This is a genomic window from Streptomyces sp. NPDC047886 (assembly GCF_043204435.1).
GTDB lineage: Bacteria > Actinomycetota > Actinomycetes > Streptomycetales > Streptomycetaceae > Streptomyces.
Window position 1 is genome coordinate 1 of sequence record NZ_JBIDCF010000016.1, and the last position, 56,985, is coordinate 56,985.

Genomic DNA, 56,985 nt, shown 5'->3' on the forward strand with positions numbered 1-56,985 from the left:
ACCTCGTCCAGAAGTGCATGGACGACTACGACCTCGACGGCTGGCGCACCGGCCGCTGGGCCGAGGACGTCTGACCGCTCCGGTCCAGGACCCGGGGGGGGGGGGGGGGCGCCCCCCCCCCCCCCCCCCCCCCCCCCCCCCCCCCCCCCCCCCCCCCCGGGCCGCCCCCCCCCCCCCCCCCCCGACCCCCCACCGGACGAAGGGAACACCACCCCCACCCACCCACCCACACCCACCCACCGCCCCGCAACAGAAGAACTACACGGCCAGCGGCTCCAGATCACGATGGACGCGACGCTCGTCGCGCGCGAGCCGGGTCAGCCCGTGGTCGTCGCCCAGCTGCCGGGACAGCTCGTCCGCGGTCTCGGCCCGCAGCACCGCGGCCTCGTCCTTGCGGCCGAGCGCGCCGAGCGTGACGGACATGTTGGACGCGACGGCCAGCACCTCGGGGTGGTGCGCGCCCAGCACCTCCCGCAGCGCCGCCACGGTCCGCCGTTCGATCTCCAGCGCCTGGTCGAGCTCGCCGAGGTCGGCAAAGGCGTTGGCGAGGTTGACGGTGCAGAACAGCGCGTGCGGATGGGTGTCGCCGAGCACCTTCCGCATCGCGCCCAGCGCGTTCTGGAGCAACTGTTCCGCGACCTCAGGCGCCCCGCATCCCCACTGGTAGATGCCGAGGTTGTTGAGCGCGGCGAGCGTGTAGGGGTGCCGCTCCCCCGGCACCTTCATGTACTGGTCGACGACCTCCTGCGCCAGGTCCCGGGCGGCGACGGGCTCGCCCGCGGCGTACAGGTCGGCCGCCAGGTTCAGGTCGCAGGCGAGCGAGTCCGGGTTGGCCGATGTGTACTTCGCGCGGTAGCGGTTGCGGGTGGCGGTGGTCAGCCGCCGGGCGTCGTCCAGCTGTCCGGCGCGCCGCAGGGACACGGCGAGGCTCTTCGCCGCGGCGAGGGTGCCGGGGAAGGACCGGCCGAGGGTCGCCTTGTAGCTGGCGTACGTACGGCTGAGCAGCGCCACGGAGTCCTCGTACCGGCCGACCTCCCGCAGGTCGCGGGCGAGCGAGGTGGCCGATGACAGGGTGTACGGGTGGTCGGCGCCGAGCACTTCGGTGCGCCGGTCGAAGACGTCCTGGTCGATCTCGCGGGCGCGGGCGTACTGCCCGACCATCCGCAGGTTCAGCGCCAGGTTGTTGGCGGCGGCGAGGGTCCGCGGGTGCGACTCGTGGAAGATCTGGCTGAAGCCCTCGTGGGCCTCGGTGGCCAGTTCCATGGCCCTGCCGTACTGGCCGAGCGTGCCCAGGTCCATGGCGAGTCCGCTGGTGGTCATGTAGGTGTGCGGATGGGACGGGCCGAGTACGGCGCGCTGCCGCTCCAGGGTGACCTCGTCGAGCTCTCTGGCCTCCACGTAGCGGCCTTGCGAGCGCAGGATGTTGGAGAGGTGGAAGCGCAGGTAGAGGTACTGGATGTCGTCGTCGCCGAGCATGTCGCGCCAGGCTTCGCGCAGGTCGCTGCCGAGGGTCCAGGCGGTCTGCCAGTCGCCGCGCTTCCACAGGTAGCGGACCCGGTCGATGAGCAGCCTGCGGGTCTCCGGTTCCTTGCAGTAGCGGGCCTCGGATGTGGCGAGGTGGGGCCAGATGGTGTTGAAGCGGGGCCAGGTCGACGGGTTGTCGATGGGCTCGTCGTCGTCGGGGCGGGCCCCGGCGAGGACGCGGTGCACGGCGTGCCGGGCCTCCTGCTGTTCCTCGTCGGTGAGCTGGGAGCGGATGACGGCCTGCACGAGCCGGTGGACCTGGATGGAGTTGGAGACCTGGTCGACCTTGGCGAGGGCGAACCGGCCGATCTCCCGGATGATCCGGCCGAGCACCAGTTTCTCCTGGAGCGCGGGGTCGTACGGCTTGAGGGCTTTGATCATCTCCTTGCTGTACAGCAGGTTGGCGTGGATCGGCTCGGGCGCGAAGAACGCGCACAGCTGGAGCAGCCGCACGGCGGCGGGTGAGCGTTCCTTGAGCCGTTCGATGGAGACGTTCCAGGTCGCGGCGACCGGCTCGGGGTAGCCGGCGGGCTGGTTCAGCGCCAGGGTGCTGGCGGCGGCCTGTTCGAGCTGTTCCAGGTAGTCGGAGACGGGGGTCGCGGTCTCCGCGATCCAGGCGGCGGCCTGTTCGACGGCGAGCGGCAGGTCGCCGACGGCGTCGGCGACCTTGTCGGCGTCGTCGGCGCTCAGGCCCCTGGCCCGGCGCTGGAGGTGTTCGATGGACTCCTCGCGCCGGAAGACGTCGACGGGCAGGGCGTCCCCGTACTGCGACCAGGTCTGGTTCCGGGAGGTGACGAGGATGTGGCCGCCGGTCGGGAAGAAGCGTTTGAGCTGGTCGGGGTCGTCGGCGTTGTCGAAGACGAGCAGCCAGCGGTGGGACGGCACGCCGCGCCGCAGCAGGTCGACGGCCTCCTGGGAGGCGGCCGCCATGTCCTCGCCGCCCTGGGCGCCGAGGCGTACGGCGAGTTCGGCGAGGGAGGCGATCACGTCGTCGGTCTGTTCGGCGGACATCCACCAGACGAGGTCGTAGTCGGCCATGAACCGGTGCACGTACTCCAGGGCGACCTGGGTCTTGCCGACGCCGCCGAGTCCGTACAGGGTCTGCGGCTGGGGCAGGACGACGGCCATGCCGCCGCCGAGCTGGTCGCGCATCCGTTCCAGGACGGAGGACCGGCCGGTGAAGCCGGGGTTGCGGGGCGGCGCGTTCCAGATCTTCGGCACGGTGCCCGGGAACCTGGGGCCCGGCGGCACGCCGTCGGTGAGCTGTACGGGCCGGTCGAGGGCGCGGAGCAGGGCGGTGGTGGCGTGGACCTCGTCGAGCCGGAACAGGTCGACGGGGTTGCGGTCGATGTACGGGGTGGTGAGCCGGACGTCGCCGACGCGCAGCGGCAGCAGATGGCGGCGCCCGCCGCCGGGGTCCTCGGCGGCGGCCCGTTCCCAGACCTCGACGGCGCGCGCGGACTTCAGGTAGGCGCTGGAGAGCAGGACGACGGTGCGGGCGGCGTTCTCGGGGGCGTACGCGCCGGCGCCCGGGGTGGTGGCGGGGTCGGCGGACACGTCGCGGGGGACGACCCGGAAGCCGGCGCGGGTGAGGACGGACTCGATCCAGTCGGCCCACATGCGGTTCTCGGCGACGTACGAGAGGAACAGGTCGGCGGGCATGGCGGGCCTGCGCCGGGTGAAGGCGTCCCGGATCCGCAGCCGTACCTCCTCCTCGACGGAGGGCATGGCGGTGACCCGCTGCTCGGTGATGACGGCGGTGAGCCGTTCGAAGGCGGACAGCAGGGAGTTGGCGATGCCGGCGTCGTCGCCGAAGGTGGCGAGGGTCTCCTCGTAGGCGTAGTAGGGCCGGTAGGGGATCTCCACGGCACCCCAGTAGGAGGCGAGTTCCTCGCCCCGCATCCCGGTGGGGAAGCCGTCGAACTTGAGCCGGGCCAGGGCGCGGCCCGCGTCGGCCTTCTCCTTCTCGCCCTCGTCGATGCGCATCGGTACGGGGAAGATGCGGATGCCCCGGCCGCCGTACCGCTCGTCGATCTGGCGGGCGACGGCGGCGGCGCCGTCCATGGACTGGTCGCTGAGCGTGAAGCAGTCGACCAGGACGTCGGGCAGGTGGACGGTGCAGATGTCGGCGATGTCGCTGAGACCGGTGCGGCTGTCGATCAGGACGTAGTCGTAGTTGGCCTTCATGTCGTCGCGGAGGGCGTCGAAGAAGTGCCCGCCGCCGAGCCTGTCGTAGAAGTTGTCCCAGTCGAAGGTGGAGACGGTCGCGGAGTATTCGCGGTTCTGGCGGCCGGCGGAGACGAAGTCGAGGGTGCCGCCGTCGGGGAACTCCCAGCCGAGCGCCTCGGGGGTGAGGGAGACGGCGTGCGGCTGGATACGCGCGTAGTCACGGTGCCAGTCGTCGGGCCGCTGCGCGGGACTGGTGGCGGCCCAGGCGTATTCGGTGATCAGGTCGATGACGCCGGTGGTGGCGCCGAGGGTGGACGGGTCGAGGAAGGGGTGGAAGAAACGGTGCAGGCCGGGGGCTTCCAGGTCCCAGTCGACGGCCAGCACCCGCTTGCCGTTCGCGGCGAGAATCCACGCCGTGTTGGCCAGGGCCATCGTCCGTCCCGTTCCACCCTTGTACGAGTAGAAGGTGACGATGCGTCCATCACGACTGGCTGTCATCCGGGTCCTCCGCATCGGGCGCGATCTCGTGCGTCTCGGGGATGAAGTGCGTGGTGCCGAATTCGCCGGCCATCGGGCCGCGCAGCCTGGGCCGCTCGGTGTGCCGGCCGCCCGCCGGCGGGTACACCGCGGCATGCCTGAGGTACTGCTGCGCGGCGGCCTCCACCACCTGGGGCAGGATCTGGCCGAACGCCTCCATGCTCGGTACGCCCCGGGCGGCGGCACGGCTGGCGGCGCGGCCCTGGCCCATCTTGACCGGCATGGTGTGTTCCAGCGTGTCGGCGAGCTGTGTCTCGGCCGCCCGGCTCTGGTGGTCCATCCGGTTCCAGGGGACGACGACGCTGACCCAGGGGCGGTGTTCGGCGTCGAACGCGGCGAGTCTGCGGCGGCGTTCCTCGTCCTGGAGCGCCCAGCGGTCGACGAGCAGGATCTCGGGGCGACTGGGCGGCTGTTTGCTGTCCAGGGGGACGGTGTCGTGGTCGAAGGAGGAGACGTTCGCCTGGTAGTTGAGGGAGCGGACGAGGTCCTCGGTGACGTAGGCGAGGGGCCGGGACGATTCCGGGTGGTACGGGTTCCAGTCCTGCGGCATCTCGCCGTAGTAGTCGGCCACGCGGCCGTCGGGGAGGTCGTGCCGGGTGGGTGCGGCGACGGTGACCTGGATGGGTCTGGGGCCGCTGCCGGGGGCGCCGAAGGCGCTGGGGACCTGGCGGTAGTCGACGGGGCGGCCGGGGCCGAGGGCGACGCCGTCGGCGACGGAGACGATGCGTTTGGCCAGTTCGTAGACGGCCCGTTCGTACTCCTCGGCGAATATCCGGAGTTTGATCAGTCCGTACAGTCCGTCGGTGACATAGCGGTCGCCGAAATCCCGGTGGTTGAACTGGAGCCGTTCGGCGGGTCCGGGGAGTTGTTCGGGCGGGACGGGTACCCAGAGGGCGGGGACGATGGCGTCCAGGGATCTGTTCTGTTTGGCGCCGTCGTAGATCGCGCGGCGGGCGAAGGCGAACCATTCCTTGCCGCACATCTCGCTGGCGAAGTAGCGCGGCGAGAAGAGGGGGACGAAGACCCGGCAGCTGGCGAGGACTTCGCCGAGCCGTTCCGACCAGCCTTCGCCGGAGCGTATCTCCCGGTCCATGAATCCGGCCGGTGCCCCGGCCGGCAGGTCGGTCATGGCCATCACATGGCCGCATAAGTCGCGGAAGAGCCGCTCGACCCACATGTCGGGGTCCGGACCTCCGGCCTCGTATCTCGGCGTATGCGCGTAACTCAAGAAGAAGTACGGCCGATGGTCCGCCGCTCGCTGCTGCGATGACGCGTGCACGCGACCCCCGTCCTGCTGTGAACGCTCGTATCCGGATGGGAAGGATACGTCTCATCAATCATTCCGGAGCAGGGTTCGCTCCACGTCCGCGACGTTCAGTCATTCAACGCCGCTTTTCAGTCATCGTCGGTCTCCGGCCTCTTTCCGCAGCCCGGCCAGCAGGAGTTTGCCGCTGACGGTGAGCTCGGCCGCGTGCTCCAGCAGGTCCAGCGCGCGGGCCGCGTGATCGGCATGGCCGGGTTCGTACGCCGCGAGGCCGACGCGCTCGTCCGCCCCGGCCAGCAGCACGGAGACGGGGACGGGCTCCTCCTGCCACGGCGCCGGGTGGAGCCAGCCGCCGTCCAGCGCGTACAGGTCCGTGACGTCCAGCAACGCCCGCAGCCTGGCGCGCCGCAGGCCGCGCAGCAGGGCCCGCGCCAGCGTGGCGGGGTCGCCGTGGAGGGGGACGCCGAGCGCGCCGACGGCGTGGCGGCCGACGGAGGCGTCCCCACCGGTCAGCGGGGTGAGCGTGGTGAGCAGCGCCGCGGCATCGGCGGCCTGGGCCGGGACGGTGTCCCGCAGCAGCGCCCAGGCGGCGTCGAGCCGGGCGGCCCAGTCGGCGGCCCGCGCGTCGGTGAGCCGGCCCGCTTCGCGGCTGTCGTGGCACGCGCGGTACGGGTCGAGGTCGTCGACGACGAAGGCTCCGGCGTGCCGCAGCGGCAGCCATCCGGGCCCCGGGCCGTCGTCCGGCGCGATGTGCCGTTCGGCGCCGGACGCCCGTACCAGGAACCCGGTGCCGGTGGCCCGCACCTCGACGGGGCCTTCGCCGCCGGGCAGCAGGACCGTGCCGAGGGTGGGCAGGTGGAGGGCTCCGCCGTCGTGGGGCACCCGGACCGGGAGGTCGAGTCCGCCCCGTACCGCGGCCGCCGCGACGTACCTGCCGAGGTGCCGTGCCGGGGCGGGGCGGCCCTGGCTCAGGGCGTCGAGGCAGTCCAGCAGCCAGGTGCGGGTGTAGGGGTGGGCGAGTACGTCGTCCAGCGCGTCCGTCCGCCGTTCCACGGTGCCCGCGGACTCCCATGCCTCGGCCCAGTCGTCGCCGCCGCGCCCGTCGAGCGCGCTGTGCAGCTCGGCGAGCAGGACGCGGGTCAGGTCGTGCTGCTCGTCGGTGAGCGCGCCGGGGTCGGTGACCGAGGGGGACGCGAGGCGGACGGCGGTGCGGTCCTCGATGCCGCGCACCAGCGCCTCCAGGTCGGCGCAGTAGACCGACGGGTTGTCGAAGCCGGCGGCGGCGCTGTAGCGGTGGGTGTAGAGGCCGCCGCCGCAGGAGCGGACGACGGGGCAGCGGCGGCAGGTGTCGCCGACGCCGGCGAGGCCGAGTTGGCGGGCCCGGACGCCGGGGTGGGCGGCGACCTCGTCGAGGGAGTGGTCGAAGACGTTGTATCCGGTGGCGGCGGCGCCGTCGTAGGCGCTCTTGAGGGAGTCGACCTGTTCGAGGGTGCCGTCGGTCTCGATGACCACGAGGTCGGTCGGTGCCAGGCCGAGGGACTCGGTGAGGCTGGGCCCGCCGCTCAGGGTGGAGAGCACCGATGCGAAGAGCCGGACGGGCACGGGCCGCCCCTGGGCGTCCCAGCGGTCGAAGACGGCGAGGATCCAGTCGGCGTACGCGGTGGCCGAGCCGTCGGGACGGGGAGGCGGGGCCTCCCAGGTGGCGTGCGGCAGCAGGAAGTCGATGCGCGGCGGGTCGAGCGCGGTGAGCGCGTCGTAGACCGCGACCGGGTCGTTGGCGACGTCGATGGTGCACAGGAGACCGAGGTCGAGATGGCGGTAGCGCTCCTCGTGGAGCAGTTCGACGGCCCGGAGGACGAGCGGATGGCTGCTGCGGCCGTCGGCGAAGCGGCGGTGGCGGTCGTTGGCGGTCTTGTCGCCGTCGAGGGAGACGCCCACCTTGACGCCGTACTCGTCGAAGAGATCGAGGTAGCGGGGGCTGAGTTGCAGGCCGTTGGTGTGGATCCGCAGGTCGAGGTCGGTGACGGGATCCAGGGCCCGGCGGAGTTCGGCGCACACGCGGCGCAGTCGCGCGGGACCGGCCAGCAGGGGCTCCCCTCCGTGCAGGATCACTGACACGGAGGGCAGGGCATGGTTCTCGGCATGCTCGGCCAGTCGCAGAGCTGCCTGGGAAATCGCCTCGTCAGAGATCGCCTTCGGGCGGGTACGCCAGCTCTGATCTGCGTGTTCGTAGATATAGCAATGGTCACAGGCGAGATCACATCGGCTGTGGACCTTGAGAACGATCTCTCGGAATGGGGCCAGTGGGCCGGTCATTCCACCAGTCTAGAGCCGGTTCAGAGCGCGGAGTTGAACGTCGAGACCCGCGGTGTGCGGTCGTCACCGGCGGGCAGGACACGGCTGAGCTTCTTGGCGGCGTCCGCCCCCCGTACGTCGATCTCGGCGAGGGGGACACGGTTCTTCTTCGCACCGGCGAAGGTCACAGAAGTCTGAAAGCTCACGGCGGCCGTCCTTGAGGAAGTGGGTCGATCTGCGGAACCGCACCGTTGCAGTGTCGGCGGCACGACTTTACTCTCGTGGCCACCTACAGCAAATCAGCGCAAGGGGATGAATCAAAAGCGTTGCGCCAGTATTCCCCGACCCACCCGGAACAAGCCATTCCATCGAAAGAGTGACGACAAAATCGCAGACGGGGGTGCGGATGGCCGGGTATCAGGGCCCACTCCAGAGCATGGTGTTCCGAAACGCGGATCTTCCGCCACTGTTCCACCGGACCGACGAGATAGCCGTCTCCCGGCAGCGTGAGGCGGTCCAGGCCACCCGCCTCCAGCTGCTGCTTCTCGTCCTGGGAGCCTGCCTGGCCGCCGTGCCGGGCGGCTGGCGGATCGGGAGCACGTTCCAACTCGCGGGCGCGCTGGGCGCGTCGGCGTACGCGGGTGTGCTGCTGGTCACCTATCGCGCCTCACGGCGCCGAGCAAAGTCGCACTGGCAACTGAACCGCTCAGCAGCGGAGTTCATCAAGTCCATGTCGTGGCGGTACGCGGTGCACGGATCGCCTTTCGAGGCCGACTCCCCCGACGCGGACGGGGTTTTCCTCGCGCGACTCGAGGAGGGCCTCGGCGAGCTGCGGAAGGTCGGCTGGCACGATCCACGGGAGGCGGAGAAGGCGACCGGGGTGGAACTCATCACCCCGGCCATGCGGATGCTGCGCGGCAAGCCCTTCCGGGTACGCAAGGAGACGTACGTCAGGGACCGGCTGATCGAGCAGCGCAACTGGTACCACAGGCGGGCCGTGGTGTCGCGCCGGGCGACCGCGCTCTGGTCCGCGTCGACCGTCGCGCTCACCCTGCTGGCCCTGCTCCTCGGGGTGCTCCAGACCTTCTCGGTCGGTGAGGCGCCACGGCTGGCCGGGCTGCTGTCCGCCGCGGCCGCGTCCGGTGTCGCGTGGAGCGAGATCCGCCGCCACCAGCCGCTGATAGCCGCCCACTCGCTGGTGGAGGAGGACCTGGCGGCGCTGCACACGGCGATGGAGACGATGGTGACCGACGAGACCTGGTCGGCGGCGGTGTACGAGACCGAGCGCATCGTCTCGCCCCAGCACACCGACTGGCTGGTCCAGCACCGCAGATAGCCCGGACCGGGGGCGGCACGGTGCCGGGAACGGCACGGCGCGGTGCCGGGGCGGTCAGGCGCGTTCGACACCGTCGCGCCAGATGACCGTCACCGGTTTGCCGAGGGCACGGGCGTAGCGCACGATGTCGCCCGTGCCGCCGAGCCCCCGGGCCGGCCGGCCGTCCCAGACGGCCAGCAGCCGGTCGCAGTGGTCGGCGATGTAGGCGCCGGCCGCGTAGTACGCCTCGTCGGTGGAGTGCGGGAACGCCATGCGCACCTCGCGCGAGGCGCGCGCCTTGAGGCATCGGTAGCGGGCGAGTTCGGCGGGGTCGGTGAAGCCTTCCTCGTAGTCGCCGCTGGGGACGACCACCGTCAGTTCGGCGCCGCTGGCCAGGGCGGCGTCCGCGAAGAGCGTGTCGGCGCCGACTGCCAGGCTGGAGAGGGCTTCGAGGGAGCCCTCATGGCCGTCGAAGACCGCGAGGATGGCGGCGCGCACGTACGACTGCAGTGCGGCGGGGATGTGCCTGTGACCGGTCACTCCGATGCGTTTCATCCGTCCCCGCTCTCCTGTGGCCGACCGCTCTCACATCCTCTCGAACGCGGTCAGCAGTCGAACCCCCGCCGCGGCGGGCGGGGGTTCGACGTGACCCGGTCTGTCCGTGCCGGCGGCCGGGCGGTGCGTCCGCCCGTGTCAGTAGATGTCGACCCCGTACGCGCGCAGGGCCTCGGGGACCGGCTGGTAGAAGGTGGTGCCGCCGGTACGGCAGTTGCCGCTGCCGCCGGAGGTCAGGCCGATGGCCAGGCCGCCGGAGTAGAGCGGTCCGCCGCTGTCGCCGGGTTCGGCGCAGACGTTGGTACGGATCATGCCGCGGACGATGTCGCCGCCGCCGTAGTTGACCGTGGCGTTGAGGCCGGTCACCGTGCCGCTGTGGGTGCCGGTGGTGGAGCCTCGGCGGGTGACGGACATGCCGACGCGCGCGTCACCGGCGGCGGTGATGTCCACGTTCCCGACGGTTCCGGGCCTGGTGATGTCCGCGTTGGAGTAGCGCACGATGCCGTAGTCGTTGCCGGGGAAGCTGGAGCCGGCGGTCGGTCCGAGGACGGTGCTCCGGCCGGAGTTGGCGTACCAGGTGCCGGCGCCGTCCGTGCAGTGACCGGCCGTCAGGAAGTACTCGGCGCCGGACCTGTCGCGGACGTTGAAGCCGAGGGAGCAGCGCCAGCTGGTGGCGTACACGGCGTCGCCGCCCGAGATGTACGGGGAGAAGGTTCCGGGGGTGCGTTCGATACGCAGCGCCGCGGCGTTGGCGCCGGCCTGTCGCTTGATCCGGGCGATGTCGGCCCGGGAGACGGTCGAGTCGGCCGTCACGACCAGGGTTCCGGTCGTGTCGTCCACGTGCCAGGCGGTGCCCGCGACGTCGGCGGCGAGGACGGCGGAGCCCGCGGCGGACAACTGGGCGGCGCTGAACGTCTTCGGCGCGTCGGCGTTCGCGGCGGGTACCGCGAGGGTCGCCGCGGCGGCGGCGAGACCGGCGGCGACGGCTATGAGCCGGCTCCGTCCGGCCGTGCCTCTGCGGGGGGTCGTGCGCTTGATCCTCACGTTCGTTCCTCCCGAGGGGAATCGGGGGCCCGCCGTGGGGTGCCGGGCCCGGTGAGGCGCAGCCGGGGGCACTCGGCACACGGCGGCCCCCGACAAGCGCTGCTCGGGAGTATTGGCACGGTCAACCGGCCGCGCAAGGGGGCCTACCGGCCGGATCCGTTCCCTTCGACACGGCGCTCGCCCGCCGGGACGGCGACCGGGAGGGTGTTGCCCGGAGGCGGGAAGGGACAGATGAAGTGGTCGGCGAAGGCGCACGGCGGCAGCAGTGTGCGGTTGAAGTCGACCGTGACGGTGCCGGTGGGGGCCGGTGGGGTGGGGCGCAGGAACCGGAAGCGGTAGCTGCCGTGGCCGCTGGTGGCGTCGGCGAACACGGCCCACAGCGAGCCGTCCTCCTCCACGGCGACGCGGAGTGTGTGTTCGGTTCCGTCGAGCGTGAAGGCCAGTTCGCCGGCGAGGCCGAGGCCGCGTTCCCGCCCGTCGGCGTTCTCGACGCGCACGCTGAGGGCCCGCTCGTACGGGTGGAAGGTCCCGGGCACCACCCAGCGCGGGTCGTACGGTGTGGCCTCGATGCCCGTGAAGGCGCGCCGCGCCGGCGCGTCGGGGTCGAAGTCGCGTACCGCCCACCGCCCCTCGCGGCGCAGGACCACCAGCCGCCGTCCGGCGGCCGCTACCCGGGACTCGGGGATGGGGGTGTGGTCGGCGGTCAGCCGGACGTCACCGGCCAGCGGGCGGCCGTCCACGGTGACGCCGTCCGACGCCCGGGCGCTGAGGACGACCTCGTCGCCGTCCTCGCGCCAGGTGCCCGGCACGCCGGGGACGACGCCCTCCGGGTGGTCGGCGAGCCAGTGGGTGCCGGTGAGGGAGAGCGGGCCGTATGGCGCCGAAACCTGGGCGGTGCGCCACGCGTGCCAGTTCTTCCAGTCCTGCTCGGGGTCGCTGCTCATGCGGTCCAGCGTCGCACACGGGCCGGGCGCCCCGGGGGTGCGACGTCTCAGCTGTCGCAACAGCAGCACTCGCAGACGTCGCAGGCGTCGTCCGCGTTGCGGCAGGAGCCCTTGCGCCTCTTACGGGACCAGGGGCCCTCGTACTCCTTGGCGCAGCAGATGCGGCAGGTGCAGAACAGCCAGGTGAAGGCGGCGCAGCCGGCCAGGAGGCCGCGCGGCGGCTTGCGCCGGGGCTGTTCGCCGCCGAAGCCCGGCGGCAGCCCGCCGGGACCCCCCGGACCGCCGGGGCCGCCCGGCTGCCCGCCCCCGTACGGGCCGCCGTGCGGGCCCCCGTACGGGCCGGAGGCGCCTCCCTGATGGGGGCCTCCCTGATGGGGGCCTCCCTGGTAGGGGTTGCCCGGCGGGGGTGTGCCCTGCCAGCCGCCGTGCCCCTGGTGCGCGCACGTCGTCGTGGCGAACGCCCGGTCCACCGACCGCCGCAGCTCGTGCGCGAGCAGCGTGTGCAGCAGCCGGTCGTCGGTGAACTCCGCGTCCCCCAGCGCGAGCCTGATGCCGTGCACCGCGTCGTCCGCGAGCCGCCGCGCCTCGGCCAGGGAGGTGCCGGTAGCGGTGAGGGGGTTCCAGGCGCCGGACGCGGCGTCGGCCTCCAGGTCCTCCACGGCGTCCAGCAGGTGCGCGAGCCGCCCGAAGAGCCGTCCCGCCTCGCTGAGCGGTGCCACGTTCCCCGGCCTGCCGGCGAGGACGGCGGTGTGGGCGAAGGCCGCCGCGGTGGCCGTCTCGGTGGGCTCGGTCACCGTCAGCAGAGGGGTGCCCAGCCGGGCCGCCGCCTCGATGCCCGGCTGCCGGTCCACGGCGTCGACGAGGAGGGCGGTGTCGAAGCCGAGCTCCCGCCCGGCCCGGGCCCCCGCCCGGTCCCAGCGGTGCGCGACGCGGCGGGCGGCGGCCGCCATGGGGCGGCGGGCCAGCAGCCCGTCGCCGTCGGCGACATGGTCACGTACCTTCGCCGACGCGAGGACCAGGGAGACGGCCGCGGCGAGCCGTGCGCCCTCGCCCCGGGCGACCGGCGCGGTGCGCAGGGCTCGCAGGGGGCAGGGTCCGGCCGTGCGCCTGGCGGCGCGGTCCGGGGCGCACTGAGCCTCCGTCAGAACCGAGACGATGAGGCCGTCGTAGTTGGTCGCGACCCGGGCGAACTGGCCGTGGTCGGCGCGAAGTGCCAGGCAGAGCCCGCAGAGATGGGCCATCCACTCGGTCTTGAGCCCGTGGGTGAGCCGGTGCGAGCAGGGCCTGACGATTCCGAACACGGCGTTCCCCCGGGAGTCGTTCGATGGTGCGCCGGGCATCGTACCGAGCGTGGTTCGTTCACCCATACGCCTCCTCGCTCACCCATCCGGGCTGAATTTCATATTTGAGTTACGGAAGAGGCCTCCCAGGGCCCCTACGTGGGAAGAACCTTGACGAATCGCCACATCTTCTGCACCAGTACCGTCACGAAACCCTCGCGCGGCGACTATCCACTTGGCGCGCGATCCGGATGATGGACGACCATAGGCAACAGCGGAACCACAAGTGACCGCGACGAAAGGAGGCGTCCATGGGATCGGTGCGCAAGGCGAGTGCCTGGCTGGGACTCGTCGAGGACAACGACGAGCGCTACTACGACGACGAGTACGCCGAGGGTGACCGCAACGGCGACGCCTGGGTGACCGACCCGCGCGTACGGGTCGCCTCCGAGAGCGCCGCCGAGGAGGGCCGCCGGATCGCCACGGTCTCCCCCGACGGCTTCCGGGACGCCCGCACCATCGGCGAGCTGTTCCGGGACGGCGTCCCCGTGATCATGAACCTCACCTCCATGGAGCCCTCCGACGCCAAGCGTGTCGTCGACTTCGCGGCCGGTCTGACCTTCGGCCTGCGGGGTTCCATCGAGCGCGTGGCCACCCGGGTCTTCCTGCTGACGCCCGCGGACACGGAGATCGTCAACGGGGAGCCCGGGGGCCGCGCCGAGGACGGCTTCTTCAACCAGAGCTAGGGGTGCCCCGGCGGACGCCTCACCGGAAGGCGTCGAGCCCGGTGAGCGCCTTGCCCAGCACCAGCTGGTGCATTTCGACGGTGCCCTCGTAGGTGAGCACCGATTCGAGGTTCGTCGCGTGCCGCATGACGGGGTATTCGAGGGAGATCCCGTTGGCACCGAGGATCGTGCGGGCGGTACGGCAGATCTCGATCGCCTCCCGCACGTTGTTCAGCTTGCCGAAACTGACCTGCTCGGGACGCAGGCGCCCCGCGTCCATCCGCCGCCCGAGATGATGGGCGAGCAGGACGCCCTTGTGCAGTTCCACCGCCATGTCGGCCAGCTTGGCCTGGGTGAGCTGGAAGCCGCCGATGGCCCGGCCGAACTGCTCCCGGACGCGCGCGTAGTCGAGCGCGGCCTCGAACGACGCCCGCGCGGCGCCCATCGCGCCCCAGACGATGCCGTAGCGGGCATGGGACAGACAGCTGAGCGGGCCCTTCAGCCCCGTGACACCGGGCAGCACGGCGTCGGCGGGCAGCCGCACGTCGTCCATGACCAGTTCGCTGGTGACGCTCGCGCGCAGCGACCACTTGTGCCTGATCTCGGGGGCCGAGAAGCCGGGAGTGTCCGTCGGCACGGCGAAGCCGCGGATCGCGCCCCCTTCCTCGTCGGACGTACGCGCCCACACCACGGCGACGCCCGCGACCGAACCGTTGGTGATCCACATCTTGCGGCCGTTGAGCACCCAGTCGGTGCCGTCCCGCCTGGCGTACGTCCGCATCCCCGCCGGGTCGGAACCGTGGTCCGGTTCGGTGAGCCCGAAGCAGCCGATGGTCTCGCCCGCCGCCATGGAGGGCAGCCAGCGCCGCTTCTGCTCCTCGCTGCCGAACCGGTGGATGGCGTACATGGCGAGCGAGCCCTGGACGGAGACGAGGGAGCGGATGCCGGAGTCGGCGGCCTCCAGCTCCAGACAGGCCAGTCCGTACTGGACGGCGCTCGCGCCGGCGCAGCCGTACCCCTCCAGCGACATGCCGAGCGCGCCGAGCGCGCCGAGCTCGCGGGCGAGGTCGCGGATGCCGGGCAGCTCGCCCTTCTCGTACCAGTCGGCGATGTGCGGCAGCACCCGGTCGGCGGCCCATTCGCGGACGGTGTCGCGGACGGCGAGGTCCTCCGGGTCGAGCAGATCGTCGATGCCCAGGGGGTCCCGGGGGTCGAACGGCGGGAGCTTCGGGGGTGCGGACATAGGGGCCTCCGGCTGCGGGCCCACCACTGAAACTAGCGGTGGTAGTTACGACTCGGGCCGACGTTACGGCTCAGTGTGCCGCGCGTCCAGAGCGTGCCGTCTCGGCCGGTTCACGACGCGCCGGAACCCGCGCGTCCGGGACGACGACCACGGACTCCACCGCCCGCGCCCCCTCCATGGCCTCCATGACGTCCGCCTCGTCGCACCCGTCGGCCGGCGTCTCCATCACGCGCGGCAGCCGCAGCGCCATCAGCGCCCCGAGCAGCAGCAGCCCCGCGCTGACGAGCAGCGTGACGTGCAGGCCGTGCACGAACGCGTGGCGCGCCGCCGAGCGCAGCGCGTCCCCGGCGGCGCCGCCGAGCTGGGCGGCCACCTGGTACGCCTCGCCGAGCGAGTTCGCCGCCGCCGCGCCCGAAGCGGCCGGAACGCCCGGCACACCGGCGAGTCCCGGCGCGTACGCGGCGTTCATGACGCTGCCGAGCAGGGCGATGCCCATGCCGGCGCCGAGCTGGTAGGAGGTCTCGCCGATCGCGGCGGCGCCGCCCGCGCTGTCTGCGGGCGCCTCGCTGAGCATCGACTCGTACGCCGCGAACAGCGTCGTCTGGAGCCCGAACCCGAGCAGGACGAATCCGGCGGTGAGGAGCACGGGCCGGTCGTGGTGGCCCATCGGCACCAGCAGCAGCACGGCCGCCGCCGTCAGCACGAAGCCCCAGCCGACCATCCGGCGGGGACCGAGCCGGGACAGCGTGTACGAGCCGGTGGCGCCCGCGGCCATCGCGGCGAACGTCAACGGCAGCAGCCGCAGGCCCGTCTCCAGCGGGCTGAGGTCCAGGACCAGTTGCAGGTACTGGACGGCGATGAGCTCCAGGCCGACCAGGGCCAGCATGGCGAGGACGATGCAGCCGACCGACGTCGTGAACGCGGCCCGCGAGAACAGCCGCATGTCGATCAGCGGATGCGTGTGGCGCCTCTGCCGCCGTACGAAGAGGACCAGCAGGAGCGCGCCCACGAGCAGCGGACCGGCGGTGGCCGGGCCGAGCAGGTACTCGCCGGCACCGGCCCGCTTGACGCCGAGGACCACGCCGAGGACTCCGGCCGCCGCCATCAGCGCGCCGAGCACGTCCCACGGGCCGTCGCCGCTGCCCTTGGACTCGGGCAGCAGCCAGCGGCCGACCGGCAGTATCAGCGCCATCAGCGGGATGTTGATCAGGAAGACCGAGCCCCACCAGAAGTGCTGGACGAGGAAGCCGCCCAGCACGGGGCCGGTTGCGGCGCCGACGGCGGCGACGGCCGTCCAGACGCCGATGGCCGTGGCCCGCTCACGCCGGTCGGGGAAGACGGCACGGAGGATGGAGAGCGTCGCCGGCATGATCATCGCGCCGCCGACGCCGAGCATCGCCCGTGCGGCGATCAGGACGGCCGGCGTGTCGGCGAGCGCCGCGACCGCGGACGCCACGCCGAACAGGGCGTACCCGGCGAGCAGGACACGCCGCCGCCCGATCCGGTCACCGAGCGTGCCGAACAGGATCAGCAGCGAGGCGCACACGAGGGGGTAGGCGTCGACGATCCACAGCAGCGCCGTCGAGCTCGGGCGGAGGTCCTCGGTGACGGCCGGCACGGCGACGTGCAGGACGGTCGCGTCGAGGGCGACGAACAACAGGCTGACGCAGAGGACGAGAAGGACGACCCACCGGTTGGTACCGCCGCCGGTGGTACTCGGCCGTGCTCCGGCCGTGGTCGTCCCGGTCATGTACGTACCTCCCGCTGGATCTCTCGCACTCGGTGGGCGCCGGCCGCGGAGGGGACGTTCCACGGGGCGGCCCGGCCTCTGGGGTCCCCCGGGCCGAACACGGTCGAAGCCTGGAGGAGGGCGAGTGAACCGTCAGCCTACGTGAGGTCAGGCCGGTGATGGGTGGCCGATCTCTCACCCGAACGGGCCCACTCGTGTGGCGTACGACACGCCGGGCCGTGCGCGCGGCGCGGGACGCCCGGCCCGGCGGGCGCGCCGGGCGGCCGGGCCGACACGCCGGCGCGGGGCCCCGGCCCCGGCGCGTACGCCGGTCGAATTCCCGCGCCCCGCCCGCGCAGACCATTTCCTCGACAGACAAACACACTTACGACTAGCGGCACTCGCGGCAATAGGGGCACGGCGTCGCCCAGCTTTTTGGATAAGCACGGAATAAGCACGCTCCGATACCCACTCCACATCACATCGTCATCACAAAGAGACCGGATCGGCCTGGCCCGACACTCACTCCCTGTAACGTCGATTGGGTGCGTACCGACATCTTTGCCCGACTGGACCGGGAGCCGGAACCGCCGAAGATTGAGATCCCGCGGATGAGCCGCACCCGTCTCGCCCTCTTCGGCGGGACGTCGGCGTTCTACGCCGCCATCGTGGTGGCGGTGCTCGCCTCGTCCTGGCTGGTCCTCATCGACTGGAAGGTCATGCTCTTCCGGCCCTACCAGCAGTGGCCGGAACTGCACGCCCCTCTGGACTACTTCGTGGTGCTCGGCCAGCGCGGCCCGACCGCCGTGATGGTCGCGGCGTGGCTCGGCTGGCGGTCGTGGCGACAGCACACCCTGCGCCCCCTGCTGGTGCTGGGCACGGCACTCCTGCTGCTCAACGTGACGGTGGGTGCCGTCAAGATCGGCCTGGGCCGGCTCGGCCCCCACTACGCGACGCAGATCGGCTCGGCCGAGCTCTTCGCCGGCGGCGATATATTTCCTTCCGGACATACCGCCAACGCCGTGGTGACCTGGGGCATCCTCTCCTACCTGGCCACCACTCCGCGGGCCCGCCGCTATCTGTCGGCGCTGTCGGCCGTGGTCGCCCTCGGGGTCGGCCTGACCACCGTCTACCTCGGAACACACTGGCTGACCGATGTCCTGCTGGGCTGGGCCGCGGGTCTGCTCATCCTGCTGGGGCTGCCCTGGTGCGAGCCGCTGATCGCCCGTGCCGAGGCCCTGGTCTTCGCCGTGCGCGAGCAGCTGCGGACGCGCCGCGCGCCGGTTCCGGCGCCGGTCACCGCCGGTGGGCCGCCGCCCGCCATGTACCCGCAGCGAGCGCCGCTCACGGGTGACGCCGCGGTGTGCGCGTCGGTCCGGGAGGCCGAACCCGTGGGCGCGGGCGGCGGGCACACGCCCGGGGTCCGGGCCACGATCACCCAGCCCCGTACGCACCACGCGATCGTGCGCTCCGAGCGGACACCGGTCACCCCGGCGGGCAGCCGCAGGCCCCCTCGGTCCCGTCCGCTCACGGGCGGCTGACCCCCGGGGGACGACACGGCATGGCGAAGGCCCCGGCTCTCCGGCCGGGGCCTTCGGCGTGCCGGGGGGCTTCGGCGTGCCGGGGGCCTTCGGCGTGTCAGCCGATCCAGCAGCGCCGCACGGTGTGGTGGTCCACCTCGAAGTTGATGCGCCCGGCTACGTACTCCAGCGTGATGACGGAGCCGGGCGGGAGCGAGCGGATCGTGGTCCAGCCCCGGGAGCGGGCCCGCCGCTCGGCGTCGCTGTCGTTCAGGCCGATGTACGTGTCGGGGCTGTCGTCGGGCTGCGGGGGGCGGTTCGGCAGGGGTCCCATGGGATCACCGTAGGCGGGTGCGGGCGGTGACGGAAGCCGGGCCCGGCACAGGACCGGACCATGGTCGCATACACCGGCCGTCACACTTGTGTCACAGGATCACGACACGCGCGCGACAGCGGCTTCGTCACTCCCGCAGCCGCTCACAGCCCTTTCCCGGGAAATGCGCAGACGCTCTTCCGGCCCCATTCCACACCCCCGGGAAACCCTCTCGAAGCCCCGTCGAACCTCCCGGGAATTACCTCGGCGCGCGGCATGAAAAGGGCCGGGTCCACCGGTATTTCACGAGCCCTTCGCATAATTCCCACAATGCCGGACGGCGTGAACGCGCCCTGTCAGGTCGGCCGGACCGCGAGCATCGTGTGGCGCAGCCCGATGGACCGAGGACAGGGACCGAGGACAGCGAAGGGACATCAGATGGGGACCGAGACCGCTGAGGCGACCGTCGAGCCGCCGAGGGGGCGGCAGCGGGGCCGGGTGGTGATCGACTGGCTGACCACGACGGATCACAAGAAGATCGGGCACCTCTATCTGATCACCGCGTTCGGCTTCTTCCTGGTGGCCGGGGTGATGGCGCTGCTGATGCGCGCCGAACTGGCCCGCCCCGGGCTGCAGCTGATCAGCAACGACCAGTTCAACCAGATGTTCACGCTGCACGGCACGATCATGCTGCTGCTGTTCGCGACGCCCACCTTCGCCGGCTTCGCCAACGAGATCGTGCCGTTGCAGATCGGGGCGCCCGACGTGGCCTTCCCCCGGCTGAACATGTTCGCCTACTGGCTGTTCCTCTTCGGGGGGCTGATCGTGCTGGGATCGCTGCTCCTGCCGAGCGGCCCCGCGAGCTTCGGCTGGTTCGCGTACGCGCCGCTGAACTCGATGGTGCACTCCCCCGGTCTCGGCGCCGACCTGTGGATCATGGGTCTTGCCCTCTCCGGCTTCGGCACGATCCTCGGCTCGGTCAACTTCCTGGCCACCATCATCGGGATGCGCGCCCCGGGCATGACGATGTTCCGGATGCCGGTGTTCACCTGGAACGTGCTGTTCACCTCGATCCTCGTCCTCATCGCCTTCCCGGTACTGGCTGCGGCGCTGCTGGTGCTGGAGGCGGACCGGCAGTTCGGCTCGGTGGTGTTCCACGGCGCCAACGGCGGTGCGCTGCTGTGGCAGCACCTCTTCTGGTTCTTCGGCCATCCCGAGGTGTACATCATCGCGCTGCCGTTCTTCGGGATCATCACCGAGATCATCCCGGTCTTCTCCCGGAAGCCGATCTTCGGCTATCTGACGCTGGTCGCGGCGACCATGGCCATCACGGGGCTGTCCGTGGTCGTGTGGGCGCACCATATGTTCGCGACCGGAGCCGTACTGCTGCCGTTCTTCTCCTTCATGTCGTTTCTGATCGCCGTGCCGACCGGGGTGAAGTTCTTCAACTGGACGGGGACGATGCTGAAGGGCTCGCTCAGCTTCGAGACGCCGATGCTGTGGGCGGTCGGCTTCCTGGTGTCGTTCCTCTTCGGCGGGTTGACCGGGGTGATCCTGGCCTCGCCGCCGATGGACTTCCACGTCACGGACAGCTACTTCGTGGTGGGCCACTTCCACTACGTCGTCTTCGGCACGGTCGTCTTCGCGACGTTCGCGGGCTTCTTCTTCTGGTGGCCCAAGTTCACTGGGAAGATGCTGGACGAGCGGCTCGGCAAGATCCAGTTCTGGACGCTGTTCGTGGGCTTCCACACCACGTTCCTGGTGCAGCACTGGCTGGGCGCCGAGGGCATGCCGCGGCGGTACGCGGACTATCTCGCCGCTGACGGCTTCACGGTCCTGAACACGGTGTCGACCATCGGCGCGTTCCTGCTGGGCCTCTCCACGCTGCCGTTCCTGTACAACCTCTGGAAGACCGCGCGGTACGGCGAGAAGGTCACTGTGGACGACCCCTGGGGATTCGGGCGGTCCCTGGAGTGGGCGACGTCCTGTCCGCCGCCCCGCCACAACTTCAGGACCATCCCGCTCATCCGCTCGGAGTCACCGGCGTTCGATCTGCACCACCCGGACTACGCGGCGTTCCAGCGGGCCACGGAGCCCGGTCCAGAGCCCGGGAGAGCCGGTCACGGACCGTCCTGATCCGGTCGTTCAGCTCCGGCGGCTCCACCACCTCGAACTCCAGGTCCATCAGCACCACATGGATGACGAGGACGTCCAGGCTCGCGGCGCCGGTGTGCAGCAGGCACGTCGCGTCGGTCTCCGCCTCCAGCACCCCGTCCGACGGGCCGACCACCCTGGCCGCCTCGGTGGCGGAGGTGTGCAGCCGGATCACGGCCTTCGCCGCGTACGCCGCCGTCGACACACCCCGGGAGACATAGGCCGCCAGGTCGTCGGCGGGCGGGGTACGCGGCGTGAAACGCGGCCCGTGCGGCGGCCTCGGGGTGACCCGGTCGACGCGGAACGTCCGCCAGTCGGCGCGCTCCACGTCCCAGGCGACCAGGTACCAGCGGCGTTCGGTGCACACCAGCCGGTAGGGCTCGACGGTGCGGCGCGTGGTGGAGCCGTTGTGGTCGCGGTACTCGAAGCGGAGCCGCTCGCCGTCCCGGCAGGCGGCCGCCAGTTCGGTCAGCACGGCCGGGTCGGCCTGCTGTCCGGGCAGCGGGGTGCGCAGCATCGGCACGGTGTAGCCGGTCAGGGCGCCGACCCGGCGGCGCAGCCGGTGCGGCAGCACGTGCTCCAGTTTGGCCAGGGCGCGTACGGAGGTCTCGCCGATGCCCTCCACGCCCTGCCCGGCGGCGGTGCGCAGCCCGACGGCGACGGCCACGGCCTCCTCGTCGTCCAGGAGCAGCGGCGGCAGTTCGGCGCCGACGCCGAGCTGGTAGCCGCCGCCGGTGCCGGGTGTGGCGTTCACGGGGTAGCCGAGCTCGCGGAGCCGGTCGACGTCCCGCCGGATGGTGCGCGGGGTGACGCCGAGCCGCTCGGCGAGGTCGGCGCCCGACCATTCGCGGTGTGCCTGGAGCAGTGAGAGCAGGCGCAGCAGTCGTGCCGATGTCTCCAACATGGGGGTGAGTCTGCCAGCCGTCGCGGACAGGTACGGTCCGCGACGGCCGGCCCGCGCGACCGGTGACGGCCGGCTCGGCGGCCGGCGGACCGTCAGCCGGTGACGGGGGCCACGCGCACCCCGAGATCGTTGTCCGCGGTGTAGCAGGGGGCCGCGCGGTAGCCCTCGCCGTGGTGCTCGGGGTACACGAAGATGTTCTTGCGGTCCCAGACGTCGTCGAGGATGCGGGAGACCCTCACCGGTTCCGCCCCGGTGTCGGGACGCAGCCACAGCTGCCACAGCCGCTGCTGTGCCAGGGGCTGTTCGGCGAGCCGCTCGTACGGCAGCGTGAAGGTGAACGTGTTGCCGTCGCCGCGCGCCGGCACCTGGTGCGTCCGCTCGCCCGACCGGGCCTCGGCGACCGCGCCGGGGCCGAGCTCCGCCCCGTACAGGACGCCCTCGACGGTGCAGGTGCCCTCGCCGACGGCGATGGCGCCCGCCTCGGCGTGCGGGTGGCGCACCCAGCTGCGGACGGCGAGGCGGCCTTCCGCCGTCGGGTACGGCACCCGTACGGCGACCGGGCCGCCGGGCTCGGGCACCCGGTCGAGCAGGGCGCGCACGTCGCGGATGCCGGGCTCGACGGGGTGGTCGCCGACGTACGCGTCCCAGCGGCCCTCGGCGAGCTCGACCGTGCTGGGCAGCACGGCCCGCACGTGTCCCTCGGTGCTCGGGGTCAGCGGCAGCCTGGCCTCGTCGGAGGGACCGCTGCCGCCGCGTCTGCGCAGCACCAGGACGGGTTCGGCCGCCTGGACGTCCGCTATGTCGAAGGTGATGCCGCCGGCGGAGTCCGCCACGCAGTCCGCGCGGGGCGTGCCGTGCTCGACGGTCATGGAGTCGGTCATGCGCGCTTCCCCTTCCGGAGCACGTCGGCGGCCTGGTAGCGGACGGCGTACGCGGCGTCGAGCACCGCGCCCCGGGTGCGGTGGAGCAGGTCGTGGGCGCGGCCACGGGAGTGCTCGCCCGCGCCGCCCCGGGCGACGAGTTCGGTGAACAGCGCCTCGTGCCGCTCGGCGATCCGTACCGGGTCGAAGCGTTCCGACGCGGCACGGGCGGCGCGGCCGGTCCTGCGCCGCAGTTCGTCGTCCTCGATGAGGGCGAGCAGCGCGTCGGCGACGGCGTCCACGTCCCCGACCGGGACCAGCCGGCCGTCGACGCCGTCCTCGATGATCTCGCCGGGGCCGTGCGGGCAGTCGGTGGACACGACGGGCAGGCCGCAGCGCATGGCCTCGACGATGGTCATGCCGAACGATTCCAGGCGTGAGGTGACGGCCGCGATGGAGCCCTTGACCCACTCGGGCTCCAGCGGGTTCGCGGTGCCCATGAGGAAGACGTGGTTGTGCAGCCCGTGACGCTCGATCAGGGCGCGCAGGGCGTGCTTCTCGTTGCCGGTCGCGTCGCCGGAGCCGTAGATCCGCAGCCGCCAGTCGGGACGGGCGGCGACGACCTTCGCGAACGCCTCGACCAGCAGGTCGTACCGCTTGACCCGGGTCAGCCGGCCGGCCGCGACGACCCATTTGGCGGTGGAGTCGGCGGGCGGCACGGTCGGCGCGGGCACGCTGTTGGGTACGGCGTCGATGCGTACGCCGGGCAGCTTCAGTCTGCTCCGGTAGGAGCGGGCGTCGGCCTCGGTGACGGTCGTGACCGCGTCCAGGAGGGGGTAGCGGAAGCAGATCTCCCGGCGGAGCCGGTAGCCGTGGCTGTCCAGCGTCAGGTGCTCCTGGCCGACGCGGACGGGGCCGCGCCGTGCCTGGCGGGCGATGTGGACGTTGAGCCCGGGGCGGGTGCCGACGACGACGTCCGCCTCCAGGGACTTCAGATGGGCGGCGATCCTGGCGTCGGTGAGCCTGCTGTACTGCTTCCAGCGGCCGTCGCCGCGCGGGAAGACCTTGGCGGGCTTCTTGTAGTCCGGGTGCCCGCCGTCGTAGGTGGGGCTGTTCTTGCGCAGGTCGACCAGGTGCCTCATGGCCACGCCGGGGGGTGCGCCGAGCGTCGGCTCCTCGCGGTGCCGGAAGACCGAGACGATCTCGACATCGTGCCGTTCGGCCAGGGCCTGGGCGAGGTTGAACGTCGTACGGATCGTGCCGCCGATCCCGTAGGCGTTGTGGAGCAGAAAAGAGATATGCATCGCGTCGCCGCGTCCCCCAGGTCCGACCATTCCGGTGTTGTGCGTCAAAGGTGGACTGTACTTGGCTTTCACGGGCGCTTTCACGGGCGGTAACCGAGCTGGGGGACGGTGGCGCAGTTCGTCGTCATGTCGCCGCCCTCGGTGACCCAGCCCCGGCCGTCCCGCCAGCGGGCGACGGACAGGCAGGCGCGCCGGGTCGCGGGGGGTTCGGCGAGGTGCTCGAAGCGGACGGGCAGCAGCAGTCCCCGGGCGGTGTAGGGCTCGGCGCGGTTGAGGAACCGTTCGACGCACGCGCGCGTGAGCCCGGTCTTCGCGTCCTTCAGGCAGGAGCGGGCGGCGTCGGTGAACCACATGGCGGCGGCCCAGCCCTCCAGTTGCCACTGGGAACGGGTCCGGGTGCCCTCGGCGTGGGCGTCCATGGCCGCGCGGAACTCGCGTACGGCCGGGTGCGTGGTCTCGTCGTGGTTGCGGCTGGAGCCGGTGACCCACAGCGCGTTGCGGCAGCGGGGGGCGTCCCGGTAGTCGTCGGGGACGGTGGAGGACCAGTTCTGCACGTTGGTCACCTTGGCCGTGACGGTCAGCCCGACGGCGTCCATGGCCTGGCAGAGCCGGGCGTTGCCGTGGCTGTCGAGCGCGTCGAAGACGACGTCGACGCCCTGGGAGCGCAGGTCGGCGGCGACGGCACGGAAGTTGGGCAGGGCGAAGTCGACCTGCTCGGTGACGACCCGGTAGCCCTCCGCCCGCAGCCCCCTGGCGACCAGCCGGGCGTACGCGGCGGACGCGGCCTGGTTGTAGGAGACGACGGCCGCGGTGCGGGCGCCCCGCTCGCGCTTGAACCAGCGGTACACCTCGGTACCGCCGTACAGCACGCCGTTCCAGCCCGGCCGGCCGCCGGTGCGGGGCGCCGAGCTGCCGTAGATGCCGTACAGATGCGGGTACGTGTCGTACGCGGGGCCGATGGGCTGGCCGCCGATGTCGGGGACGCCGGCGGCGGCGACGCGCGGCGCGCCCGCGTAGTCGAGGGCGGTCGTCGCGACGAGGGCGAAGACCCGGCGGTCGTCGACGAGCTCGTTCACGCAGGCGTTGTTGCCGACGCCGCTGCCCCCGTCGTCGCAGGTGAAGACCTCGACGCGGTGCCCGTCCAGGCCGCCGCGCGCGTTGAGCGCGGCGAAGTACGCCTGTGCCCCGTCGCGCGGGCCGATGAACGCGGCGCCGCCGACGGGGCTGGTCGCGCTGGTGATGATGCCGACGCGGACGGGGGCCCCGCCGGGGGGTGTGGCCGGGCGGCCGGTCCCGAAGTCGCTCTCCGGCAGCCGGCTGCCGCAGGCGGCGCTCAGGGTCAGGAGCGCCGCGAGCGACAGGGCCTCAGCAACCCGGCATCGGCGTCGCATTGCCGCTGAGCTTCACCAGCGCGCAGAGCGTCTTCTGGGAGACCTTCCAGGTGTCGTCCTGGAGGACGGAGGTGCCCTTGGAGTCCGGCAGCGCGGGCGTGCCGCCGACGAGCAGGTCATAGGTGACGTCCGCCTTGTCGGCGGAGGTGAAGGCGACGTCCTTGATCTTCACGGAGGTCTTGGCGGCGTTCGGGTCCTGCGAGAAGGCGGTGAGGACCGGCCGCAGCTGCTCGCCGTTCTCCAGCACCTCGGCCTTGTCGTCGATGGACGCCTGGGGATCGAAGAAGGTCGCCCAGTTCTCCTCGATCTCCTCGCGGGCCTCGGCCTGGTCGGCGGGCGCGTTCGCGGTCATGGTCGGCGCCGGCGTCCCGGTCGCCGTCGGCAGCGGGGATGACGTCGGTTCGGTATCGCCGTTCCCGTCGCCGTCGCCGCAGCCGGCGAGCGGTACGAGCACCAGCACCGCGGCGACCGCCAAGGCCGCGGTACGCGGGTGCCTGCCGAGAGTCTTATGGACCATGTGGCTCACCACCGGGTTGGGTTTCTGCGCGCGGGCAGGGTGCGTTCAGGGGCATAGTGCCATTCATGGGCATAGTGCAAGGAACCACCCCTTATCGCCAGCCGGAGGAAGCCGATGCCGACATCGCGACTGCTGTGGTGGGGCGGGCTCGCCGCGGCCGCGGCCGGCGCCGTGCTGTGTGTGCTCGGCTGGTACGGGGTGGCCGGTGAGCGGTTCGCGGAGCGGCAGCTGCCCTATCTGGCGTCCTCGACCGTGCCCGGCGCCGCGCTGATCGTGTCCGGCGCGGTCCTGGTGGCCGCGGTGGGCCGTCCGGGGCCGCCGCACGCCCGTCCGGGGGACACCGCGCCCGCACCGGCGGACGGCTTCCGCGCGTCCTCGGACGAGCCCCCGGTGCGGGTGCCGGGCGGCACGCTCGCGCACCGCCCGGACTGCCCCCTGGTGGCCGGCAAACCGGAGGCGACCCCGGTCGGCGACACCGCGCTCAGCCCGTGCCCGGTCTGCGCACCCGACGTACGGGCCACACCCCGGAGCGGGACCCCGGAGAACGGGGCCGGGGAGGGAACCCCGGAGAACGGGGCCCGGGGCGGGACGCCGGAAGGCGGGGCCGCGCCGGGCGGGCCGGGGGGCGGGACCGCCGGGAACGGGCCGTGAGCTCCCTCACCGTCGAACTCCTCCTCGCCGGGCTGGCGATCGGCAGCGCGGCCGCGCTGACCGGCATCGGACTGATCGTCACCTACCGGGCCACCGGCGTGCTCAACCTGGCGCACGGCGCGATCGCCATGGTCTGCGCCTACGTCCTGCGGCAGCTCGCGATCGAGTGGGGATGGCCGCTGCCGCTCGCCGCGTGCGTGACACTGCTGGTGGTGGCGCCCGGGATCGGGCTCCTCATCGACCGGGCGGTGTTCCGCCCCGCGGCGGTGCTCGGCGCCGACCCGGCCCAGACGCTGGTGGCGTCGATCGGCGTGTTCGTGCTACTCGTCGGCGGCGCGGCGCTCGTGTGGGGCGGCGGGGCGCGGGCGGACGCTCCCGTACTGCTCGGCGACGACCCGTGGGCGCAGCTCGCGGTGGTCGTGCTGGTGGCGTGCGCGGTGGGGGCCGTGACCCGGTGGACCCGGCTGGGGCGGGAGCTGCGGGCGGTGGTGGACAACCGGGCGCTGGCGTCCCTGGGCGGTATCGACGCGGACCGGGTGGCGGCGGTCGGCTGGGCGTTCGGGGCGGGCACGGCCGGGCTGACCGGTGTGCTGCTCGCCCCGTACCTGCGGCTCGACCCGTACGCGCTGCCGCTGCTGGTGGTCGAGGTGATCGCGGTGGCGGTGGTCGCCCGGATGCGGAGCCTGCCGGTGGCCGTGGCGACGGCGCTGGTCATCGGGGTGGGGCAGGCGCAGCTGACCCGGTTCCACCCGGAGGGGTGGGCGGGGCCGCTCGTCCAGGCCGTCGGGGCCAACCTGTTCGTCGTGGCCCTGCTCGTGGCCGCGCTGGCGCTGCCCCGGGTGGGCGGACGGGACGCGCTCGCCCCGGCGGCGACCGGCGGGGCGCGGGTACCGCCGGGGCTGTGGGTGGTGGTGGGCGTGCTGTTCCTGCTGCCCCTGGGGTTCGCGGGCGGCGACCTGCGCACGGCGGTCCAGGTGCCCGCGCTGGCGGTGATCCTGCTGTCGCTGGTCGTGGTGACGGGCCGGGGCGGGCAGATCGCGCTGGGTCAGGCCGCGTACGCGGGCCTCGGCGCGCTCTTCACCGCGCTGCTGGCCGCCGGGCGGCTGCCGGGCCTCCCCCGGCTGCCCGAGCTGGTCGCGCTGCTGGCGGCGACGGCGCTGGTGGCCCCGCTGGGGCTCGCGACCGGCTGGCCCGCGATCCGGCGGCAGGGGCTCGCGCTGGCGCTGGCCACCCTGGCGGTGGGCGTGGCGGTGAGCCGCTTCGTGTTCGCGCAGCCGTACGCCACGGCGGGCCTGTACGTGTCCCGCCCGGCCGGGTTCCTGTCGGACCGGCGCTACTACGTCCTGGAGCTCGCGCTGCTCGCGTGCGCGCTGGTGGCCGTCGCCGCGCTGCGGCGGGGCCGCACCGGCCGGGCGCTCGCCTGCGTGCGCGACCACGCGGCGGGCGCGGCGGCGGCCGGTGTGCCGGTGCCGTCGCTGAAACTGCTCGCGTTCGTGGCGGGCGCGGCGCTGGCGGCGCTGGGCGGCGGGCTGCTCTCCATGGGCGTGCGCGCCTTCGACCCGGCGGCCTACGACCCGGTGCGCGGCCTGCTGTGGTTCGCCGCTGTCCTGGTACTCGGCGCGGACAGCCTGCTGGCGCCACCGGCGGCGGCCGCGCTGCTGGTGGGCCTGGACGCGGGCGCCCGGGGCGGCGCCGCGGCCGCCGCGATCGGCCTGCTGGCCGCGCTGACGGCCCGCGTACCGCCGCTGACGTCGCTCCTGCGCGGCCGGCGCGCCCCCGCGCCCGCCGCCCGCCCCGATGCCACGCCCGCGCCCCCGCCCCCGTCGCCGTCCCCCGCCGACGGCATCCCGGCCGGCCCCGCCACGCCGTCCCCGGCCCGCTCCCGCGCCCCGTCCAGCGCGCCCGTCGCGAACCCGCCCGGTGTGCGGCGCTCCCGGGTGCGGGCCCGGGGGCTGACCGTGCGGTACGCCGGGGTCACCGCGCTCGACGGGGTGGACATCGACGTGCCGTGCGGGCGCGTCACGGCACTCGTGGGCCCCAACGGCGCAGGCAAGAGCACGCTGTTCCACTGTCTGGCCGGAACCGTGCGCCCGACATCGGGACGGGTCACGCTCGACGGCCTCGACATCACGGCGCGGCCCGCCCATGCCCGTACCCGGCTGGGCATCGCCCGGACGTTCCAGGAACTCGCCGTCTTCCCGTCCCTGACCCTCGCCGAGAACGTCCGCGTCGGTGCCGAGCAGGGGCGCGTCCGCGACGATCCGTACGCCGCCGAACGGGCCCTGCGCCTCATGGGCCTGACCGGCCCGCTCGGTGCCCTGCCCGCGCGTGAGCTGTCCACCGGCACGCTGCGCCGCGTGGAGCTGGGCCGGGCGCTGGCGGGACAGCCGCACACCCTGCTGCTGGACGAGCCGGCGGCCGGGCTGGACAGCGCCGAGACGGAGGCGCTGGCCCGTGTCCTGGCGGCGCTCGCGGCCGACGGCACGGCCGTCCTGGTCGTCGAGCACGACCTCGATCTCGTCGCCGACATCGCCCACACCGTTCATGTCATGGAGGCGGGGCGCATCGTGTCATGACCGTCGAGATGGAGCTCCGCGCGGTCCACGTGCGCTACGGCCCCCTGGAGGCGCTGCACGGCGTCGACCTGGCCGTGCCCGCCGCGACGGTCACCGTGCTGCTCGGGCGCAACGGCTCCGGCCGTACGACGCTGCTGCGCACCCTCGCCGGGACGGTACCGCTCGCCTCCGGCCGCGTCCTGTGGCGCGGCGCCGACGTCACCGGGCTGCCCGCGCACGAGCGGGCCCGCCGGGGCCTGCGCTTCGTACCGGACCTGCGGGCGGTGTACGCCACGCTCAGTGTCGCCGAGAACCTGGAACTCGCGGCGCCCCGGGGCGACTTCGCGGCCGCTCTCGACGCCTACCCGCCGCTCCGCCCGCTCCTCGCCCGCCGCGCCGGCACCCTCTCCGGCGGCGAGCAGCGGATGCTGGCCGTGTCCCGGGCCCTGCTGCCCACCCCGGGCGGGCCCGCGCGTGTCGTCCTCGTGGACGAACCGGCGCTCGGTATGTCCGCCGAGCCCTCGGCCCGCACCTACGCGCTGCTGGCCGGGCTGACGAGGCGGGGCACCGCCGTCGTGGTGGCCGAGCAGCGGGTACCGGCCGGGCTGCCGCCCGGGACGCTGGTCCATGAACTGCGGCGCGGTGCCGTCGCCTTCAGCGGTGAGCCCGGTGAGCGGACGGCCCCCGGCGAGCGAGCGGTCCCCGGGCGGGGCTCCGACGCCGCCGGGCGGGGCGCTACGTCGCCGGAATGACCAGCATGGTTCCGGGCACGATCCGGTCGGGGTCGGCGCCGATGAGGTCCTTGTTCGCCTCGTACATCGCCTTCCAGCCACCCTTGACCTTGAAGCGGCGGGCGATCGAGGAGAGCGTGTCCCCCGGCTGGACGGTGTGGACCCGGCCGGACAGCCCGTAGCGGCGGGAGCACTCGGGCCATGCCTCCCACCCCTGCCAGCGCAGCACCTCCTCGGCGACGGTGATCTGCTGCGCGCGCGTGGCCAGGTCGGCGCGCGGCGCGAACGCGAGCCCCCCGTACCGCTCCCAGGTCGACTGCTTGAACTGGAGCCCGCCGTAGTAGCCGTTGCCGGTGTCGAGGTCCCAGCGCCCGCTGCTCTCGCACGCGGCGATACAGCCCCACGGCCAGTCGTCGGGGCAGTCGTAGGGCGTGCCGGTGCCGTCGGTGAAGTGCGGGTGGTCGTGGGCCAGGTCCGGGGCGCCGGGGTGGCCGGGTCCCGGCGCCGGCGGGGGCGGGGGCGACGGGAGCGCGCCGCCCCGGGCACCGGCTCCGGCGGGTACGAGGGCGAGCAGGGCTGCGGCCAGCATCGAGGCCGGCCAGAAACGGAACGTCGGAAGCGTCGGCATCGGCCCACGCTAGGGGCGTGCCCGCGCCGCCCCCGTGCGCCGCGCGGCCCGACCTCCCGCCGGCCACCCGGTCGGCGCCGGTGCGGCCCGGTCGCCGCCCGCCCGACGCCGCACCGACCAGGCGGGGCGGGCAGGCGAGGCGGGCGGGCGGGCGGGCAGGCAAGGCGACCGGGGGCCGGGCAGGCGAGGCGGGCGGGCCGGGCGCTCCTGGGCGGCGTCCCTGACAAGCTTCGGGCGATACCGGGCACCGGTCGGCCGATTCCGGGCATCCAGGCGCCAGCGGGCGGCACCGGTAGGGCATCGGTCGGGCGATCCCGGACACGGCTCGTGCAGGCCCGAGCATGCGCCGATCACCGCCGCGTACGGCTCGATTCGGTCGGGCCGCGCGCGTGACTCCGGCCGCGGCATTCCCGTTGAACTCGTCATGAGACGTGCCGGGATCCGCCCGGCATCGCACGCAACAAGTCCGAGGGAGCCCCCCGTGCCGCGCATGCTCGACGTCAGCGAGGACGTACGTGCCGAGATCGGTGACGAAGAAGCCGACCGGCTGCTCGCCGGCGAGAACGCTCCGGGCAGCTACGACTGCACCTCCTGCCGCACCCCGGGCGACTCCGAGCAGGAACGCACCAGCACCGTGCTGTTCGTCGGAGACGAGACCGCCGTCCTGGCGTTCGCCCACGCCACCTGCATCCCGTCCCAGGTCGTCAAGGTCTCCGAGGCCCAGCTGCAGGGCGCGGTCAGGTCGATCACCGGTGAGGAGCCGCAGGTTCCCGCCCCCGCCGCCGCGCCGCTGCCCGCGTCGGGCGAGCAGGCCGTGCTGGGCGTCACGAGCGGTCTCGTGCTGATCGAGGGCGAACTGCACCCGGCCCTCGTCGTGGAGCCGACGGACCCCATCGCCAGGCCGGGCTCAACCGGCGGCAGCGACGAGTTCCTGCCGCTCCTCATCGAGCAGGGCTTCCTGCCGGTGTCCGACGTGAACCAGAAGCCGTCCGTGCTCGGCGGGTGGTCCGTGCTGCTCGCCATGGGCCAGCTGCACGCGATCCTGCAGCCGGGCACCGGCGGCGGCAGCCCGGTGGCCTGGTGGCAGGCCCACCAGCCGCTCCAGGTGACCGAGGGCTGGCGGGCCGCCGCCAACAAGTCCCACACGGTCCTGGTCTTCGCGGCGCCGGTCGGGTCCATCGGCCAGCAGCCGCGTGAGGACCTGCTGCGCGACGCGCTGGAGAAGGCGGCGGCCAACGGCCGTCTGGTCGCCGCGGCGATGCCGCTCGCCGGCACGTCCTGACGGCCGGGGAATCCCGCTGATGGAAGCGGTGCGCCCCGCCTTACGCCCCGCGTTTCCCCCGCCCGGGCCGCATCCGACGGGCGGCGGGGTCGTTGGCACCTACGTGCAGCACTCTTACGAGCACTCCCGCCAGCCGTACCAGCACATTCCCGCCATGCGCCCGGCGCAGGACGGCCCGTCCGCCCCTTCGGCGACACCGATCTACGACGCCCTGTACTCCGAGTACCTCAGGGCGTTCAGGACGCTGCCGGGCGACCGCAGCGGTGAGGAGGACCTCGGTTTCAAGGCCTTCGGTATCGCGCCCTACTCGGGCCGTACCGGGCCGGTCGGTGCCTACTCCAGCCACGGGCACGGCGTGGGGTACCAGTCCCAGACGCAGAGCGGCGGCCCGTACGCCGGTTACGCGGCGGCCCGGCCGCACGCGGGCCACACGGGACACCTGCCACTGCCCGCGGCACTGCCACCGGCGCCGCGCAGAGGGCTGTGAACGACGGCGGGGCCGGAGCGGACGACATCCGCTCCGGCCCCGCCGTTTCGCTCACTTCTTCTTGCCGCGCTTCTCGCGGACCCGGACCGAGATGTGGATCGGGGTGCCCTCGAAGCCGAACTCCTCACGCAGCCGCCGCTCCACGAACCGGCGGTAGCCGTGCTCCAGGAAGCCCGAGGCGAACAGCACGAACCGCGGCGGCTTGGTGCCCGCCTGCGTACCGAACAGGATGCGGGGCTGCTTGCCGCCGCGGATCGGGTGCGGGTGCGCGGCGACCAGCTCGCCCAGGAAGGCGTTGAGGCGGCCGGTGGGGACACGGGTCTCCCAGCCCGCCAGCGCCGTCTCGATCGCCGGGACGAGCCGGTCCATGTGGCGGCCGGTGCGGGCCGAGACGTTGACCCGGGGGGCCCACGCGACCTGCTGCATCTCGGTCTCGATCTCGCGCTCGAGGTAGTAGCGGCGCTCCTCGTCCAGGTCGTCCCACTTGTTGTAGGCGATGACGAGCGCGCGCCCGGCCTCCACGGCCATGGTGATGATCCGCTGGTCCTGGACGCTGATGGAGTCCGTCGTGTCGATGAGGACGACGGCGACCTCGGCCTTCTCGACGGCGGCGGCCGTGCGCAGCGAGGCGTAGTAGTCCGCGCCCTCCTGCAGGTGGACCTTCTTGCGGATGCCGGCGGTGTCCACGAACTTCCAGGTGGTGCCGCCGAGTTCGACCAGCTCGTCGACCGGGTCGCGGGTGGTGCCGGCCAGCTCGTTGACGACGACCCGCTCCTCCCCCGCGATCTTGTTGAGCAGGGAGGACTTGCCGACGTTCGGGCGGCCGATCAGCGCGATGCGGCGCGGACCGCCGACGGCGCTGCCGAAGGTCTGCTCGGGGGCGTCGGGCAGGGCCTTGAGGACCTCGTCCAGCAGGTCGCCGGTGCCCCGGCCGTGCAGCGCGGACACCGGGAACGGCTCGCCAAGGCCGAGGGACCACAGCATGGCCGCGTCGGCCTCGCCGGACGGGCCGTCGACCTTGTTCGCGGCGAGGACGACGGGCTTACCGGCCCGGCGCAGCAGTTTGACGACGGCCTCGTCGGTGTCGGTGGCGCCGACCGTGGCGTCCACGACGAAGACGACGGCGTCGGCGGCCTCGATGGCGTACTCGGCCTGGGCGGCGACAGAGGCGTCGATGCCGAGGACGTCCTGCTCCCAGCCGCCGGTGTCGACCACCTTGAAGCGGCGGCCGGCCCATTCGGCCTCGTAGGTCACGCGGTCGCGGGTGACGCCGGGCTTGTCCTCGACCACGGCCTCGCGGCGGCCGATGATGCGGTTCACCAGGGTCGACTTGCCGACGTTCGGACGGCCGACGACGGCCAGGACCGGCAGCGGGCCGTGCCCGGCCTCCTCGATCGCGCCTTCGACGTCCTCGATGTCGAAGCCCTCTTCGGCGGCGAGCTCCATGAACTCCGCGTACTCGGCGTCGCCAAGTGCCCCGTGGTCGTGCTGGTCGTTCATGAAGTCCGTTCCTCGTTCATTCGTGGTGGTCGGTGAGCCTCCGGGAAGCCCGGAAGGCCCACTACTCAAGTGTCGCCCGGCGCCCGGTGAGGCGCCTGGCGTTCTCCAGGTGGACGGTGAGCCGCCCCTGGATGCGTACGGTGGCGTCGTCCAGCGCCCTGCGGGTGCGGCGGCCGCTGCCGTCGCCCGCGTCGAACGCCTCGCCGAAGACGACGTCGACGCGGCTGCGCAGCGGCGGCACGCCCCGTATCAACCGGCTGCGGCGCTCATTGCTTCCCAGGACGGCGACCGGGACGATCGGGGCGCCGGACCGTACGGCGAAGTAGGCGAGGCCCGCGCGGAGCGAGGCGAAGTCGCCCTCGCCACGCGTGCCCTCCGGGAAGATCCCCAGGACGCCGCCGCCGGCCAGGACGTCCAGGGCGCCGGAGATGGCGGTGCGGTCGGCGGCCGACCGGTCGACCTTCAGCTGCCCGATGCCCTCCAGGAAGGGGCCGAGGGGGCCGGTGAAGGCCTCCTTCTTGATGAGGAAGTGCACCGGCCGCGGCGCCGTCCCCATCAGCATCGGGCCGTCGAGGTTGTGCGCGTGGTTGACCGCGAGGATGACGGGCCCGGAGGCCGGTACGCGCCAGGCACCGAGGACGCGCGGCTTCCACAGCCCGTACATCAGGCCGATGCCGATGCCGCGCCCGACGGCGGCACCCTTCGCGGACGGGGTCACCGGGCGGCCGCCCGCTTCTCCTCGACCAGGGTGACGACGCACTCGATGACCTGCTGCAGCGTCAGCTCCGTGGTGTCCACCTCGACGGCGTCGTCGGCCTTGGCGAGCGGGGACGTCTTACGGCTGGAGTCGGCCGCGTCCCGCTTGATCAGGGCCTCCCTGGTGGCGGCGACGTCCGCGCCCTTGAGCTCGCCGGAGCGGCGGGCGGCACGGGCCTCCGGGGACGCCGTGAGGAAGATCTTGAGGTCGGCGTCCGGCAGCACCGTCGTACCGATGTCGCGGCCCTCGACCACGATGCCGTGCGGGGCGGCCGCGGCGATGGACCGCTGCAGCTCGGTGATGCGGGTGCGGACCTCGGGCACGGCGCTGACGGCGCTGACCTTGGAGGTGACGTCCTGGGTGCGGATCGGGCCGCTGGCGTCGGCGCCGTCCACGGTGATCGTCGGGTGCGACGGGTCGGTGCCGGACACGATGACGGGCTTTCCGGAGGCGGCCGCCACGGCGTCGGCGTCGGTGACGTCGACCCCGTTGGTGACCATCCACCAGGTGATCGCGCGGTACTGCGCGCCGGTGTCCAGGTAGCTGAGCCCCAGCTTGGCGGCGACCGCCTTGGACGTGCTCGACTTGCCCGTGCCGGAGGGGCCGTCGATGGCGACGATCACGGATTCCACGGTGGCGGACACCTTCCTGGTACGCGGGAGCGGGCCGGCCGGTTGCCGAGGGGCCCCGCACAAGGTTACCGACTGTCGCCACCGGTCCTCGCACCCATTCGGCCCACCCCGGGCGACCGGCTACTGCCGGAGCGCCCAGCCGCGCTCGCGCAGCGCCGCCGACAGGGCGGGAGCCGCCGACGGCTCCACCATCAGCTGCACCACACCCGCCTGCTGACCGGTCGCGTGCTCGATGCGGACGTCCTCCACGTTGACTCCGGCGCGGCCCGCGTCGGCGAAGATGCGGGCGAGCTCGCCGGGCTGGTCGCTGATGAGGACGGCCACCGTCTCGTACGCCGTGGGGGCCGTGCCGTGCTTGCCGGGTACGCGGAGGCGGCCGGCGTTGCCGCGGCGCAGGACGTCCTCGACGCCCGCCACGCCCTCGGTCCGCTTGTCCTCGTCGGCGGACTGCAGGGCGCGCAGCGCCTGGACCGTCTCGTCCAGGTCGGCCGCGAGTCCGGCGAGTACGTCCGCGACGGGCCCGGGGTTCGCGGAAAGGATCTCCACCCACATCCGGGGGTCGGACGCCGCGATCCGGGTCACGTCCCGGATGCCCTGCCCGCAGAGCCGTACGGCGGTCTCGTCGGCGTCCTCCAGGCGCGCGGCGACCATGGACGAGACGAGCTGCGGGGTGTGCGAGACCAGCGCGACCGCCCGGTCGTGGGCGTCGGCGTCCATGACGACGGGCACCGCCCGGCACAGCGCGACCAGCTCCAGCGCGAGGTTGAGCGCCTCGGTGTCGGTGTCACGGGTGGGGGTGAGGACCCACGGGCGGCCCTCGAAGAGGTCGGCGGTCGCGGCGAGCGGCCCTGAGCGTTCCTTGCCCGACATGGGGTGGGAGCCGATGTAGGGGGCCAGGTCGAGGCCCATGGCCTCCAGCTCCCGCCGGGGTCCGCCCTTGACGCTGGCGACGTCCAGGTAGCCGCGGGCGAGCCCGGCGCGCATGGCGTCGGCGAGCGCGGCCGCCACATGGGCCGGGGGCACGGCGACGATCGCCAGGTCGACGGGGCCGTCGGGCGCCGTGTCGGTGCCGGCGCCGCGGGCGGCGGCGGTGTGCGCGCTGGCCGGGTCCCGGTCGATCAGGTGGACGGCGACACCGCGGCCGGTGAGTGCGAGCGCGGCGGAGGTACCGATCAGTCCGGTTCCGATGACGACGGCGGTTCTCACTGGGCGATGTCCTTGCGCAGGGCGGCCGCGGCGCCGAGGTAGACGTGGGCGACGGCGGACTTGGGCAGGTCGGTCTCGATGTGCGCCAGCAGCCGGACGACGCGCGGCATCGCGCCCGCGATGTCGAGCTCCTGTGCGCAGATGAACGGTACGTCGGTGATGCCGAGCTCGCGGGCGGCGACGGCCGGGAAGTCGCTGTGCAGGTCGGGGGTGGCCGTGAACCAGACGCTGATCAGGTCGTCGGCGGTGAGCCCGTTGCGTTCCAGTACGGCGGTGAGCAGCGCGCCGACCCGGTCCCGCAGGTGCGCGGCGTCGTCCCTGTCCAGTTGGACGGCCCCTCGGACCGCTCGTACCGCCACGTCTGCTCCTCCGCCTGTGCCGCCGGGCCGCGCGCCGGCCGACGGCGCGTGCTGTGCGCGTTCAGCCTAGTCGGCGCGGTGGGGACGGGTCGCGGACGGCCGGGCGCACCCCTGTCACGCGGGCGCCTGGCGGGCCGCGCGACACTGGCGGCATGCTGCTTCATGTCGTACCCCTGGACGAGTGGTCCGCCGATCCCGGCCACCCGTACGCGCCCGCCTCGCTCGCCGACGAGGGGTTCGTGCACTGCTCGCCGGACGGCGCGGTGGCGCTGGCCGTCGTGGACGCCCACTACCGGGACGTGCCGGGAACGCTGCTGGTCCTGGTCGTCGACGAGGCCCTGCTCGACGCGGAGGTGCGCTGGGAGGGCTCGGAGGACGTGCTGTTCCCGCATGTGTACGGTCCGATCGACCGGGCCGCCGTCACGGCGCTGCTGGAGGTGCGCAGGGACGAGGAGGGCCGGGCCGTGGAACTCACTCCCTGGGCGTAGCCCTCGGCGCGGGTTCCCTCGCCGACGGTTCGGGGATGGCCACCATGGCCCCATGAGTCCGACCCCGGGTCACACCCCCGCCGCCGCGCCCGCGCCCGCCGCCGCCACCGCCGCCGCGCCCGCCACCCCCACCGTCGCCGCGCCCGCCGCCGCGTTCACGCCTCGCCGCCGTACCGTCCTCGTGGCGACCGCCGCCGCCTCCGCCGCCGCCCTGGTGTCGGGCTGCGGCGGCGGTGAGGACTCCCCGGCCGGTGAGGCCACCCCCGAGGAGCTCGCGAGGACCACGGACATCCCGGTCGGCGGCGGCAAGGTGTTCGCCGACGCCAAGGTCGTGGTGACACAGCCGGAGGAGGGCGAGTTCAAGGCGTTCTCGGCGATCTGCACGCACCAGCGGTGCACGGTCGGCTCGGTCGCGGACGGCCTCATCACATGCCCCTGCCACGGCAGCAGGTTCCGTGTCGCGGACGCCTCGGTCGCCGCCGGGCCCGCCACCCGGCCGCTGCCCGAGCGGCGGATCAGCGTCTCGGGGAACAGCATCCGGCTGGCATAGGGTCGGCCGCATGATCCACGGCATACCTCCCGAAGAGCTGGTGCGCGACCACACGATCTACGCGTGCGTCATGGGGTCGCGGGCCTTCGGACTCGCCACGGCGGGCAGTGACACCGACCGCCGTGGCGTCTTCCTCGCCCCGACACCGCTGCAGTGGCGGCTCACCAAGCCGCCCACGCATGTGGAGGGGCCGGCGGACGAGCAGTTCAGCTGGGAGCTGGAGCGCTTCTGCGAGCTCGCGCTGCGGGCGAACCCCAACGTCCTGGAGTGCCTGCACTCCCCGCTCGTGGAGCGGATCGACGACACGGGCCGCGAACTCGTCGCGCTGCGCGGCGCGTTCCTGTCCCGCCGGGCCCACGACACCTTCGTGCGGTACGCGGTCGCCCAGCGCCGCAAGCTGGAGGCGGACGTACGGCAGCACGGCGCGCCCCGCTGGAAGCACGCCATGCACCTGCTGCGCCTGCTCGGCAGCTGCCGGGACCTGCTGCGCACGGGCGAGCTCGTGATCGACGTCGGCGACGACCGGGAGCGGCTGCTCGCCGTCAAGCGCGGCGAGGTCCCCTGGGCGGAGGTCCTGTCGTGGATGACCCGCCTGACGGACGAGGCCGGCACCGCCGCCACCAGGTCCCCGCTCCCACCCAAACCGGACCGCGCCCGGGTGGAGGACTTCCTCTACCGCACCCGTCTCCGCTCAGCCCTCGGCGGGGCGGCCGGCCCGGCGGACCCGCACGACGAAGTCGTGGAGCGCCTCCTGCGCCGAGGGGGCCCCCGGTAGCGCGGAGGCGGCCCGCGCCTCGTCCAGGACCGCGTGCAGCGCCTCCACGTCGGCGCGCACGGCGTCGGCGCCCGTCTCGGCCCGCCCGTGCTCGGCCTCGGCCTTGGCCGCGATCAGCTCCGGCAGGTACGCCGGTGCCGCGACCTCCTCCACGAGCGTCGGCAAGTGGGCCACCACGGCGCCGGAGCGCATCAGGTGGATGCCGGTCAGCAGCGCCCGGAAGGTGTAGAGCAGCGGCTTGAGCTCTCCGGTCTTCTCGAACAGGCGCCACTGGGTGGCGGCGAAGCCACGGTAGTGATGCGCGTGGTGGGTGGTGAGCACGCCCGGCGCCAGCGCCACCAGTTCGGCGTGGGCGGCGGTCGTGTGCGCCACCAACGGCGAGAGCAGCTGTTCCAGTACGTAGCCGTTGCGCCGCAGCATCAGCCGTACGAACTTCCGCAGGTCGTGCGTGACGAGGTCCATCTCGACCCGGTCCCGCTCCCACATGCGCGACCGGGTCTCCTCCGGCTCGCGCAGCCCGATCAGCGCGTCCACCGGCAGCAGGTGCGCGCCCCGCAGGTCCACGTCCGAGTCACGGGACGGGAAGCCGTACAGGTGCGCGCCGGAGACGGTGGCGAAGAGGAGGGGATCGGGCTGCTCGGCGACGACGGAGGCCAGGTCCAGGCGTTCGATCATGCGATCAAGCATCCCAGAGGGCGCCCAGCGTCAGGAGCTCGCTGCGGTACTCGACGCGTTCCGCCCATTCCTTGGGCCAGGCCTCGGCGCCCAGGTGGGCGCCCGCGAAGGCGCCGGCGAGGCACGCGATGGAGTCGGAGTCGCCGCTCGTGCAGGCGGCCCGGCGCAGGGCGGTGACGGGCTCCTCGGGGAAGAGCAGGAAGCACAGCAGGCCCGTCGCGAGGGCCTCCTCCGCGATCCAGCCCTCGCCGGTCAGCAGGCACGGGTCGGTCTCCGGGTTCGCGGTGCGCACGGCGGCCTCCAGCCGTTCCAGGGCGGCCAGGCACTCGTCCCAGCCGCGCTGGATGTAGTGCTCCGGGGTGGGGTCCTGGGCGCGGGTCCACAGGTCGCCGAGCCACTTGGCGTGGTAGCGGGACCGGTTCTCGTACGCGTACGAGCGCAGCAGCCCGACCAGGCCGAGCGGCTCGGCGCCGCGCGACAGCAGGTACACCGCGCGGGCGGTGAGGTCGGAGGCCGCCAGCGCGGTCGGGTGCCCGTGCGTGAGGGCGGCCTGCAGCTGGGCGGCGCCCGCCCGCTGTTCCTCGCTGAGCCCCGGTACGAGGCCGAGGGGCGCGACCCGCATGTTGGCGCCGCAGCCCTTGGAGCCGGTCTGGCTGGCGTCCTGCCAGGGGCGGTCGCTGTCCAGGGCACGGCAGGCGGTGAGGCACGTGTTGCCGGGGGCGCGGTTGTTCTCGGGCGAGTGGTACCAGGCGACGAACTCGTCCCGCACGGGCGGGGTCAGCCGCGGCGGGGCCAGCACGCCCCTGTCCATGGCGGTCCGGATGCCGCGAGCCAGGGCCAGGGTCATCTGGGTGTCGTCGGTGACGAACGCGGGCTTCGGCAGCGGCATCTCGCGCCAGGGGCCGCACTTGGCGAGGATCAACGGTACGTCGTTGAACTCCGTCGGGAATCCCAGCGCGTCGCCGAGCGCCAGCCCGATGAGGGAGCCGGTGGCCGCCTGCTTGGTGGCGGTCCTCGTGGTGGTCCTGGTGGTGGTCCTCGTGGTGTTCATGTTCCGGTCTCCCGTCCTTCCGGTCGCAGCAGCGGTGGGTGCAGGGCGGTCGCGTCACCCGCCCGGTACAGAGCGGCCGGTTTCCCCCGTCCGCCGGTGAGGCGCGGTGGTCCTTCGACGGCCCGGACGAAACCGGGCGTGGCGAGGACCTTGCGCCGGAAGTTGGGGCGGTCGAGTTCGACGCCCCACACCGTCTCGTACACCTGCCGCAGCTCGCCGAGAGTGAACTCGGGCGGGCAGAAGGCGGTGGCGAGGCAGCTGTATTCGAGCTTGGCGCCGATGCGGTCGTGGGCGTCGGCGAGGATCGTGTCGTGGTCGAAGGCCAGGGGGCCGTACGTGCCGTACGGCAGCCACTGGGCGTGTGCCGCGTCGCCGCCGCCGCGCGGTTCCGGCAGGTCGGGGCCGAGCGCGGCGTACGCGACGGAGACCACCCGCATCCTGGGGTCGCGGTCCGGGTCGCTGTAGGTGCGGAGCTGTTCCAGGTGGAGGTGGCCGACGGTGGTGTCGGAGAGGCCGGTCTCCTCGGCGAGTTCACGGCGGGCCGCCTGACCCGCGGACTCGCGCGGCAGGACGAAACCGCCGGGCAGTGCCCAGCAGTCCTTGTACGGCTCCTCGCCCCGCCGTACGAGCAGGACGTGGAGCCGTTCCTCGCGGATGGTGAAGACCGCGAGGTCGACGGTGACGGCGAACGGTTCGAAGGCGTACGGGTCGTAGCCCTCGGGGGCCCGGCCTGCCTGGGCGTTCATCGCTGCTCCGGGGTCGCGTCGTGGTGGTGTGCGGCTCCGGCGGCACTGGTCCACCCCCGTGGGTCCAGGTCCGCCCGGCGCCGCACACCGACTCCTTAAGAGTCACTGTGACTATAAAGCCGGACGGGTGTGTCCCACAAGCACGAGAGTCCGCGGCCGTGCGAAACGGCCGCGGACTCTCGCGGGGTGGTCCGGGGTTGCCCGGGGGCGCGGCGCGGGTGCGCGGGTTACCCGGGGCGGTTCGGCGGGCGCGGCCCTTACAGGCCGACCTCCTTCATCAGCATGCCGACCTCGGTGTTGGTCAGCCGGCGCAGCCAGCCCGACTTCTGGTCGCCGAGGGCGATCGGCCCGAACGCGGTGCGGACGAGCTTCTCGACCGGGAAGCCCGCCTCGGCGAGCATGCGGCGCACGATGTGCTTGCGACCCTCGTGCAGCTGCACCTCGACCAGGTAGTTCTTGCCGGTCTGCTCCACGACCCGGAAGTGGTCGGCGCGGGCGTAGCCGTCCTCCAGCTGGATGCCCTCCTTGAGCCGCTTGCCCACCTCGCGCGGGAGCGGGCCGGTGATGGCGGCCAGGTAGGTCTTCTTCACGCCGTACTTCGGGTGCGTCAGCCGGTGGGCCAGCTCGCCGTGGTTGGTGAGCAGGATGATGCCCTCGGTCTCCGTGTCGAGCCGGCCGACGTGGAACAGCCGCGTCTCACGGTTGGTGACGTAGTCGCCGAGGCACTGACGGCCGTCGGGGTCCTCCATGGTGGACACCACGCCGGCGGGCTTGTTCAGGGCGAAGAACAGGTACGACTGGGTGGCGACGGTCAGTCCGTCGACCTTGATCTCGTCCTTCTCCGGGTCGACGCGCGTGCCCTGCTCGATGACGATGCTGCCGTTCACCTCGACACGGCCCGCGTCGATCAGCTCCTCGCAGGCGCGCCGCGAGCCCATGCCGGCCCGCGCCAGCACCTTCTGCAGCCGCTCGCCCTCCTGCTCGGCGCCGGGGAAGGTCTTGGGCGTCTTGATCTGCGGCTTGTTCGCGTACCGCTCGCGGTTGCGCTCCTCGATCCGGGCGTCCAGCTCGCGCGGGCGCGCCGGAGCCGTACGGCCGCCGCCGCGCTGGGGCGACTGCCGGGGCCCGCCCTTCGCGCCGCCGCGGGCCGCGGCGCCACGGCCGCGCTTCGGGCCGTCGGACGTGCCGCCCACGTCGTAGCTGCGCTCCTCGGGGCGGGGCTTGCGGGGCCTGCCCTGCTTGTCGTCGCGGCTGTTACCGGCACCCCGGTAATCGCCGCGGCCACCGCTGCCGCCGCGGCCACCGCTGCTGCCGCGGCCGCCGCTGTTGCCACCACGGCTCCCGCCGTTGTTTCCGCTGCTGTTCCTGCCGCTGCTGCTTCGCATCAAAGTTCCGTCTTGTCGTCTGCGTCCTCGGAACCCGGCGCATCGGGTGCGTCCGGGTCGAACGACGGGACCCCTTCCAGCGTGTCCGCCTCGATCGCGTCCGCCTCGGGGAGGAAGGGCGCGAGCTCCGGCAGCTCGTCCAGGCCGCGCAGGCCCATCCGCTCCAGGAAGTAGTTCGTCGTCCTGTACAGGATCGCACCTGTTTCGGGTTCCGCGCCCGCCTCCTCCACCAGACCGCGCTGGAGGAGGGTCCGCATGACCCCGTCGCAGTTCACTCCGCGCACGGCCGAGACCCGCGACCGGCTGACGGGCTGGCGGTAGGCGACGACCGCGAGGGTCTCCAGGGCCGCCTGCGTCAGCCGGGCCTGCTGGCCGTCGAGGACGAAGTTCTCCACGGCCGGGGCGTAGGCGGGACGGGTGTAGTACCGCCAGCCGCCCGCGACAAGACGCAGCTCGAAGCCCCTGCCCTGGACGTCGTACTCGTCGGCCAGCTCGCGCAGCGCGTCGGCGACCTCGCGGCGGGGCCGGCGGAGGACCTGGGCGAGGTGCTCCTCGGTGGCGGGCTCGTCGACGACCATGAGGACGGCCTCCAGGGCCGGCTTGAGCGCCATGGCCTCCGGCTCCGCCCCGCCGCCGGTTGCCAGGTCGTCCGTCGGGTCGTCCGTCGCGGTGTCCGTCAGGTCCCTCATGCCTTCTCCTCCTCCACGACCCGGTCGAACTCGTCCGTCACGCTCGCGTCGCCGTCCCCGCCCGTCCAGCGGACCGTGAGCTCGCCGAGCGCCTCCTCCTGGTCCAGGGCGACGGCCTTCTCCCGGTACAGCTCCAGCAGGGCGAGGAACCGTGCCACGACGGTGAGCGTGTCGGGGGCGTCGGCGGCGAGCTCGGCGAACCGCAGCTCGCCCCGCTCCCGCAGCCGGGCGATCACGATGCCGGCCTGCTCCCGGACGCTGACGAGCGGCGCGTGGATGTGGTCCACGTACACCTGGGGCTCGGGCTTGGGCCGCATGGCCTTGACGGCCAGCTTCGCGAACCCCTCGGCGCCGATGCTGATGACGACGTCCGGGAGGAGTTCGGCGTGGTGCGGTTCCAGCCCGACGGTACGGGGGTACCGCCGTCCTTCGCTGTCGAACCGCTCCTTGAGGATCTCCGCGATCCGCTTGTACGCCCGGTACTGGAGGAGCCGCGCGAACAGCAGGTCCCGGGCCTCCAGCAGCGCGAGGTCGGCCTCGTCCTCGACCTCGGCGGCGGGCAGCAGCCGGGCGGCCTTGAGGTCGAGGAGCGTGGCGGCGACCACGAGGAACTCGGTGGTCTGGTCGAGATCCCAGTCGGGGCCCATGGCACGGATGTGCGCCATGAACTCGTCGGTGACCTTCGACAGGGCGACCTCGGTGACGTCCAGCTTGTGCTTGGCGATCAGCTGGAGGAGCAGGTCGAAGGGCCCCTCGAAATTCGCCAGCCGGACGGTGAACCGCCCGTCGCCGCCGTCCTGCCCTTCCGGGCCCCCGTCGGGCCCCGTGGCGGGCGCCGAGGCGGCCTCCGGGGCGACCTCCTGGGCGGCCATGGGGGCGGCCTCCTGGGCGGCCGCCGGGGCGGCCTCGTCGGGCTGCGCGGGCTCCGCGGGGGCGGGCCGCTCGGCGACCGGCTCCACCGCCATGAGTTCCACCGCGACGGGCTCCACCGCCACGGGACCGCCCGTGCCGCCCGGGACGGCTTCTGGTGCCGTCGGGGGCGCGTCGGGGCCCGGGCCCGCCGGGGAGGGGCCCGCAGGGGCTTCGGGGGCCGCCACGGGCGTGGCGGGCGGGGCCGCTGCGGCAGGGGCCTGCGGGGGCTGGGGGGCGCGGGTGCCGGGGCCTCGGCCCAGGGGGCGGCGCGCGGCGGGGCGCTGGGGGTCGTCGATCGGGGGCATCGGTGGTCCAGGTGGCGGTGCGAGCGCGGCGGGACGGGGTCCCCCGCTGCACCGTACGCGATGGGCGGCGGCCCGCGAAGGCTACCGTCAGCGACCGCGCAGGCGCCGTACCAGGATGCTCGCGTCGCCCCGGGACTCCAGGTCCGCCAGGACGACGGCGACGGCCTCGCGGACGATGCGCCCGCGGTCCACGGCGAGGCCGTGCTCGCCGCGCAGGACGAGCCGCGCGTGTTCGAGGTCCATCAGTTCCTCGGCCGAGACGTACACCGTGATCTTCTCGTCGTGCCGTTCCCGCCCGCTGGGCCGCCGGCTCGGGGAGCGTCCCCGCCTGCGGGCCGGGGTCGCCGCCTGGGCGGCCTGTCCCGTGGCGGTCTGCGCGCCGCCGGCCCCGGTGTCCCCGCCGGTGCGGCTGCGCGGCTGCGCGGCGTCCTGGTCGGCGCCGGCGGCCGCCGCGTGCTCCTCCGGGGGCGAGCCGGACGCGCCGCCCGCCCGGGCCGCCCCGGGCGTCTCCGCGGCCGCCGAGTCGCTCTCGCCGGCCGGGGGCGGTACGCGTGCTTCACCGTTCGCCTGGCGGCGGGGGGACGACGCCTGCAGCGCCATGCCCCCGGTCGTACGGAACAGCTCGTCGGCACCGGGCAGACTCACTCGGCGTGACACCGGGCGAGCACCTCCCTGGCGAGCTGGCGGTAGGCGGCCGCGCCGACCGAGTTCGAGGCGTACGTGGTGATCGGCTCACCGGCGACGGTGGTCTCCGGGAAGCGCACGGTCCGGCCGATGACCGTGTGGTAGACGTGGTCGTCGAAGGCCTCCACCACGCGCGCCAGGACCTCGCGGCTGTGGACCGTGCGCGAGTCGTACATCGTGGCGAGGATGCCGTCGAGCTCCAGCTCAGGGTTGAGCCGCTCCTGGACCTTCTCGATGGTCTCGGTCAGCAGGGCGACGCCGCGCAGCGCGAAGAACTCGCACTCGAGCGGCACTATCACCTTGTGGGCCGCCGTCAGCGCGTTGACGGTCAGCAGACCGAGCGACGGCTGACAGTCGATCACGATGTAGTCGTAGTCCTGCATCAGCGGCTTCAGCGCGCGCTGGAGCGTCGACTCGCGCGCGACCTCGCTGACCAGCTGGACCTCGGCGGCCGAGAGGTCGATGTTGCTCGGCAGCAGGTCCATGTTGGGCACGGCGGTCTTCAGGAGGACCTCGTCCGCCGACATGCCCCGCTCCATGAGCAGGTTGTAGACGGTGAGGTCGAGTTCCATCGGGTTGACGCCGAGGCCGACCGACAGGGCTCCCTGCGGGTCGAAGTCGACGAGCAGGACCCGTCGTCCGTACTCCGCGAGCGCGGCGCCCAGGTTGATGGTCGACGTGGTCTTGCCGACGCCGCCCTTCTGGTTGCACATCGCGATGATCTTCGCGGGACCGTGCTCGGTGAGCGGTCCCGGGATCGGGAAGTACGGCAGGGGCCGTCCGGTCGGGCCGATCCGCTCGCGGCGCTGACGGGCGGCGTCGGGCGCGAGGGTGGCCGCGTACTCCGGATCGGGCTCGTACTCGGCGTCGGGGTCGTAGAAGTGCCCCTCGGGCACCTCGTCGTAGGCGGCGAAGTGGGTGGACTCTCGGCCACTCTCGTTGCCGGCCATGGCGTTCACGTGTTGGCCGTCCATCATCTTCATCGTGTGGGGTGTCGTCATGTGCTGGCGGGTCGCGAAGGTACGGACAGCGACGGAGCCGACAGCCTCGAACCCGGACGACGGACCCTGGTCCGTCGCAGGCATTCCTGGTCGACCACCCCCGGGAGTAAATGTCGACTCATTCACAAGTCGTCTTACCTCCTTGGACGTGACCAGGAAACTTATCGATAGGTCAGCGTGGCACCATGCCGACGGTTGGCGACTCTATGGCGTGTCACCGCTCCGCAGCAACACAATCGGCCGGACGCGGCGTGATGTGTCGGCAACGGAACGCCTGTCTGTCAAGGGCGCACAGCCATTCATCCGCACGTTTCGCCGGTGTGCGAAACGGTTAAAGGGTTACGTTCGAGGCGACTTGCTCATGCCCCGTGACGTGGCCGGACACACACCGGACACACATTCGGCCGGACCTTGTCGTACAAGGTCCGGCCGGATGCGTGACGTTGACGGCGACCGTTGACGGACGGCGGTCGGCCGCGGCGGATCGGTCGGCTGGAGCAGCCGGCCGGATCAGCCGATGAGCGTGTCGAGTTCGATGTGGTCCAGGCCGTGCGCCTCGGCGACCTCCCGGTAGACGACCTTGCCGTCATGGGTGTTGAGGCCCTTGGCGAGCGCGGCGTCACGGCGCAGCGCCTCGACCCAGCCGTTGTCGGCCAGCGACACGATGTAGGGCAGCGTGGCGTTGGTCAGGGCGTAGGTGGAGGTGTTCGGAACGGCGCCGGGCATGTTGGCGACGCAGTAGAAGACCGAGTCGTGGACCTGGAAGGTCGGCTCGGCGTGCGTGGTCGGACGGGAGTCCTCGAAGCAGCCGCCCTGGTCGATGGCGATGTCGACAAGGACACTTCCGGGCTTCATCTTGGCGACGAGCTCGTTGGTGACCAGCTTCGGCGCCTTGGCGCCGGGGATGAGGACGGCACCGATGACGAGGTCGGCCTCGATGACCGCCTTCTCCAGCTCGAAGGCGTTGGAGACGACCGTCTGGACCTTCGTGCCGAAGATCTTGTCGGCCTCGCGCAGCTTGTTGATGTCACGGTCGAGCAGGGTCACGTGGAAGCCCATGCCGACGGCGATCTGGGTGGCGTTCCAGCCGGAGACGCCGCCACCGATGACGACGGCCTTGCCGGCGTGCGTACCGGGGACGCCGCCGGGCAGGACGCCGCGGCCGCCGACCGAGCGCATCAGGTGGTAGGCGCCGACCTGCGGGGCCAGGCGGCCCGCGACCTCGGACATCGGGGCGAGCAGCGGCAGGGCGCGGTTCGCGGTCTCGACCGTCTCGTACGCGATGGCGGTGGTGCCGGACTCCAGCAGGGCGTCCGTGCACTCGCGGGAGGCGGCGAGGTGCAGGTAGGTGAAGAGGGTCTGGTCCTTGCGGAGGCGGTGGTACTCCTCGGCGATGGGCTCCTTGACCTTGAGCAGCAGGTCGGCGGTGGCCCAGACCTCGTCGGCGGTGGGCAGGATGCGCGCACCGGCGGCGACGAACTCGTCGTCCGTGATCGAGGAGCCGACACCGGCGTTCTGCTCGATGAGGACCTGGTGGCCGTGGCGCACGAGCTCGTGCACACCGGCGGGGGTGATGGCCACCCGGAACTCGTTGTTCTTGACCTCGCGGGGGATGCCGACCTTCACGTCGATCACGGTCCTTGGCTCAGGGGGTACTGGGGCGATGCGCTACACAGCGATACATACCCGGCGCATCATGGCGCACCGGGATACACCGCGGTTAATCGCGGCGGACCCAGTCTAATGAAGGAGTTCCCTCTGTCTAGCCTTACAAAGCATTAATCTTTGGCTGAAGTACTACGGATTTCGCAGGCCGCGTCCGGGGTAGCGGGGGCTTCGCCCCCCTCCTCGGCGCCGAGGGCCCCGTCCGTGGCGACCGCCACGGCCGGCGCCCCAGGGCCGAGCAGCCGCCGGGCCGCCGCCCGGTGCAGCCGGGCCGCCGCCGGGTCGCCGAGCCGCTCCAGGGTGTCGGCGAGGCGCAGCTGAAGGGCCGCCTGCAGCCGCCGGTCCTTGGCGCGGCGCGCCCACTCCACCGCCTCCTCGCAGGTGCGCAGCGACTCTTGGGGCCGCCCCGCGTACTCCTGCACCCTGGCCGCCTCGCTCAACGCCCGCGCCTGGCCCGGGACATCACCGAGGCGTCGGTATCCGGCCGCCGCCGCACGCCAGTTGCGCAGCGCGTCGCCGTACCGGCCGGCGTAGGTGTGTACGGCGCCGAGCCTGCCGTACAGCCGCGCCTGGTCCGCCCGCTCGTCCCTGGCGAGCCGCTGGGACAGGGCGCGGCCGTACCAGTCGGCGGCCCGCTCCCAGTCCCCCAGCTCCTGGTACGCACCGCCTACGGATTCCATCGCGCGGCCGGTCGCGTACGGGTCGTTCGCGAGGCGTCCGGCGTCCAGCGCCGCCCGGTAGCGGGCCAGCGCGTCCTCGGTACGGCCGGTCCAGGCGTCCAGATCGGCGAGGTTCAGCAGGGCGGCGGCCCGCTCCCGGTGCAGTCCGCGCCGTTCGGCGATCCCGAGGACGAGCTGGTGCAGCCCGTACAGCTCGGGGGCGGCCGCCTCGGCCCCCCGGTGCGCGGCGAGGGCGCGCACGAGGGCGGCGATCAGACGCCGGGCGAGGGTGTCCAGCTCGCCGTCCGCGACCGCGAGCCGCGCGGAGGCCAGCAGGGCGGGCTGCCGGGTGCGCAGCCACTCGGCGGCGGCCGCCCGGCTCGGGAAGCGCAGCGCCCGGGGCAGCCCGGCGAGCCTGCGGCGGGCCGGGGAGCCCTCCGGTTCGGTGACCGCGCGGCAGGACTGGAGCAGCCTGACGGTCCGCTCCAGCATCCGGGCGCGGGCGAGCTGCACCTCGGCGGGCCGGTCCTCGGTCCTGAGCAGCCCGCGCAGCAGCGGCACGAGGCAGCCGGGCACCTCGTACCTGTCGTCCGCGCTCCGCCGTACGAACCCGAAGGCGGCGAACCCCTCCAGGGTCGTGCGGGCGGCCGAGACCGAGCAGCCGGCGAGCGCCGAGGCGGTCTGCGCGTCGGCGGTCCCGAGCGGCGCGAGGGCCAGCAGCCGCAGGATCCGCGCGGCGGCCGGGGGCAGCGCCTCGTACGCGAGGCGGAACGCCCGCGCCAGTGGCCGGACGGCCCCCGGTACGTCGGGGTCGTCCGGGAGGGCCCGGAGCCGTTTCGTGAGGTCGGCGACGGACGACATGGGGCGGGCGGCGAGCCAGCCGCCCGCCAGCACCAGCGCGGCGGGCTGTCCCGCGCACAGCTCGGTGAGCGTCTCGGCGGCCTGCGGGTCGACGGTGATGCGGACGGAGCCGGTGAACCCGTCCAGCAGCTCGATCGCCGACTTGGCGTCCATGCCGCCGAGGGTGCACGGCCGTACGTCGGGGATCCCGGTGAGGGGTCCCTGCGCGACGGCGACGACCAGGCACGCGGGGTTGTCGGGCAGCAGCGCGTCGACCTGTTCGGCGTCGGCGGCGTCGTCCAGCACCATCAGGACCCGGCGCTCCGCGAGGACCGCCCTCAGCCGCTCGGTCAGCTCGTCCTCGTCGGCCCCGGCCGGCGCACCGATCCCGAGGTCGGCCAGCAGTCCGCGCGCGACCCGCTCCACCGGCACGGGTGCGCCGCCCGGCTCGGTCAGCCGGGCCCACAGCACCCCGTCCCGGTACCCCCGGGCAAGGTCCCGGACGAGCTCGGCCGCAAGGGAGGTACGCCCGCTGCCGGGACGCCCGGCGATCAGCAGGACGCGGGCGCGCGGGGCCTTGCGGCCTGCCAGGGTGTCGAGCCCGGCGCGCGAGATGTCGGTGCGCAGCGCCTTCAGCTCCCGCTGCCGCCCGAAGAAGGCCATCCGCTCCGCCTCCGGCCGCCCGGCGCCCCGGCCGCCCGGGACCGCACCGGCATCGGCGCGACGCCCGGCACCGGAACCAGAACCGGAATCCGCGCCTTGAGGGCCGTGCCCGGTGCCACCGTGCCATGAGAGCCCGCCGGCACCGGCCTTACCGCCACGTCCGGCGCGCGGACCGGGATCCGCGTCACCCCCCGCGCGCGAACCGGAATCGTCGTCACGCCCCGCGCGCGAACCGGAATCGTCGTCACGCCCCACGCGCGGACCGGGAGCCGCGTCACGCCCCGCCTCCCGCACCGCACCGGGGTCCGTGCCGTGTCCGGCCTTCGCGCCGGTACGGGCGGCGGCGGCCTCCGGCTTCGCGTCGGGTGTCGTTCCGGGGCCGGAGCGCGCCGGTGCGGGGGCCGGACCCGCGGTCTCGGCCGCCTTTCCGGGGGCGCCCGCGAGTCCGTCCGCCGGTCGGTCCGCCACGGCGGCCGGGCGGTCGGTCGCCGGGGTGTGTCCGTCGGATGCGGGCCGCTCGGCGCCGCCGAAGTCCACCGCCTGATCCGTCACGGGCCACGCTCCCGTCCCTGCGCACGAGCCGAGCCCGTCGGGTCTCCGCACGGGCGATCCCGAGCGTAGTTCAGGGCCGTCCGGGTTCCGGGCGGAGCACGGCGGGCAGATCGCCCGATCGGATCATCAACCTATGGTCACACCGGTACTGACGGCCGGTCACACCCCCCGAACGGGTCAGGTGGTGAACGGGCGAGCCGGCCAGGGCGCCTCCGCCGGGCGCAGGGTGTCGAAGCCGCCGGCGGCACGGGCGGCCAGGACCGAGAGCACGCCGACGACGAGGCAGTTGTTGTGCAGCTCGCCCGCCAGCACCCCCCGGGCCAGCTCGGCGAGCGGAACGCGGGCCAGCTCCATGTCGGCCTCCTCCTCCGCGACCTCGAAGCGATCGCCGTCCGCCTCGGACAGCCCGCGCGCCAGGAAGATCCGTACGGCCTCGTCGCAGCCGCCGGGCGTGGTGTACACGTCCGTGAGGACGTGCCACTCCCCGGCCTTGACGTGGGCCTCCTCGTACAGCTCGCGCTGCGCCGCGTGCAGGGGGTTCTCGCCGGGCACGTCCAGCAGGCCGGCCGGGATCTCCCACAGCTTCTGCCGCACGGGGTGGCGGTACTGGCGCAGGACCACGACGCGGTCCTCGTCGTCGAGGGCGAGGACGGCCACCGACCCGGGGTGCACCTGGTAGTCACGGCGTACGACCGTGCCGTCCGGCATGACCACGTCGTCGGTGCGGACACTGGTCTTGTTGCCCCGGAACGGGGTGGCGGTCCGGGTGACCTGCCACTCCTCGGGCGTGTCCCTGATGGTCATGCGGGCATCCTCCCTCATACAGCGAACCGGGGTACGCGCCCTGTGGGCCCGTACCCCGGTCAACCGTATCGCCTGCGACCGTCAGGCGGACTCGGTGGACTCCGCCTCCTGCTGCCGCCGCACGGCGGCCTTCACCAGACCGGCGAAGAGCGGGTGCGGCCGGGTCGGCCGGGACCGCAGCTCCGGGTGGGCCTGCGTGGCGACCAGGTAGGGGTGCACGTCACGCGGGTACTCGACGTACTCGACCAGCTTGTTGTCCGGGGACGTTCCGGAGAACAGGATGCCGGCCTTCTTCTCCAGCTCCGCGCGGTAGGCGTTGTTCACCTCGTAGCGGTGGCGGTGGCGCTCCTCGACGTAGGGCTCGTCGCCGTAGACCTCGCGGACGATGGAGCCCTCGGCGAGCTTCGCCGGGTACAGGCCGAGCCGCATGGTGCCGCCCAGGTCGCCCGCGCCCTCCACGTACGCCAGCTGCTCCTCCATCGTGGAGATGACGGGGTGCGCGGTGGCCGGGTCGAACTCGGTGGAGTTGGCGTCCGTGATGCCGGCGAGGTTCCGCGCGGCCTCGACCACGATGCACTGGAGCCCCAGGCACAGTCCGAGCAGCGGGACCTTGTTCTCGCGGGCGTACTGGATCGCGCCGACCTTGCCGTTGACGCCGCGCTCGCCGAAGCCGCCGGGAATGACGATCGCGTCGACGTCGCCGAGCTGCTGCGCGGCGCCCGCCTGCGTCTTGCAGTCGTCCGATGTGACCCACTTGACCTTGACGCGGGCCTTGTTCGCGAAACCGCCGGCGCGCATCGCCTCGGTGACCGAGAGGTACGCGTCGGGCAGGTCGATGTACTTGCCGACGAGGGCGACCGTGACCTCGTGGTCGGGGTTGTGGACCCGGTCCAGCAGGTCCTCCCAGACCGTCCAGTCGACGTCGCGGAACGGCAGGTCGAGCTTGCGCACGACGTAGGCGTCCAGGCCCTCGGTGTGCAGGACCTTCGGGATGTCGTAGATCGACTTGGCGTCGATGGCCGCGACCACGGCCGCCTCGTCCACGTCGCACATCAGGGAGATCTTGCGCTTGATCGCGGTGGGGACGTCCCGGTCGGCGCGCAGCACGATCGCGTCGGGCTGGATGCCGATGTTGCGCAGGGCGGCGACCGAGTGCTGGGTCGGCTTGGTCTTCAGCTCGCCGGACGGGCCGATGTAGGGCAGCAGCGAGATGTGCACGACGAAGACGTTGTCGCGGCCGACCTCGTGGCGGACCTGGCGGACGGTCTCCAGGAACGGCAGGGACTCGATGTCGCCGACCGTGCCGCCGACCTCCGTGATGACGACGTCGACGTCGTCGGTCGCCATGCGGCGGATGCGGTGCTTGATCTCGTTGGTGATGTGCGGGATGACCTGCACGGTGTCACCGAGGTACTCGCCGCGCCGCTCCTTGGCGATGACCTGCGAGTAGACCTGGCCGGTGGTGACGTTGGCCGAGCCGTCGAGATCGACGTCGAGGAAGCGCTCGTAGTGGCCGATGTCCAGGTCGGTCTCGGCGCCGTCGTTGGTGACGAACACCTCGCCGTGCTGGAACGGGTTCATCGTGCCCGGGTCGACGTTCAGGTAGGGGTCGAGCTTCTGCATCGTGACTCGAAGGCCCCGCGCCTTGAGGAGCGCACCCAGGCTGGAGGCGGTCAGCCCCTTGCCGAGGGAGGACGCGACACCCCCGGTGACGAAGATGTGCTTGGTCGTCGTGGCTGTGCTGTTTCGGAAAGCAGCGGGCGGCATGGCCAAGAGGGGGCTCCCGTGGTCGCGGTCTGGAGGTGCGTACCGGCGTCCGGTCCGAAGGGTTCCGGGGGTGCCGTCGCTGCGGTTCGGGGGCCGCCGGTTCGTTCCGCGGCGCCCACCGGTCCACGGGCTACCAGGGTATCAGCGACGAAGGGGCGACGCGTTCCGGCCACGCTCCACCCAGGAAACCGGCCACGCCGTCACAGTGTTCGCACACGGGCCGCACAGGGATTCGCACAGCGGGCTACTGGCTCACCCGTTCGGCTCAGGAGCTCTACCAGGACGATCACACAGAAGGCCCGGCAGCGTCGTATCCTGCTCGGACACTCGTTGCCGAGCCAGGCCCGCACACGGCACCACCCCCGACCGTTTCCGGGGCGCCTCCTCGCCAGCGATCCTTGACCCTGACCCCAGTAAGCGCCCCACGGGGCGAACGTGGCCGTTCGACTGGAGATTGCACGTGGCCGGGCGCATCGAGGACTACGCACTCATCGGAGACATGCAGACCGCCGCCCTGGTCTGCCGGGACGGCACGGTCGACTGGCTGTGCCTGCCCCGCTTCGACTCGCATGCCGTCTTCGCGGGACTCCTCGGAACCGAGGAACACGGATTCTGGCGGATCGGCCCCCTGCACGCCGAGGGCGCCGAGCCCCCGGCCGCCCACCGGCGCCGGTACCTCGGCGACTCGCTGATCCTGGAGTCCGAGTGGGACACGCCGCGCGGCACGGTCCGCGTCACCGACTTCATGCCGCCGCGTGACGGCGCGCCGCAGCTGGTGCGGATCGTGGAGGGCGTGTCCGGCCGGGTGAAGATGCGCTCCGCGCTGCGGATGCGGTTCTCCTACGGGCGGGTCGTGCCCTGGGTGCACAAGGTCGACGCCCGCACGGTCGCCGTCGCCGGACCGGACTCCGTATGGCTCGACACGCCGTGCGAGACGTACGGCGAGCATCTGACGACGTACTCGGACTTCACCATCACGCCGGGCGAGCGGATCGCCTTCACCATCAGCTGGCAGCCCTCGCACCACCCGCAGCCGCCGCTGCCGGACCCCGAGGGCGCCCTGGAGGCCACGTCGGCGTTCTGGCGCGACTGGGTGGAGCACTGCACCTACCGGGGCCCGTACCGGGAGCCCGTCATCCGTTCGCTGATCACGCTGAAGGCGCTGACGTACGCGCCGACGGGCGGGATCGTCGCCGCGCCGACGACCTCGCTGCCGGAGGAGATCGGCGGCGTACGGAACTGGGACTACCGCTACACCTGGCTGCGGGACGCGGCGATCACCCTCTCCTCGCTGCTGCGCACCGGCTACCGCGAGGAGGCGCGCGCCTGGCGGGAGTGGCTCCTGCGGGCGGTGGCCGGCGACCCGGAGAACCTCCAGATCATGTACGGCATCGCGGGCGAGCGCGAACTCGGCGAGGCGGAGCTCGACTGGCTGCCGGGGTACGAGAACTCCGCGCCCGTCCGGGTCGGCAACGGCGCCGCCAGCCAACTCCAGCTCGATGTGTACGGCGAGGTCACCGAGGCCCTGCACCTGGCGCACATGACGGGTCTGGCGCGCAACGACTACGCCTCGCTGCTCCAGCTGAAGCTGATCCGGTACCTGAAGGACCACTGGAACCAGCCGGACGAGGGCATCTGGGAGGTGCGCGGGCCGCGCCGGCACTTCGTGCACTCCAAGGTGATGGCCTGGGTGGCGGTCGACCGGACGATCAAGCTGATCGAGGCCGGTGACGCGGACGGGCCGCTGGAGGAGTGGCGCGAGCTGCGCGACGACATCCACCGCGACGTCTGCGAGAAGGGCTACGACCCGGAGCGGAACACGTTCACGCAGTCGTACGGCTCGCAGGAGCTCGACGCGTCGCTGCTGCTGATCCCGCAGATGGGTTTCCTGCCGCCGGACGACAAGCGGGTGATCGGCACCATCGAGGCGATCCAGCGGGAGCTGTCCACCGAGGACGGGTTCATCCTCCGCTATCCGACGCAGGGCTCCGACGAGGGCGTCGACGGCCTGCCCGGCGACGAGGGCGCCTTCCTGGCCTGCTCGTTCTGGATGGCCGACGACCTGGCGATGATCGGACGGGTCGACGAGGCACGCAAGCTGTTCGAGAAGCTGCTCGCGCTGCGGAACGACCTGGGGCTGCTGGCCGAGGAGTGGGACCCCCGGCTGCAGCGCCAGGTCGGGAACTTCCCGCAGGCGTTCAGCCACGTGCCGCTGATCGACACGGCACTGCGGCTGACCGCGTCCGGCGCGTACGGCGGCTAGCGGAGCTTTCGGACGACCTCCAGCGCGGCGCGCTCGCCTTCGGTCGCGCCGCCCTCCATGAAGCCCTGGAAGTCGTACGCGCAGTGCTCGCCCGCGAGGTGGATGTTGCCCTGCGCGGTGCCCTCGTACCCGGCGTACCTGCTCACATAGCCGACCGGCCAGGAGGAGTAGGCGCCGAGGGCGTACGGGTGGCGGTGCCAGGCGGCGAGCTGGGCGCGGCCGGTCCAGGCGGCCCCGGTGCCGGGGAATATCCGGTCGACGGCGGTCAGCCGGCCGGCCGCCAGCCTCCTCACGTACGGATCGGACTCGGTGGCGAACGGTGTGCCGGGGGTGAGGGCGGCGGCGGGGCCACCGCTGGTGAACTGGACGAGGATGCCGCCGGCGCCCGGGTGGGTCTTGGTGGTGTCCCACAGCTGCTGGAGCGCGTCGCCGGTGAAGGTGTCCCCGGCCGAGACGCCGGGCCAGGGGCCGGTGCCGCGCCAGGGGCGTGCGGTGAACTGCAGGGCGAGTTTGGTGCAGGTGCCCATGCGGGCGTCGCGGAGCAGGGCGCGCATGCGCGGGTCGAATCCGGCGGCGGCCGGGTCGAGGCGCTGCAGGACGGGGAGCGGCAGGCACAGGATCGTGTGGTCGGCGGTGACGGTGCGGAGGGTGCCGCCCTCGTCGAAGGTGAGGGTCTGGGTGCCGTCGGCGCCGGCCCGGATGTGCTGGAGGCGGTGGCCCGTGCGGAGGGTGCCGTCGGTGAGCGCGTCGGCGATGGCGTGCGGCAGCCGGTCGTTGCCGCCCTTGACGCGGTAGCGCTCGTCCGAGGGGCCCCAGATGTTGAAGTGGCCCGGATTGGGCTGGTATCCCATCAGCAGGACGAGGGCGAGGGCGGACTGCTCGGTGGTGTCGAGCCCGTACTCGACGCTGTACGCCACGTCGAAGAACCGGCCGAGGCGGGAGGCGAACCCGCCGGGTACCCGGCTGTCGATCCACTCCCGCAGCGACATGTGGTCCAGGGCGGTTCCGTGCGGGGTCGTCCTGTTCCACATCACCTCGCCGGCGAGCTGGAGGTCGCGGCGCAGCGCCTGGTAGACGCCCTTGAAGTCGTCGTCGGCCTGGGCGCGCGGGTAGTAGGCGCCGTCGAACCAGAGGATCTCCTCGGCGCCGTTGGGGCCGGCGGCCGCGAAGTCCTCGACGGCCAGGCCGAAGCGGCGGCACAGCTCCAGCATCTTCTTGTGGCCGGTGTCGATCAGCTCGCCGCCGATCTCGGAGGTCTGGCCGTCGGCCCAGTGGCCGCGCCGGGTCCAGATGCGGCCGCCGACCCTGGCGGGGTCGGCCTCGTAGAGCGTGCAGGGCAGGCCCGCGTCCTGGAGGGTCAGGGCGGCGGTGAGACCGGCGATGCCGGCGCCGACGACGGCGACGCGGGCCCCTCCGGCCGGGCGCTTCGGTACGGCGGCGGGGGCGGCGAGCGCGGTGCCGCGGGTGGCCGCGACGCCGGTGGCCGTGAGGGCGCCGACGGCGGCGGCGCGCCGGAGCAGCTCACGGCGGCTGCGGCCGGTGGCGTCGGCGCGCAGGCCGCGCAGGTCGGCGACGGGGACGCGCAGCAGTTCGGCGTCGCGGTGGTCGGCGGTCAGCTTCTTGAGCAGGCGCATGGGGTGCGTGCGTGCCATGAGGGTCTCCTCGGACGTTCGCGGGGGTGGCGTGCTCGGGCGTGTCGCTGTCGGTCGTGTCCTGTCGGTCGTGTCGCTGTCGGTCGTGTCCTGTCGGGCGTGTCGCTGTCGGGCGTGTCCTGTCGGTTCGTGTCGCTGTCGGCCGCGTCCTCCAGGGCGATCCGGCCGATGATCTCGTACCGGGCGGGCCTGCGGGCCCCTGAGGTACAGGCCCTGGGCGAGACCGCCGACGAAGACCGTGCCGGCGATCCGGGGGACGAGCGTGAACGGCGGGGAGCCGGCGGCGTGGGTGGCGGCGGTGGCGGTGGCGGTCGCGGCGGTTTCTCTGTCATGGCGGGAGACCCTTGCCGTACGTGACGCAGGCCACAATCGACAGGGGGTCGCGCAAACGCCGTGCCGGCGCGACGAGTTGTCGCCCCCGTACCGCCGTCGTCACCGCCGCCGATGGAGCCCGAACAGGGACCCGGGTAGCGTCCGCGTGCAT

At 73.0% G+C, this 56,985-nt stretch carries 47 protein-coding genes and 1 pseudogene; 13 read left to right on the top strand and 35 right to left on the bottom strand.

All coding sequences use genetic code 11. From position 1 onward, the window contains the following. Positions 1 to 258: 258 nt before the first annotated feature. From fxsT to fxsA, 4 genes are all read right to left on the bottom strand, one after another. Positions 259 to 4,191 (bottom strand): FxSxx-COOH system tetratricopeptide repeat protein, encoded by a 3,933-nt coding sequence (gene fxsT, locus ACGF5U_RS31020; protein WP_392715408.1) that lies wholly within the window; start codon positions 4,189 to 4,191, stop codon positions 259 to 261. Continuing rightward, on the bottom strand, positions 4,175 to 5,509 hold the full coding sequence (gene fsxC, locus ACGF5U_RS31025) for an FxsC protein (protein WP_392715409.1): 1,335 nt from the start codon (positions 5,507 to 5,509) through the stop codon (positions 4,175 to 4,177). Before fsxC ends, fxsT begins: the two co-directional genes overlap by 17 nt. Before the next feature lie 120 nt (positions 5,510 to 5,629). Next, the gene (gene fxsBH, locus ACGF5U_RS31030) at positions 5,630 to 7,810 is read right to left on the bottom strand and encodes a radical SAM/SPASM protein FxsBH, inactivated beta-hydroxylase extension form (protein WP_392715410.1); all 2,181 of its coding nucleotides are present in this window, start codon (positions 7,808 to 7,810) and stop codon (positions 5,630 to 5,632) included. A 20-nt stretch (positions 7,811 to 7,830) separates the two neighbouring features. Beyond that, entirely contained in the window at positions 7,831 to 7,995 is a 165-nt protein-coding gene (gene fxsA, locus ACGF5U_RS31035; protein ID WP_392715411.1) for an FxSxx-COOH cyclophane-containing RiPP peptide, read from the bottom strand. A gap of 230 nt (positions 7,996 to 8,225) precedes the next feature. Here fxsA and ACGF5U_RS31040 point away from each other — a divergent pair, with 230 nt between their 5' ends. Beyond that, positions 8,226 to 9,125, top strand: coding sequence for a DUF4231 domain-containing protein (locus ACGF5U_RS31040; protein WP_392715412.1), 900 nt, complete (start codon positions 8,226 to 8,228; stop codon positions 9,123 to 9,125). Between the two features lie 54 nt (positions 9,126 to 9,179). On the opposite strand, the gene ACGF5U_RS31045 is transcribed toward ACGF5U_RS31040, so the two are convergent. From ACGF5U_RS31045 to ACGF5U_RS31060, 4 genes are all read right to left on the bottom strand, one after another. Further along, positions 9,180 to 9,659 (bottom strand): hypothetical protein, encoded by a 480-nt coding sequence (locus tag ACGF5U_RS31045; RefSeq protein ID WP_392715413.1) that lies wholly within the window; start codon positions 9,657 to 9,659, stop codon positions 9,180 to 9,182. A gap of 138 nt (positions 9,660 to 9,797) precedes the next feature. Beyond that, positions 9,798 to 10,703, bottom strand: a complete 906-nt coding sequence (locus ACGF5U_RS31050; RefSeq protein WP_392715414.1) for a S1 family peptidase — start codon at positions 10,701 to 10,703, stop codon at positions 9,798 to 9,800. 143 nt (positions 10,704 to 10,846) lie between these two features. After that, a complete protein-coding gene (locus ACGF5U_RS31055; RefSeq protein WP_392715415.1) occupies positions 10,847 to 11,647 on the bottom strand; it encodes a DUF1684 domain-containing protein in 801 nt (266 codons plus the stop codon). 47 nt (positions 11,648 to 11,694) lie between these two features. Next, positions 11,695 to 12,948: a DUF5685 family protein gene (locus ACGF5U_RS31060; protein ID WP_392715478.1), complete on the bottom strand. Its 1,254-nt coding sequence runs from the start codon at positions 12,946 to 12,948 to the stop codon at positions 11,695 to 11,697. Between the two features lie 290 nt (positions 12,949 to 13,238). Here ACGF5U_RS31060 and ACGF5U_RS31065 point away from each other — a divergent pair, with 290 nt between their 5' ends. Further along, complete coding sequence (locus ACGF5U_RS31065; RefSeq protein ID WP_392715416.1) at positions 13,239 to 13,673, top strand: cell division protein SepF; 435 nt, start codon at positions 13,239 to 13,241, stop codon at positions 13,671 to 13,673. 19 nt (positions 13,674 to 13,692) lie between these two features. On the opposite strand, the gene ACGF5U_RS31070 is transcribed toward ACGF5U_RS31065, so the two are convergent. Further along, positions 13,693 to 14,895: an acyl-CoA dehydrogenase family protein gene (locus ACGF5U_RS31070; protein WP_392715417.1), complete on the bottom strand. Its 1,203-nt coding sequence runs from the start codon at positions 14,893 to 14,895 to the stop codon at positions 13,693 to 13,695. A 70-nt stretch (positions 14,896 to 14,965) separates the two neighbouring features. Further along, positions 14,966 to 16,645: an MFS transporter gene (locus ACGF5U_RS31075; protein ID WP_392715418.1), complete on the bottom strand. Its 1,680-nt coding sequence runs from the start codon at positions 16,643 to 16,645 to the stop codon at positions 14,966 to 14,968. A 524-nt stretch (positions 16,646 to 17,169) separates the two neighbouring features. Here ACGF5U_RS31075 and ACGF5U_RS31080 point away from each other — a divergent pair. Continuing rightward, positions 17,170 to 18,165: a phosphatase PAP2 family protein gene (locus ACGF5U_RS31080; RefSeq protein WP_392715419.1), complete on the top strand. Its 996-nt coding sequence runs from the start codon at positions 17,170 to 17,172 to the stop codon at positions 18,163 to 18,165. A 97-nt stretch (positions 18,166 to 18,262) separates the two neighbouring features. On the opposite strand, the gene ACGF5U_RS31085 is transcribed toward ACGF5U_RS31080, so the two are convergent. Then, a complete protein-coding gene (locus ACGF5U_RS31085) occupies positions 18,263 to 18,478 on the bottom strand; it encodes an I78 family peptidase inhibitor (RefSeq protein WP_392715420.1) in 216 nt (71 codons plus the stop codon). 417 nt (positions 18,479 to 18,895) lie between these two features. Here ACGF5U_RS31085 and ctaD point away from each other — a divergent pair, with 417 nt between their 5' ends. After that, positions 18,896 to 20,593 carry a cytochrome c oxidase subunit I gene (gene ctaD, locus ACGF5U_RS31090; RefSeq protein WP_392715421.1) on the top strand — a complete coding sequence of 566 codons (1,698 nt, stop codon included), beginning with the start codon at positions 18,896 to 18,898 and terminating at the stop codon, positions 20,591 to 20,593. On the opposite strand, the gene ACGF5U_RS31095 is transcribed toward ctaD, so the two are convergent. From ACGF5U_RS31095 to ACGF5U_RS31115, 5 genes are all read right to left on the bottom strand, one after another. Further along, a complete protein-coding gene (locus ACGF5U_RS31095) occupies positions 20,481 to 21,515 on the bottom strand; it encodes a helix-turn-helix transcriptional regulator (protein WP_392715422.1) in 1,035 nt (344 codons plus the stop codon). The two genes, ctaD and ACGF5U_RS31095, sit on opposite strands and share 113 nt — an antisense overlap. Positions 21,516 to 21,607: 92 nt before the next feature. Next, positions 21,608 to 22,396, bottom strand: coding sequence for a hypothetical protein (locus ACGF5U_RS31100; protein WP_392715423.1), 789 nt, complete (start codon positions 22,394 to 22,396; stop codon positions 21,608 to 21,610). After that, entirely contained in the window at positions 22,393 to 23,679 is a 1,287-nt protein-coding gene (locus tag ACGF5U_RS31105; RefSeq protein ID WP_392715424.1) for a glycosyltransferase family 4 protein, read from the bottom strand. Before ACGF5U_RS31105 ends, ACGF5U_RS31100 begins: the two co-directional genes overlap by 4 nt. 80 nt (positions 23,680 to 23,759) lie before the next feature. Then, entirely contained in the window at positions 23,760 to 25,070 is a 1,311-nt protein-coding gene (locus tag ACGF5U_RS31110) for an ABC transporter substrate-binding protein (protein ID WP_392715425.1), read from the bottom strand. Continuing rightward, positions 25,045 to 25,587 (bottom strand): hypothetical protein, encoded by a 543-nt coding sequence (locus tag ACGF5U_RS31115; protein ID WP_392715426.1) that lies wholly within the window; start codon positions 25,585 to 25,587, stop codon positions 25,045 to 25,047. Before ACGF5U_RS31115 ends, ACGF5U_RS31110 begins: the two co-directional genes overlap by 26 nt. 114 nt (positions 25,588 to 25,701) lie before the next feature. Here ACGF5U_RS31115 and ACGF5U_RS31120 point away from each other — a divergent pair. The 3 genes and pseudogenes from ACGF5U_RS31120 to ACGF5U_RS31130 all read left to right on the top strand — a co-directional run. Beyond that, positions 25,702 to 26,094: pseudogene (locus ACGF5U_RS31120) on the top strand (hypothetical protein); the annotation flags it as partial. A gap of 140 nt (positions 26,095 to 26,234) precedes the next feature. Then, positions 26,235 to 28,814 (top strand): ATP-binding cassette domain-containing protein, encoded by a 2,580-nt coding sequence (locus ACGF5U_RS31125; RefSeq protein WP_392715427.1) that lies wholly within the window; start codon positions 26,235 to 26,237, stop codon positions 28,812 to 28,814. Further along, a complete protein-coding gene (locus ACGF5U_RS31130) occupies positions 28,811 to 29,545 on the top strand; it encodes an ATP-binding cassette domain-containing protein (protein WP_392715428.1) in 735 nt (244 codons plus the stop codon). Before ACGF5U_RS31125 ends, ACGF5U_RS31130 begins: the two co-directional genes overlap by 4 nt. On the opposite strand, the gene ACGF5U_RS31135 is transcribed toward ACGF5U_RS31130, so the two are convergent. After that, positions 29,529 to 30,152 (bottom strand): transglycosylase family protein, encoded by a 624-nt coding sequence (locus ACGF5U_RS31135; protein WP_392715429.1) that lies wholly within the window; start codon positions 30,150 to 30,152, stop codon positions 29,529 to 29,531. The genes ACGF5U_RS31130 and ACGF5U_RS31135 overlap by 17 nt on opposite strands. Positions 30,153 to 30,633: 481 nt before the next feature. Between ACGF5U_RS31135 and ACGF5U_RS31140 the strand changes: the two genes are divergently transcribed. After that, a complete protein-coding gene (locus ACGF5U_RS31140; protein ID WP_392715430.1) occupies positions 30,634 to 31,434 on the top strand; it encodes a hypothetical protein in 801 nt (266 codons plus the stop codon). 154 nt (positions 31,435 to 31,588) lie between these two features. Beyond that, a complete protein-coding gene (locus ACGF5U_RS31145; protein WP_392715431.1) occupies positions 31,589 to 31,921 on the top strand; it encodes a hypothetical protein in 333 nt (110 codons plus the stop codon). 51 nt (positions 31,922 to 31,972) lie between these two features. Here the strand turns inward: ACGF5U_RS31145 and der are convergent, their stop codons facing one another. The 5 genes from der to aroH form a co-directional block, all read right to left on the bottom strand. After that, entirely contained in the window at positions 31,973 to 33,421 is a 1,449-nt protein-coding gene (der, locus tag ACGF5U_RS31150) for a ribosome biogenesis GTPase Der (protein ID WP_392715432.1), read from the bottom strand. Positions 33,422 to 33,482: 61 nt separating this feature from the next. Next, positions 33,483 to 34,085: a lysophospholipid acyltransferase family protein gene (locus ACGF5U_RS31155; RefSeq protein WP_392715479.1), complete on the bottom strand. Its 603-nt coding sequence runs from the start codon at positions 34,083 to 34,085 to the stop codon at positions 33,483 to 33,485. A 50-nt stretch (positions 34,086 to 34,135) separates the two neighbouring features. Beyond that, positions 34,136 to 34,822: a (d)CMP kinase gene (gene cmk, locus ACGF5U_RS31160; RefSeq protein ID WP_392715433.1), complete on the bottom strand. Its 687-nt coding sequence runs from the start codon at positions 34,820 to 34,822 to the stop codon at positions 34,136 to 34,138. 108 nt (positions 34,823 to 34,930) lie between these two features. Beyond that, positions 34,931 to 36,016, bottom strand: coding sequence for a prephenate dehydrogenase (locus ACGF5U_RS31165; RefSeq protein ID WP_392715434.1), 1,086 nt, complete (start codon positions 36,014 to 36,016; stop codon positions 34,931 to 34,933). Then, positions 36,013 to 36,375, bottom strand: a complete 363-nt coding sequence (gene aroH, locus ACGF5U_RS31170; protein WP_392715435.1) for a chorismate mutase — start codon at positions 36,373 to 36,375, stop codon at positions 36,013 to 36,015. Before aroH ends, ACGF5U_RS31165 begins: the two co-directional genes overlap by 4 nt. Positions 36,376 to 36,527: 152 nt before the next feature. Between aroH and ACGF5U_RS31175 the strand changes: the two genes are divergently transcribed. The 3 genes from ACGF5U_RS31175 to ACGF5U_RS31185 are packed head-to-tail and all read left to right on the top strand — an operon-like array spanning position 36,528 to position 38,188. Further along, positions 36,528 to 36,863, top strand: coding sequence for a DUF952 domain-containing protein (locus ACGF5U_RS31175; protein ID WP_392715436.1), 336 nt, complete (start codon positions 36,528 to 36,530; stop codon positions 36,861 to 36,863). Between the two features lie 52 nt (positions 36,864 to 36,915). Continuing rightward, positions 36,916 to 37,413: a Rieske (2Fe-2S) protein gene (locus ACGF5U_RS31180; RefSeq protein WP_392715437.1), complete on the top strand. Its 498-nt coding sequence runs from the start codon at positions 36,916 to 36,918 to the stop codon at positions 37,411 to 37,413. 10 nt (positions 37,414 to 37,423) lie between these two features. Continuing rightward, positions 37,424 to 38,188, top strand: a complete 765-nt coding sequence (locus tag ACGF5U_RS31185; protein WP_392715438.1) for a DNA polymerase beta superfamily protein — start codon at positions 37,424 to 37,426, stop codon at positions 38,186 to 38,188. Here ACGF5U_RS31185 and ACGF5U_RS31190 read toward each other — a convergent pair. From ACGF5U_RS31190 to ACGF5U_RS31245, 12 genes are all read right to left on the bottom strand, one after another. Beyond that, a complete protein-coding gene (locus ACGF5U_RS31190; RefSeq protein ID WP_392715439.1) occupies positions 38,105 to 38,863 on the bottom strand; it encodes a DNA polymerase beta superfamily protein in 759 nt (252 codons plus the stop codon). The genes ACGF5U_RS31185 and ACGF5U_RS31190 overlap by 84 nt on opposite strands. 4 nt (positions 38,864 to 38,867) lie before the next feature. Continuing rightward, on the bottom strand, positions 38,868 to 39,914 hold the full coding sequence (locus ACGF5U_RS31195) for an ADP-ribosylglycohydrolase family protein (RefSeq protein WP_392715440.1): 1,047 nt from the start codon (positions 39,912 to 39,914) through the stop codon (positions 38,868 to 38,870). Then, entirely contained in the window at positions 39,911 to 40,660 is a 750-nt protein-coding gene (locus tag ACGF5U_RS31200) for an NUDIX domain-containing protein (protein WP_392715441.1), read from the bottom strand. Before ACGF5U_RS31200 ends, ACGF5U_RS31195 begins: the two co-directional genes overlap by 4 nt. A 257-nt stretch (positions 40,661 to 40,917) precedes the next feature. Next, entirely contained in the window at positions 40,918 to 42,045 is a 1,128-nt protein-coding gene (locus ACGF5U_RS31205) for a pseudouridine synthase (RefSeq protein ID WP_392715442.1), read from the bottom strand. Then, positions 42,045 to 42,656 carry an SMC-Scp complex subunit ScpB gene (gene scpB / locus ACGF5U_RS31210; protein ID WP_392715480.1) on the bottom strand — a complete coding sequence of 204 codons (612 nt, stop codon included), beginning with the start codon at positions 42,654 to 42,656 and terminating at the stop codon, positions 42,045 to 42,047. Before scpB ends, ACGF5U_RS31205 begins: the two co-directional genes overlap by 1 nt. Before the next feature lie 74 nt (positions 42,657 to 42,730). After that, positions 42,731 to 43,951 (bottom strand): segregation and condensation protein A, encoded by a 1,221-nt coding sequence (locus ACGF5U_RS31215; protein ID WP_392715443.1) that lies wholly within the window; start codon positions 43,949 to 43,951, stop codon positions 42,731 to 42,733. A gap of 87 nt (positions 43,952 to 44,038) precedes the next feature. Next, a complete protein-coding gene (locus tag ACGF5U_RS31220) occupies positions 44,039 to 44,608 on the bottom strand; it encodes a hypothetical protein (protein WP_392715444.1) in 570 nt (189 codons plus the stop codon). Continuing rightward, positions 44,593 to 45,720 (bottom strand): ParA family protein, encoded by a 1,128-nt coding sequence (locus ACGF5U_RS31225; RefSeq protein WP_392715445.1) that lies wholly within the window; start codon positions 45,718 to 45,720, stop codon positions 44,593 to 44,595. The genes ACGF5U_RS31220 and ACGF5U_RS31225 overlap by 16 nt, the downstream gene beginning before the upstream one ends. Before the next feature lie 426 nt (positions 45,721 to 46,146). Next, the gene (ald, locus tag ACGF5U_RS31230) at positions 46,147 to 47,262 is read right to left on the bottom strand and encodes an alanine dehydrogenase (RefSeq protein WP_392715481.1); all 1,116 of its coding nucleotides are present in this window, start codon (positions 47,260 to 47,262) and stop codon (positions 46,147 to 46,149) included. 152 nt (positions 47,263 to 47,414) lie between these two features. After that, positions 47,415 to 49,463 carry a tetratricopeptide repeat protein gene (locus ACGF5U_RS31235; RefSeq protein WP_392715446.1) on the bottom strand — a complete coding sequence of 683 codons (2,049 nt, stop codon included), beginning with the start codon at positions 49,461 to 49,463 and terminating at the stop codon, positions 47,415 to 47,417. Between the two features lie 729 nt (positions 49,464 to 50,192). Next, positions 50,193 to 50,819 (bottom strand): NUDIX domain-containing protein, encoded by a 627-nt coding sequence (locus ACGF5U_RS31240; RefSeq protein WP_392715447.1) that lies wholly within the window; start codon positions 50,817 to 50,819, stop codon positions 50,193 to 50,195. 81 nt (positions 50,820 to 50,900) lie between these two features. After that, positions 50,901 to 52,586, bottom strand: a complete 1,686-nt coding sequence (locus tag ACGF5U_RS31245; protein ID WP_392715448.1) for a CTP synthase — start codon at positions 52,584 to 52,586, stop codon at positions 50,901 to 50,903. A gap of 460 nt (positions 52,587 to 53,046) precedes the next feature. On the opposite strand from ACGF5U_RS31245, the gene ACGF5U_RS31250 reads away from it, so the two are divergent. Then, positions 53,047 to 54,849, top strand: coding sequence for a glycoside hydrolase family 15 protein (locus tag ACGF5U_RS31250; RefSeq protein WP_392715449.1), 1,803 nt, complete (start codon positions 53,047 to 53,049; stop codon positions 54,847 to 54,849). Here ACGF5U_RS31250 and ACGF5U_RS31255 read toward each other — a convergent pair. Next, a complete protein-coding gene (locus ACGF5U_RS31255) occupies positions 54,846 to 56,501 on the bottom strand; it encodes a flavin monoamine oxidase family protein (protein ID WP_392715450.1) in 1,656 nt (551 codons plus the stop codon). The two genes, ACGF5U_RS31250 and ACGF5U_RS31255, sit on opposite strands and share 4 nt — an antisense overlap. Positions 56,502 to 56,985: the final 484 nt, after the last annotated feature.

Coding starts and splice junctions, on each gene's coding strand:
- ACGF5U_RS31070 (WP_392715417.1), bottom strand. CDS start 14,895: ATGTCCGCACCCCCGAAGCTCCCGCCGTTCGACCCCCGGGACCCCCTG.
- ACGF5U_RS31100 (WP_392715423.1), bottom strand. CDS start 22,396: ATGACCGACTCCATGACCGTCGAGCACGGCACGCCCCGCGCGGACTGC.
- ACGF5U_RS31135 (WP_392715429.1), bottom strand. CDS start 30,152: ATGCCGACGCTTCCGACGTTCCGTTTCTGGCCGGCCTCGATGCTGGCC.
- fxsBH (WP_392715410.1), bottom strand. CDS start 7,810: ATGACCGGCCCACTGGCCCCATTCCGAGAGATCGTTCTCAAGGTCCAC.
- ACGF5U_RS31190 (WP_392715439.1), bottom strand. CDS start 38,863: ATGATCGAACGCCTGGACCTGGCCTCCGTCGTCGCCGAGCAGCCCGAT.
- fxsT (WP_392715408.1), bottom strand. CDS start 4,191: ATGACAGCCAGTCGTGATGGACGCATCGTCACCTTCTACTCGTACAAG.
- ACGF5U_RS31215 (WP_392715443.1), bottom strand. CDS start 43,951: ATGCCCCCGATCGACGACCCCCAGCGCCCCGCCGCGCGCCGCCCCCTG.
- ctaD (WP_392715421.1), top strand. CDS start 18,896: ATGGGGACCGAGACCGCTGAGGCGACCGTCGAGCCGCCGAGGGGGCGG.
- ACGF5U_RS31155 (WP_392715479.1), bottom strand. CDS start 34,085: ATGTACGGGCTGTGGAAGCCGCGCGTCCTCGGTGCCTGGCGCGTACCG.
- ACGF5U_RS31145 (WP_392715431.1), top strand. CDS start 31,589: ATGCGCCCGGCGCAGGACGGCCCGTCCGCCCCTTCGGCGACACCGATC.
- ACGF5U_RS31055 (WP_392715415.1), bottom strand. CDS start 11,647: ATGAGCAGCGACCCCGAGCAGGACTGGAAGAACTGGCACGCGTGGCGC.
- ACGF5U_RS31185 (WP_392715438.1), top strand. CDS start 37,424: ATGATCCACGGCATACCTCCCGAAGAGCTGGTGCGCGACCACACGATC.
- ACGF5U_RS31240 (WP_392715447.1), bottom strand. CDS start 50,819: ATGACCATCAGGGACACGCCCGAGGAGTGGCAGGTCACCCGGACCGCC.
- ACGF5U_RS31115 (WP_392715426.1), bottom strand. CDS start 25,587: ATGGTCCATAAGACTCTCGGCAGGCACCCGCGTACCGCGGCCTTGGCG.
- ACGF5U_RS31105 (WP_392715424.1), bottom strand. CDS start 23,679: ATGCATATCTCTTTTCTGCTCCACAACGCCTACGGGATCGGCGGCACG.
- ACGF5U_RS31085 (WP_392715420.1), bottom strand. CDS start 18,478: ATGGGACCCCTGCCGAACCGCCCCCCGCAGCCCGACGACAGCCCCGAC.
- ACGF5U_RS31045 (WP_392715413.1), bottom strand. CDS start 9,659: ATGAAACGCATCGGAGTGACCGGTCACAGGCACATCCCCGCCGCACTG.
- ACGF5U_RS31255 (WP_392715450.1), bottom strand. CDS start 56,501: ATGGCACGCACGCACCCCATGCGCCTGCTCAAGAAGCTGACCGCCGAC.
- ACGF5U_RS31110 (WP_392715425.1), bottom strand. CDS start 25,070: ATGCGACGCCGATGCCGGGTTGCTGAGGCCCTGTCGCTCGCGGCGCTC.
- ACGF5U_RS31235 (WP_392715446.1), bottom strand. CDS start 49,463: ATGGCCTTCTTCGGGCGGCAGCGGGAGCTGAAGGCGCTGCGCACCGAC.
- ACGF5U_RS31245 (WP_392715448.1), bottom strand. CDS start 52,586: ATGCCGCCCGCTGCTTTCCGAAACAGCACAGCCACGACGACCAAGCAC.
- ACGF5U_RS31075 (WP_392715418.1), bottom strand. CDS start 16,645: ATGACCGGGACGACCACGGCCGGAGCACGGCCGAGTACCACCGGCGGC.
- ACGF5U_RS31195 (WP_392715440.1), bottom strand. CDS start 39,914: ATGAACACCACGAGGACCACCACCAGGACCACCACGAGGACCGCCACC.
- ACGF5U_RS31040 (WP_392715412.1), top strand. CDS start 8,226: ATGGTGTTCCGAAACGCGGATCTTCCGCCACTGTTCCACCGGACCGAC.
- ACGF5U_RS31065 (WP_392715416.1), top strand. CDS start 13,239: ATGGGATCGGTGCGCAAGGCGAGTGCCTGGCTGGGACTCGTCGAGGAC.
- ACGF5U_RS31095 (WP_392715422.1), bottom strand. CDS start 21,515: ATGTTGGAGACATCGGCACGACTGCTGCGCCTGCTCTCACTGCTCCAG.
- scpB (WP_392715480.1), bottom strand. CDS start 42,656: ATGGCGCTCAAGCCGGCCCTGGAGGCCGTCCTCATGGTCGTCGACGAG.
- ACGF5U_RS31175 (WP_392715436.1), top strand. CDS start 36,528: ATGCTGCTTCATGTCGTACCCCTGGACGAGTGGTCCGCCGATCCCGGC.
- ACGF5U_RS31130 (WP_392715428.1), top strand. CDS start 28,811: ATGACCGTCGAGATGGAGCTCCGCGCGGTCCACGTGCGCTACGGCCCC.
- ACGF5U_RS31225 (WP_392715445.1), bottom strand. CDS start 45,720: ATGCCTGCGACGGACCAGGGTCCGTCGTCCGGGTTCGAGGCTGTCGGC.
- ACGF5U_RS31205 (WP_392715442.1), bottom strand. CDS start 42,045: ATGCGAAGCAGCAGCGGCAGGAACAGCAGCGGAAACAACGGCGGGAGC.
- der (WP_392715432.1), bottom strand. CDS start 33,421: ATGAACGACCAGCACGACCACGGGGCACTTGGCGACGCCGAGTACGCG.
- ACGF5U_RS31180 (WP_392715437.1), top strand. CDS start 36,916: ATGAGTCCGACCCCGGGTCACACCCCCGCCGCCGCGCCCGCGCCCGCC.
- ACGF5U_RS31200 (WP_392715441.1), bottom strand. CDS start 40,660: ATGAACGCCCAGGCAGGCCGGGCCCCCGAGGGCTACGACCCGTACGCC.